Annotated in this window: 46 protein-coding genes and 1 tRNA gene (1 of these 47 running past the window's edge); 20 read left to right on the top strand and 27 right to left on the bottom strand. The window is 59.8% G+C overall.

All coding sequences use genetic code 11. From position 1 onward, the window contains the following. The 3 genes from ACR0BA_RS16245 to ACR0BA_RS16235 all read left to right on the top strand — a co-directional run. Positions 1-691, top strand: partial view of a phenylacetate--CoA ligase family protein gene (locus ACR0BA_RS16245; protein WP_480728976.1) — the 3' portion only. Its footprint begins 527 nt before the window's first position; 691 of the gene's 1,218 nt are visible here — the last part of the coding sequence; its start codon lies beyond the left edge, outside the window; the stop codon is at positions 689-691. Positions 692-805: 114 nt separating this feature from the next. Next, on the top strand, positions 806-2,473 hold the full coding sequence (locus ACR0BA_RS16240; RefSeq protein WP_093963949.1) for an ABC transporter permease: 1,668 nt from the start codon (positions 806-808) through the stop codon (positions 2,471-2,473). A 73-nt stretch (positions 2,474-2,546) separates the two neighbouring features. After that, positions 2,547-2,897 (top strand): DUF2794 domain-containing protein, encoded by a 351-nt coding sequence (locus tag ACR0BA_RS16235; RefSeq protein ID WP_093963950.1) that lies wholly within the window; start codon positions 2,547-2,549, stop codon positions 2,895-2,897. On the opposite strand, the gene ACR0BA_RS16230 is transcribed toward ACR0BA_RS16235, so the two are convergent. The 3 genes from ACR0BA_RS16230 to ACR0BA_RS16220 form a co-directional block, all read right to left on the bottom strand. Next, positions 2,894-3,631: a C40 family peptidase gene (locus tag ACR0BA_RS16230; protein ID WP_480728974.1), complete on the bottom strand. Its 738-nt coding sequence runs from the start codon at positions 3,629-3,631 to the stop codon at positions 2,894-2,896. The genes ACR0BA_RS16235 and ACR0BA_RS16230 overlap by 4 nt on opposite strands. Next, positions 3,628-5,010, bottom strand: coding sequence for a leucyl aminopeptidase family protein (locus ACR0BA_RS16225; RefSeq protein WP_480728972.1), 1,383 nt, complete (start codon positions 5,008-5,010; stop codon positions 3,628-3,630). The genes ACR0BA_RS16230 and ACR0BA_RS16225 overlap by 4 nt, the downstream gene beginning before the upstream one ends. A 61-nt stretch (positions 5,011-5,071) precedes the next feature. Continuing rightward, the gene (locus tag ACR0BA_RS16220; protein WP_480728970.1) at positions 5,072-5,461 is read right to left on the bottom strand and encodes a hypothetical protein; all 390 of its coding nucleotides are present in this window, start codon (positions 5,459-5,461) and stop codon (positions 5,072-5,074) included. Between the two features lie 142 nt (positions 5,462-5,603). Here ACR0BA_RS16220 and ACR0BA_RS16215 point away from each other — a divergent pair, with 142 nt between their 5' ends. The 5 genes from ACR0BA_RS16215 (at position 5,604) to ACR0BA_RS16195 (ending at position 11,937) form a co-directional block, all read left to right on the top strand. Further along, positions 5,604-6,254: a carbonic anhydrase gene (locus ACR0BA_RS16215; RefSeq protein ID WP_170364007.1), complete on the top strand. Its 651-nt coding sequence runs from the start codon at positions 5,604-5,606 to the stop codon at positions 6,252-6,254. A gap of 61 nt (positions 6,255-6,315) precedes the next feature. Continuing rightward, positions 6,316-7,293, top strand: a complete 978-nt coding sequence (locus ACR0BA_RS16210) for a sodium-dependent bicarbonate transport family permease (protein ID WP_170361196.1) — start codon at positions 6,316-6,318, stop codon at positions 7,291-7,293. Between the two features lie 4 nt (positions 7,294-7,297). Further along, complete coding sequence (locus tag ACR0BA_RS16205; RefSeq protein WP_093963956.1) at positions 7,298-7,609, top strand: P-II family nitrogen regulator; 312 nt, start codon at positions 7,298-7,300, stop codon at positions 7,607-7,609. A gap of 143 nt (positions 7,610-7,752) precedes the next feature. After that, entirely contained in the window at positions 7,753-9,855 is a 2,103-nt protein-coding gene (locus ACR0BA_RS16200; RefSeq protein WP_480728967.1) for an acyltransferase family protein, read from the top strand. 162 nt (positions 9,856-10,017) lie between these two features. Further along, the gene (locus ACR0BA_RS16195) at positions 10,018-11,937 is read left to right on the top strand and encodes a DUF3604 domain-containing protein (RefSeq protein ID WP_480728965.1); all 1,920 of its coding nucleotides are present in this window, start codon (positions 10,018-10,020) and stop codon (positions 11,935-11,937) included. A gap of 52 nt (positions 11,938-11,989) precedes the next feature. Here the strand turns inward: ACR0BA_RS16195 and ACR0BA_RS16190 are convergent, their stop codons facing one another. The 4 genes from ACR0BA_RS16190 to ACR0BA_RS16175 form a co-directional block, all read right to left on the bottom strand. Beyond that, entirely contained in the window at positions 11,990-12,412 is a 423-nt protein-coding gene (locus ACR0BA_RS16190) for a hypothetical protein (protein WP_480728963.1), read from the bottom strand. 485 nt (positions 12,413-12,897) lie between these two features. Further along, the gene (locus ACR0BA_RS16185; protein ID WP_170340798.1) at positions 12,898-13,920 is read right to left on the bottom strand and encodes an aspartate-semialdehyde dehydrogenase; all 1,023 of its coding nucleotides are present in this window, start codon (positions 13,918-13,920) and stop codon (positions 12,898-12,900) included. 103 nt (positions 13,921-14,023) lie between these two features. After that, positions 14,024-15,055 carry a glycosyltransferase family 4 protein gene (locus tag ACR0BA_RS16180; protein WP_480728961.1) on the bottom strand — a complete coding sequence of 344 codons (1,032 nt, stop codon included), beginning with the start codon at positions 15,053-15,055 and terminating at the stop codon, positions 14,024-14,026. A 21-nt stretch (positions 15,056-15,076) separates the two neighbouring features. After that, positions 15,077-16,249 (bottom strand): MFS transporter, encoded by a 1,173-nt coding sequence (locus tag ACR0BA_RS16175; RefSeq protein ID WP_480719994.1) that lies wholly within the window; start codon positions 16,247-16,249, stop codon positions 15,077-15,079. Positions 16,250-16,385: 136 nt separating this feature from the next. Here ACR0BA_RS16175 and ACR0BA_RS16170 point away from each other — a divergent pair, with 136 nt between their 5' ends. Further along, the gene (locus tag ACR0BA_RS16170; RefSeq protein ID WP_480728959.1) at positions 16,386-17,528 is read left to right on the top strand and encodes a DUF3095 domain-containing protein; all 1,143 of its coding nucleotides are present in this window, start codon (positions 16,386-16,388) and stop codon (positions 17,526-17,528) included. Between the two features lie 7 nt (positions 17,529-17,535). Here the strand turns inward: ACR0BA_RS16170 and ACR0BA_RS16165 are convergent, their stop codons facing one another. Together ACR0BA_RS16165 and ACR0BA_RS16160 are read right to left on the bottom strand one after the other, a co-directional pair. Further along, positions 17,536-18,303 (bottom strand): HpcH/HpaI aldolase family protein, encoded by a 768-nt coding sequence (locus ACR0BA_RS16165; RefSeq protein ID WP_480728958.1) that lies wholly within the window; start codon positions 18,301-18,303, stop codon positions 17,536-17,538. After that, positions 18,303-19,736: a pyridoxal phosphate-dependent decarboxylase family protein gene (locus ACR0BA_RS16160; protein WP_480728956.1), complete on the bottom strand. Its 1,434-nt coding sequence runs from the start codon at positions 19,734-19,736 to the stop codon at positions 18,303-18,305. Before ACR0BA_RS16160 ends, ACR0BA_RS16165 begins: the two co-directional genes overlap by 1 nt. A 776-nt stretch (positions 19,737-20,512) precedes the next feature. Between ACR0BA_RS16160 and ACR0BA_RS16155 the strand changes: the two genes are divergently transcribed. After that, positions 20,513-21,211 carry a fumarylacetoacetate hydrolase family protein gene (locus ACR0BA_RS16155; protein ID WP_170600855.1) on the top strand — a complete coding sequence of 233 codons (699 nt, stop codon included), beginning with the start codon at positions 20,513-20,515 and terminating at the stop codon, positions 21,209-21,211. A gap of 25 nt (positions 21,212-21,236) precedes the next feature. Here ACR0BA_RS16155 and ACR0BA_RS16150 read toward each other — a convergent pair whose 3' ends face one another. Next, the gene (locus tag ACR0BA_RS16150) at positions 21,237-22,481 is read right to left on the bottom strand and encodes a winged helix-turn-helix domain-containing protein (protein WP_170600857.1); all 1,245 of its coding nucleotides are present in this window, start codon (positions 22,479-22,481) and stop codon (positions 21,237-21,239) included. Next, entirely contained in the window at positions 22,456-23,481 is a 1,026-nt protein-coding gene (locus ACR0BA_RS16145; protein WP_170340809.1) for a LacI family DNA-binding transcriptional regulator, read from the bottom strand. The genes ACR0BA_RS16150 and ACR0BA_RS16145 overlap by 26 nt, the downstream gene beginning before the upstream one ends. Before the next feature lie 114 nt (positions 23,482-23,595). Between ACR0BA_RS16145 and ACR0BA_RS16140 the strand changes: the two genes are divergently transcribed. Beyond that, positions 23,596-23,672: transfer RNA gene (locus ACR0BA_RS16140), tRNA-Arg, on the top strand. Between the two features lie 586 nt (positions 23,673-24,258). On the opposite strand, the gene ACR0BA_RS16135 is transcribed toward ACR0BA_RS16140, so the two are convergent. Further along, the gene (locus ACR0BA_RS16135) at positions 24,259-25,644 is read right to left on the bottom strand and encodes a peptidase M16 family protein (RefSeq protein ID WP_480728954.1); all 1,386 of its coding nucleotides are present in this window, start codon (positions 25,642-25,644) and stop codon (positions 24,259-24,261) included. Position 25,645: 1 nt separating this feature from the next. Then, positions 25,646-26,935 (bottom strand): M16 family metallopeptidase, encoded by a 1,290-nt coding sequence (locus ACR0BA_RS16130; RefSeq protein ID WP_480728952.1) that lies wholly within the window; start codon positions 26,933-26,935, stop codon positions 25,646-25,648. A 317-nt stretch (positions 26,936-27,252) separates the two neighbouring features. Between ACR0BA_RS16130 and ACR0BA_RS16125 the strand changes: the two genes are divergently transcribed. Together ACR0BA_RS16125 and ACR0BA_RS16120 are read left to right on the top strand one after the other, a co-directional pair. Further along, positions 27,253-28,578, top strand: a complete 1,326-nt coding sequence (locus tag ACR0BA_RS16125) for a sensor histidine kinase (protein ID WP_170340815.1) — start codon at positions 27,253-27,255, stop codon at positions 28,576-28,578. Next, on the top strand, positions 28,575-29,237 hold the full coding sequence (locus tag ACR0BA_RS16120) for a response regulator (RefSeq protein WP_480728950.1): 663 nt from the start codon (positions 28,575-28,577) through the stop codon (positions 29,235-29,237). The genes ACR0BA_RS16125 and ACR0BA_RS16120 overlap by 4 nt, the downstream gene beginning before the upstream one ends. Before the next feature lie 54 nt (positions 29,238-29,291). On the opposite strand, the gene ACR0BA_RS16115 is transcribed toward ACR0BA_RS16120, so the two are convergent. From ACR0BA_RS16115 to ACR0BA_RS16105, 3 genes are all read right to left on the bottom strand, one after another. After that, positions 29,292-30,020: a hypothetical protein gene (locus ACR0BA_RS16115; protein ID WP_217355668.1), complete on the bottom strand. Its 729-nt coding sequence runs from the start codon at positions 30,018-30,020 to the stop codon at positions 29,292-29,294. 201 nt (positions 30,021-30,221) lie between these two features. After that, complete coding sequence (locus ACR0BA_RS16110; protein WP_480728948.1) at positions 30,222-31,130, bottom strand: c-type cytochrome; 909 nt, start codon at positions 31,128-31,130, stop codon at positions 30,222-30,224. Positions 31,131-31,143: 13 nt separating this feature from the next. Continuing rightward, positions 31,144-31,611 (bottom strand): c-type cytochrome, encoded by a 468-nt coding sequence (locus ACR0BA_RS16105; RefSeq protein WP_170370342.1) that lies wholly within the window; start codon positions 31,609-31,611, stop codon positions 31,144-31,146. Between the two features lie 86 nt (positions 31,612-31,697). On the opposite strand from ACR0BA_RS16105, the gene ACR0BA_RS16100 reads away from it, so the two are divergent. Then, the gene (locus tag ACR0BA_RS16100; RefSeq protein WP_480728946.1) at positions 31,698-32,543 is read left to right on the top strand and encodes a LysR family transcriptional regulator; all 846 of its coding nucleotides are present in this window, start codon (positions 31,698-31,700) and stop codon (positions 32,541-32,543) included. A 2-nt stretch (positions 32,544-32,545) separates the two neighbouring features. On the opposite strand, the gene urtE is transcribed toward ACR0BA_RS16100, so the two are convergent. The 6 genes from urtE to ACR0BA_RS16070 form a co-directional block, all read right to left on the bottom strand. Next, positions 32,546-33,253 carry an urea ABC transporter ATP-binding subunit UrtE gene (urtE, locus tag ACR0BA_RS16095; RefSeq protein WP_480728944.1) on the bottom strand — a complete coding sequence of 236 codons (708 nt, stop codon included), beginning with the start codon at positions 33,251-33,253 and terminating at the stop codon, positions 32,546-32,548. Further along, positions 33,243-33,983 (bottom strand): urea ABC transporter ATP-binding protein UrtD, encoded by a 741-nt coding sequence (urtD, locus tag ACR0BA_RS16090; protein ID WP_170342806.1) that lies wholly within the window; start codon positions 33,981-33,983, stop codon positions 33,243-33,245. The genes urtE and urtD overlap by 11 nt, the downstream gene beginning before the upstream one ends. After that, the gene (urtC, locus tag ACR0BA_RS16085; protein WP_480729084.1) at positions 33,980-35,233 is read right to left on the bottom strand and encodes an urea ABC transporter permease subunit UrtC; all 1,254 of its coding nucleotides are present in this window, start codon (positions 35,231-35,233) and stop codon (positions 33,980-33,982) included. The genes urtD and urtC overlap by 4 nt, the downstream gene beginning before the upstream one ends. Positions 35,234-35,243: 10 nt before the next feature. Beyond that, positions 35,244-37,199 (bottom strand): urea ABC transporter permease subunit UrtB, encoded by a 1,956-nt coding sequence (urtB, locus tag ACR0BA_RS16080; RefSeq protein WP_480728942.1) that lies wholly within the window; start codon positions 37,197-37,199, stop codon positions 35,244-35,246. A 67-nt stretch (positions 37,200-37,266) separates the two neighbouring features. Further along, on the bottom strand, positions 37,267-38,541 hold the full coding sequence (urtA, locus tag ACR0BA_RS16075; protein WP_170340831.1) for an urea ABC transporter substrate-binding protein: 1,275 nt from the start codon (positions 38,539-38,541) through the stop codon (positions 37,267-37,269). Positions 38,542-38,828: 287 nt separating this feature from the next. Then, entirely contained in the window at positions 38,829-39,137 is a 309-nt protein-coding gene (locus ACR0BA_RS16070; protein WP_170340832.1) for a hypothetical protein, read from the bottom strand. A gap of 271 nt (positions 39,138-39,408) precedes the next feature. Here ACR0BA_RS16070 and ACR0BA_RS16065 point away from each other — a divergent pair, with 271 nt between their 5' ends. Together ACR0BA_RS16065 and ACR0BA_RS16060 are read left to right on the top strand one after the other, a co-directional pair. Further along, positions 39,409-40,938, top strand: coding sequence for an FAD-binding domain-containing protein (locus ACR0BA_RS16065; protein ID WP_480728940.1), 1,530 nt, complete (start codon positions 39,409-39,411; stop codon positions 40,936-40,938). Continuing rightward, positions 40,939-41,097, top strand: coding sequence for a DUF2256 domain-containing protein (locus ACR0BA_RS16060; RefSeq protein WP_480728939.1), 159 nt, complete (start codon positions 40,939-40,941; stop codon positions 41,095-41,097). Here the strand turns inward: ACR0BA_RS16060 and ACR0BA_RS16055 are convergent. The 3 genes from ACR0BA_RS16055 to ACR0BA_RS16045 form a co-directional block, all read right to left on the bottom strand. Further along, the gene (locus tag ACR0BA_RS16055) at positions 41,094-42,638 is read right to left on the bottom strand and encodes a cryptochrome/photolyase family protein (protein ID WP_480728937.1); all 1,545 of its coding nucleotides are present in this window, start codon (positions 42,636-42,638) and stop codon (positions 41,094-41,096) included. The two genes, ACR0BA_RS16060 and ACR0BA_RS16055, sit on opposite strands and share 4 nt — an antisense overlap. 401 nt (positions 42,639-43,039) lie before the next feature. Next, positions 43,040-46,120, bottom strand: coding sequence for an AAA family ATPase (locus ACR0BA_RS16050; protein WP_480728935.1), 3,081 nt, complete (start codon positions 46,118-46,120; stop codon positions 43,040-43,042). After that, a complete protein-coding gene (locus ACR0BA_RS16045) occupies positions 46,117-47,253 on the bottom strand; it encodes an exonuclease SbcCD subunit D (protein WP_480728933.1) in 1,137 nt (378 codons plus the stop codon). The genes ACR0BA_RS16050 and ACR0BA_RS16045 overlap by 4 nt, the downstream gene beginning before the upstream one ends. Positions 47,254-47,325: 72 nt before the next feature. On the opposite strand from ACR0BA_RS16045, the gene ACR0BA_RS16040 reads away from it, so the two are divergent. From ACR0BA_RS16040 to ACR0BA_RS16025, 4 genes are all read left to right on the top strand, one after another. Further along, a complete protein-coding gene (locus ACR0BA_RS16040) occupies positions 47,326-48,117 on the top strand; it encodes a BrxR family transcriptional regulator (protein ID WP_480728931.1) in 792 nt (263 codons plus the stop codon). 389 nt (positions 48,118-48,506) lie between these two features. Further along, positions 48,507-51,809 carry a DEAD/DEAH box helicase family protein gene (locus ACR0BA_RS16035; RefSeq protein WP_480728929.1) on the top strand — a complete coding sequence of 1,101 codons (3,303 nt, stop codon included), beginning with the start codon at positions 48,507-48,509 and terminating at the stop codon, positions 51,807-51,809. A gap of 91 nt (positions 51,810-51,900) precedes the next feature. After that, positions 51,901-52,710: a hypothetical protein gene (locus ACR0BA_RS16030; protein ID WP_480728927.1), complete on the top strand. Its 810-nt coding sequence runs from the start codon at positions 51,901-51,903 to the stop codon at positions 52,708-52,710. Positions 52,711-53,002: 292 nt separating this feature from the next. Then, complete coding sequence (locus tag ACR0BA_RS16025) at positions 53,003-54,337, top strand: HNH endonuclease (protein WP_480728925.1); 1,335 nt, start codon at positions 53,003-53,005, stop codon at positions 54,335-54,337. A gap of 126 nt (positions 54,338-54,463) precedes the next feature. Here ACR0BA_RS16025 and ACR0BA_RS16020 read toward each other — a convergent pair whose 3' ends face one another. Both ACR0BA_RS16020 and ACR0BA_RS16015 read right to left on the bottom strand, forming a co-directional pair. Then, positions 54,464-56,683, bottom strand: coding sequence for a UvrD-helicase domain-containing protein (locus ACR0BA_RS16020; protein ID WP_480728923.1), 2,220 nt, complete (start codon positions 56,681-56,683; stop codon positions 54,464-54,466). Continuing rightward, a complete protein-coding gene (locus ACR0BA_RS16015; RefSeq protein WP_480728921.1) occupies positions 56,673-57,521 on the bottom strand; it encodes a hypothetical protein in 849 nt (282 codons plus the stop codon). The genes ACR0BA_RS16020 and ACR0BA_RS16015 overlap by 11 nt, the downstream gene beginning before the upstream one ends. Between the last annotated feature and the right edge of the window lie 150 nt (positions 57,522-57,671).

The following is a 57,671-nucleotide window of genomic DNA, read 5'->3' as shown; positions in this document are numbered from 1 at the left end:
GCCCGATTACCTGAAGGTGATCCTGGACAAGGCCGACGAGATGGGCGTCGCTCTGAACTTCTCGAAGGCGGTCGTGGGCGGCGGGGCATTGTTCCCCAGCTTGCGCCAGGCCTATGCCGATCGGGGCATTTCCTGCCTGCAATGCTATGCCACGGCCGATCTGGGCAACATCGCCTATGAAAGCGCCGCGATGGAGGGCATGATCATCGACGAGCATGTCATCGTGGAAATCGTGACCCCGGGCACCGGAACACCGGTGGCGGAAGGCGAGGTCGGCGAGGTCGTGGTGACCTCCCTCAACCCCGACTATCCGCTGATCCGCTTTGCCACCGGTGATCTGTCGGCGGTGCTGCCGGGGCAGTCGCCCTGTGGCCGCACCAACCTGCGCATCAAGGGCTGGATGGGGCGTGCCGACCAGACCACCAAGATCAAGGGCATGTTCGTGCGCCCCGAACAGGTGGCCGCGCTGGTCGCCAAGCATGACGAGATCGTCAAGGCCCGCGTCATCGCTGCCCGGCAGGGCGAGATGGACACGATGACCGTGCAGATCGAAAGCCCCGGCGGCGATGATGGCGCCTATGCCAAGTCTGTGGTCGAGGTGCTCAAGCTGAAGGGCACGGTTCAGGTGGTGCCGCCCGGTTCGCTGCCCAAGGACGGGCTGGTGATCGAGGATCAGCGCGTCTACGACTGATCCGGCCCGGGGTTCTGCGGCCAAATGCGCCGCAGAAACCTGTGCCTGCCCACTGGCGTTTCCGAGTTTTTTGGTCGATTAAAGGGGAACCGCAACCTTTGCCGACCCGAGGCCATGGCCCAGATCGAATTCTCAGAACATGGATCGCGCAACCGCGGGGCTTTGGGTACCCGGTTCGTCGGGGCCTTGGCCTATCTGGTGGCGGCGGCCTGCCTGTTACCGATGGTCGCCGTGGTGCTGGCGGCCGTCACCGGCGGCACTGACACGATCCGGCATCTGCTGGACACGGTCCTGCCCGGCTATGCGGCCACCACGCTGATCCTGGTCTCATTGGTTTCGGTGGGAACATTCGCCATCGGGGTCGGAGCCGCGTGGCTGGTCACCATGACCCGTTTTCCCGGCGTACGCCTGTTCGAGGTGGCATTGGTGCTGCCGCTGGCCTTTCCAGCCTATGTGCTGGCCTATGCCTATACCTTCATCCTCGATCATCCCGGCATCGTTCAGACCACGTTGCGCCAGGTGACCGGCTGGGGTCCGCGCGACTATTGGTTCCCCGAGATCCGCTCGACCGAGGGCGCGGCGGTGATGCTGATCCTGGTGTTGTACCCCTATGTCTATCTGTTGGCGCGCGCCGCCTTTCTGCAGCAAAGTGCCACCGCTTTTCTGGCGGCGCGGGCGCTGGGCAGCAGCCCGTGGTCGGCCTTTTGGCGGGTATCGCTGCCGATGGCGCGGCCCGCGATTGCCGGCGGTGTTCTACTGGCGGTGATGGAGACCATCGCTGATTTCGGTACGGTCGCCTATTTCGGGGTTCAGACCTTTGCCACCGGCATCTACACCAGCTGGTTTTCGATGGCCGACCGCGCGGCGGCGGCGCAGCTGGCGCTGTGCCTTCTGGCCTTTGCGCTGGTGATGGCCGTGACCGAGCGCACCCAGCGCGGCAAGGCCAAATACTACCAACCCGGCAAACGCCACGCGGCATTGCCCGCTGCACAGCTGAGCGGCTGGCAGGCTGTGGCGGCATGGGTTTTATGCGCCATTCCGGTTTTGTTCGGCTTTCTGCTTCCGGTGATCGTGCTGACTCAGATGGGATTGGAGTCCGAGCAGAACCTGCTTTCGGCCCGCTATCTCGGGTTCATTCGGAACTCTCTGACTCTGGCAGGAACGGCGGCGGTGATCACCGTCTGCGCGGCGGTCTGCGTCGGTTTCTTCCAACGGCTGAGACCCGGGCGCGGTTCGGCCATGGCGGCTTATGCGGCGCGGTTGGGCTATGCCGTGCCAGGCGGCGTGATCGCGGTGGGGCTGATCGTGCCTTTTGCCGGGTTCGACAATGCGCTGGACGCCTGGATGCGGCAGACCTTCGGCGTGTCGACCGGGTTGCTGGTCACCGGCTCGATCTGGTTGTTGGTGGCGGCCTACATGGTGCGCTTCCTCGCGGCCGCGCTCAGCGCTTATGAAAGCGGTCAGAGCACCGTTCATGCAAATATGGATGCCGCTGCCCGCTCGCTGGGGCAGACGCCATTGGGCACGTTGCGTCGGGTGCATCTGCCGATCCTCACGCCCTCGCTGCTGACGGCGCTGCTGATCGTATTCGTGGACGTTATGAAGGAACTGCCGGCCACGCTGATCATGCGGCCCTTCAACTTTGACACGCTGGCGGTGCAGGCCTACCGGCTGGCCTCGGACGAACGGTTGGAGGGCGCTGCCGTTCCGTCGCTGGTGATCTTGGCCGTGGGCCTGCTGCCGGTGATCCTGATCTGCCGCCAGGTCGGGCGCCGGCACTGACGGGCGGTTCAAAAATACCACACCATGTCGTGACAGGCTTGATCTGATCGCATTTTCCGGCAAGGCTGAAGTCATGAACATGCAGCCTCCCAGCCGGAACCCTGCAAGCCCGGTCCAGATGCCGGTGGCCTTCAACCGGCAAGAGATGTCACAGATTCTTTCCGTCTATGGACGGATGGTCGCCGCCGGAGAATGGCGTGACTACGGAATATCAAATCTGCGCGACGTTGCCATATTCTCGATCTTCCGACGTACGGCCGAGCACCCGATCTATCGTGTTGAAAAACACCCCCGGCTGCGTTCAAAGCAGGGGATGTATTCGGTGGTGGGCATGGACGGGCGCATCCTGAAACGCGGGCACGACCTGCGCGCCGTCCTGCGGGTACTGGAACGCAAGCTGATCCGCTCGGTCGACCCGGATTAGAGCCGCTTGTGCGCCGTGACCGGCCCGTCGCCCTGGGCTTCGATCCGGGCAATGGCCTGATCCATCGGTTCAAATACCACGGCCATGTGATGGGCATTGGCATGCAGCAGCATGTTGTCGCCGGACACCCAGGCCACATGGCCTTTCCAGAACAACAGATCGCCGCGCTGCGCCGGGGTGCCTTCGGGTAATGCGGTGCCCAGGTCCCGCTCTTGGTCGCCGCTGTCGCCGGGGCAGGCCGCGCCACAGGCCAGCAGCCCCGCCTGAATCAGGCCTGAACAATCCAGCCCCCACCGGCTGTTGCCGCCCCAAAGATAGGGGGTGCCCAGAAACAGTTCGGCCACGGCCACCGGGTCGTTCAGTAGGGTTCCGACCGGTTTGACATGCACTGCGGGGATGAACCCAAGCTCGGTCTCGACAAAGCGGTCCTGCTGCGACAGCACCACGACCCGGCTGCCAAAGCTCAGGCTGACCCGGTCGGGGCTTTTGATGTCGGGTTGCGCATAGGCATGGGTCGCCGGGGCCCAGATCCAATGCGTGGCCGGGGCGTCAGGGCCCAGCTGGTCCGCGCGCAGCCAGCCTTGATACCCATCCTTGTCGGAAACCACCCGGCACCAGCCGCCGGACTGTTCGGTGATGTCAAGGCCGTCGCCATACAGCAGCTGCCGGTCGCGCGGGCCTTTGGGGCTGCGCAGCAGGTCCACGACGGGGCGGATGACGCGCGCGCGGTTCACAGGCCCAGCATCCCGGGCAGGGCGGTCAGCAGGGCGCGCGGCCCTTGCCCCAACCCGCCTTTGCTGCGGCCGGGCTCTTTGGCCTTTTGCCAGGAGTAGATGTCGAAATGCAAGTACCGGCTATTTTCCACGAACCGCCGCAGGAACAACGCCGCGGTGATCGACCCCGCGAACCCGCCCGCCGGCGCGTTGTCGAGATCGGCGATGCCCGGCTCGATCAACGTCTCATAGGGCGTGTGGAACGGCATCCGCCAGACCGGGTCAGCCGCCTGAACAGCGGCCTGCGCCAAGGCCTGCGCGGCGGCATCGTCATCGGTGTAGAACGGGGCCAGATCCGCCCCCACCGCCACCCGCGCCGCGCCGGTCAGCGTCGCCATCGAGATCACCAGATCCGGCGCGCCCTCATCCGCCAGCGCCAGCGCGTCGGCCAGAACCAGCCGCCCCTCGGCATCGGTGTTGTTGATCTCGACCGTCAGGCCCTTGCGTGAGGTCAGGATGTCGCCCGGCCGGAACGCGTTGCCCGCCACCGCGTTTTCCACCGCCGGGATCAGCACGCGCAACTGCAGCGGCAGGTCCAGCGCCATGATCATGCGGGCCAGCCCCAGAACGTTCGCCGCGCCGCCCATGTCCTTTTTCATCAACCCCATCGAGGCACCCGGCTTCAGGTTCAGCCCGCCGGTGTCAAAGCAGACGCCCTTGCCGACCAACGTCAGCTTTGGTCCGCTTGTGCCCCAGGTCATCTCAATCAGGCGCGGAGCCTGTTCCGCGGCCCGACCCACCGCGTGGATCATGGGAAAGTTCTGTTCCAACAAGGTGTCGCCAATGGTGACGGCACAACGAGCCCCGTACTCCTGCGCCAGCGTTTCAACGGCGTCTTGCAGGGCCTGAGGTCCCATGTCGGCCGTCGGAGTGTTGACCAGGTCACGGGTGAGAGCTTCGGCATTGGCCATGATCTCAACCCGCGGAGCATTCACACCGTCAGGCGCGACCAATCGGGCCTTTGCGCCGGACTGTTCGGCATATCGGTCGAAACTGTACCCGGTCAGCAACCAGCCCAAGGCTTCGATTTCGGCTCTGTCTGCCGACAAACCGGACGCAATCCGGTAAGTGCCTTCGGGCAGAACCTCGGCGGCGGCGGCAAGCGGAAAGCGTACCCGAGCGCGCCGGGTGTCTGTTCCATAGCCTGCCAGCGCGAATTGCGGCGCACCCGTCGGTCCGGGAACCAGCAGAACCTGCCCGATTGCGCCGGTGAACCCGTTCGCGACCACCCAGGCCTGTGTCTCATCGGGCTGAGACTTCAGCCAGGGCTCGAGCCCGTCCTGCGCAAGAACATGCAGATCAATGGCAGGAGCATCGGAAGGTGCAAAAGACAGGGACATGGGCGCCTCGGACTGTTCTGGTGCCGCCTACACTAGCCGCCTGTTGTTCGCCCGCAACCCGTCATATCGAAAGATCCTGTTGATCCCATACCGCGGTCAGCGATCGTTCGCCCACCCGGATCAGTCGGCTGAGCGTGGCTCCGGTCGCCACTGCATCGCCGGCATCTACCGTCCGGGCCACGTCGTCGGCGACCCGGGCCAGCGCCGTCATACCGACCTGTTCGGATATCGCGACCAGAGACTTGGCGCATTTGCGCAGCCCCGCCCAGTCACGTTGACGCCAGAGCCGTTCACAATTCGACAGGCGTACTGCCAGCTCCTCGACCGTTCGGCACAGAACGTCGACCGCGTTCGTGTCACCCAATTGCCGATACAGCCCGTTCAGCCGGTCTGGATCCAGGCGCACGGACTCCTTCTGTTCAAGCGTGACGATCTTGTCCACCACATTCACCCCAATCTTTCTGCCCCCACGGCATCTGCGAACCTGTCACAAAAGACCTTTGCAATTCCTTTCGGCCAATCGGGATAATGTCTCGAATTTTGTTCGAACTTGCGTTAGATCGGCGGTCGAACCGCAAATTTGGGAAAACGCGATGCACCACGCCAAACCTCTGCCGAGCTATCTGGTCAAACGGTACCACGGTTGGAAAGCCACGTCCTATTCCGAGAACCAGGCCTGGTACCGCCGGCTGGCGACCGAGGGTCAGCGTCCGCGGGCGATGGTGATTTCCTGCTGTGACAGCCGGGTCCATGTCACCTCGATTTTCGGGGCCGACCAGGGCGAGTTTTTTATCCACCGCAATATTGCCAACCTGGTGCCGCCCTACGAACCGGATGGCGAGCGCCACGGTACCAGCGCAACCATCGAATATGCGGTGACGGCATTGAAAGTGGCGCATCTGATCGTGCTGGGACATTCGCAATGCGGCGGGGTGCAGGGCTGTATCGACATGTGCAAGGGCGATGCGCCGCAACTGGAAGCCAAAGAGAGTTTTGTCGGACGCTGGATGGACATCCTCAAACCGAAATTCGATCTGGTCTCCGATGTCGAGGACCCCGCGGAACAGGCGCGCCAGTTCGAGCGTCAGGCGGTTGTCGCGTCGCTCGAAAACCTGATGACCTTCCCGTTCGTGGCCGAGGCCGTACAGAACGGCTCGATATCGCTGCACGGCTTGTGGACCGATATCGGCGAAGGTGGTCTGGAGTATTATGACCCGTCAGGAAAAAAATTCCTGCCGGTTTAGTCTTTAAATCGGAGAAACGCACCCTAATTGAACGATAGTTCAATTAGGGTGCGGTGACTGTATGGAAAACCTGTTGTCTTTGGCGGCCGACAATCTGGTCTCGCCGATCATTCTCAGTTTTGTGCTTGGTCTGTCAGCCGCATTGGCCCGATCTGACCTGACCATTCCCGAGGCCATCGCCAAGGCGATGTCGATCTATCTGCTGTTTGCGATCGGCTTCAAGGGTGGTGTCAGTGTTGCCGCACACGGGATCGACGCCACGCTTGGCTTGTCCCTCATTGCAGGTGTCATTCTGTCCGCATTGCTGCCCCTGGTGGCGTTCGGCCTGTTGCGCGTGCTGACCAACCTTGACCATGTCAACGCAGGCGCGGTTGCAGCGCATTACGGCTCAATCTCGATCGTCACATTCGTGGCCGGTACGTCGGTTCTGGAAAGTCAGGGCCTGGTGTACGAGGGCTACATGGTGGCTGTTGCGGCGGCGATGGAAGCGCCGGCGATCCTGTCCGCTCTGTGGCTGATCTCCCGCGGCGGCGGAGCCCGCCGGATGGACTCGGATCTCTGGCGCGAGATTGCCCTCAATGGTTCGATCGTTCTGCTGGTCGGGTCGTTTGCAATCGGCTGGATCACGGGCGAGGACGGTCTGGCCGAGATCAGCAGCTTCGTGGTCGCACCGTTCAAGGGGGTTCTGTGCCTGTTCCTGCTGGACATGGGTATCGTCGCCGGGCGCGGATTGCGTGCCGGGCGCGGGCTGATCACGATGGGTCTGCTTGGCTTCGGCGTGCTGATGCCCCTGATCGGGGCCGGTGCCGGGTTGGTGGCCGCGCTCCTGTTGGGTCTGTCCACCGGCGGAGCGGTGTTGCTGATGGTGTTGGGCGCCTCCGCCTCGTACATCGCGGTTCCGGCGGCGATGCGCGTGGCCGTGCCCGAGGCGAACCCGTCCATCTATCTGACCCTGTCTTTGGGCGTCACGTTCCCATTCAACCTGGCGCTGGGCCTGCCGATCTACGTCTCGGTCGCCCGGGCCGTTACCGGAGGATAAGACGATGCAGACACATGATGCCAAACGGGTCGAGATCACCATCGAAGCCATCGTGAAATCCCGTCTGACGGATGCTCTGGTCGATCAAGGTGTGACCGGGTTCACGATCCTGCCGGTGCTCGGCGGATCGGGACGATCGGGTGAATGGAGCCGATCGGGCCAGGTCAGCCGCGCCAGCGGGATGGTTCAGGTCATCTGCATCATTCGCCCCGATCGCTTGGACGGGCTGCTGAGCGCGATCCTTCCCGTGCTTGATCGCCATATCGGGGTTGTAAGCGTCACCGACTGCCAGGTTCTGCGGGCCGAGCGTTTCTGACCCGGCGCGCTTGGGATCCGATGTGCGCCTAACCTCGGGATTCATGGCGTGACCCATGCACGATGTGCGGAGCGAACAGGCAAATCCCTGTTCGCAAAACCACACATTTTCATTCAGAGCGGGCTGACTGACAAACATCGTTGATGGCAACCGGGACGGGCGCTAGCATTTCAGCCAGCATCTTGAGGTTGGCCGTTTTGAGCATCGCCTACAGAAGGGAAATTGACGGCCTTCGGGCAATAGCTGTGTTGCCAGTGGTCTTCTACCACGCCGGATTGTCATGGCTGTCCGGCGGGTTTCTGGGTGTTGATGTCTTTTTCGTCATCAGCGGCTACTTGATCACCTCGCTTCTGATCGGGGATATTCAACGCGGACGGTTGTCCATCGTCGATTTCTACGAAAGGCGAGCCAGGCGGATTCTTCCGGCCCTTTTCGTGGTTCTGGCCGTGACAACCTGCCTGGCGTGGATCTGGATGCTGCCGGCCGATCTCAGGGTCTATTCGCGAAGCCTGTCATCCGTCGCGGTATTCCTGTCGAACGTCTTCTTCTTCCGGAACAAGGACTATTTCGCGGATGAATTCGACATGCATCCGCTGCTCCACACCTGGAGCCTTGCGGTGGAAGAACAGTTCTACCTGCTGTTTCCGCTGCTGCTGCTGTTTCTGTTTCGAAGAGGGACCCGGACCTGCATCATTGGCCTGTCGGTGATGCTTTTGGCCAGTCTGTTGCTGGCGCAGTGGACATCGGAAAACGAACCCAGGGCAGGGTTCTACCTGATCTATACCCGCGCGTGGGAGCTTTTGGCCGGCGCGATATGCGCCTTCGTTCCGCGGCAGGACAAGGGGCGGTTCTCGACGGTGCTGCCAATGCTGGGCATGGTCGGGCTGCTGGTGTCTTACGTGATGTTCGACCGGTACACGCCGCACCCGTCATTCCTGACGGTCGTACCCGTTTTGGGAACCGTTCTGGTCATTCTTTTCGCCAGCCAACGAGACCCGATAGGGGCGCTGTTGTCGTCGCGGATCATGGTCTGGATCGGCCTGATCAGCTACAGCCTTTACTTGTGGCACTACCCGTTGTTGGTCTTTGCCAAGATCCGGAGTGTTCCGGCGCCAACACCGCTGACCATCGCCAGCCTTGTCGTGCTGGCCTTTGTGCTGTCAGCCTTGACATGGCGCTTCGTCGAGCAACCCTTTCGCCGTCATAGGGAAGGTCTATTCAGCCGCCGGGGGATCTTCATCGGAAGCGCCGCGATATCGGCTTTGGTGTTCTCGGTCGGGGTGGCGATCTTCGCAACCGATGGCGCGCCCGATCGTAAGGCGCTGCGCAATATCGATCTGCCGAGACTGACCGAAAGCCTGGCTCCGAACCGGGGTTTGAGCAATGCGTGCAACGGTCGAATGCCGGTGCCTGACAGCTGCGCGACTTCCGAGTCTCCCAAGGTTGCGGTTTGGGGGGACAGTTTCGCCATGCATCTGGTGGTCGGCCTGACCGCGGCCTATCCCGAGCTTGGGGTCGTCCAGCTGACCAAGTCGCTCTGCGCGCCGATCGCCGGTATCGCCTTTGCCGATCGCGGCCGGACCGGAGAATCCCCGCAAGCCTGTCTGGATTTCAGCGACCAGGTGCTGGATTATGTCACTTCGACCGACAGCATTGACTATGTCATCGTCTCATCGCCGTTCTACTACCTGTTCGAGCCCGGCGGACTCGCCGCCGTTGACGGTGCAATGGACCCCGAAGGCCCGCAGAGCACGGTTCTGCGGAACCTGGAAAAGACGCTCGAACGGCTTGTGTCTGCCGGTAAAACCCCGATCGTTGTGTCTCCGCCCCCCTCGAATGGCCAAAACCTGGGCTATTGCGCGGTGAATGCAGAACTCCGAGGCGCTGACCCGGATCTGTGCGACTATCCGTTCGCCGACATACAGCCGGAACTTCTTGAGGTGGGTGAGATGCTGCACCAACTCGAGGGCCGCCACAAAGTCGTCTGGCTGGATCGGATACTCTGCGATGCCGACGGCATTTGCCGCGCCAGCGACGGCTCGACGGCATACTATCGCGACGGTCGCCATCTCTCGAAAGAAGGTTCGCGCGAACTTGGGTGCCGCACCGGTGGATGGTTCTTGTTCGGGGACGAACCTAAAGGGCCAGCCGGCTCTGGCGCAGCGGCGGTCCCTGCGAATGACCGTCCCTGCAGCCAACTTCAACAGAACGCCGACCTGGCCCAGAGAGACTCGAACGGAGAGTGATTCCTCAGCCCTGCATTGGTATGCCGCCTGCGCGCTGAACCACTGCAGCGCGAGGTCCGGGTTGTGTCGATAGTAAGTTTTATTCGAATATCCAAATCCGTGATAAGCTGCCGTCATTTCCGGAACCAACCGAATGGAAATGACACACCTGGGAGGGATTTCATGACCAAGTCTTTCGCAATCGTTTCACAACGTCCTTTGTGGACGTTGGCCTGTCTGGCCGCGCTGACCGCCACATCCGTGTCTGCGCAGGAGTTCCAGACCGAGCAGGAAAGCACGGACGTCGTATTGGCGCCTGATGATTTCTCACCCTATGCGGGGCGGAACTTTCCCCAACGGCCGCTGTGGGGAGACTCGCATCTGCATACTTCGGTTTCGGTTGACGCCGGCACGATGACCCGGCTGACCCAGGAACAGGCGTTTCGCTTTGCCCGCGGCGAAGAGGTCACGACAACCCACGGCCTTCGGGCCAAGCTGTCCCGTCCGCTCGATTGGCTGGTCGTCTCGGACCATGCGGAGATGTACGGGCTGATGCCGCAACTGCTGGCCGGAGACGCCGAGGTTCTGGCGACACCCCAGGGCAAGGCCTGGTACGAGGCGCTGACGGCGGGTGACAGCCAGCTTGCGTTTGACACGGCAATGGAGATCGTCGCCTCGTTGTCGGATGACGTCCCGCCCATCGACAACCCCAAGGCCATCAAGCATGCGTGGGAGGCGTACACGGCCCTTGCCGACAGCTACAACGAGCCGGGAGTCTTTTCAGCCATCATCGGCTATGAATACACCACCGAGGGCGCCAACAACCTGCACCGGAACGTGCTGTTCCGCGATGGGCGCGACCGGGCCAACCAGACCCGCCCGTTCTCGCAATATGACAGCAAGAACCCCGAGGACTTGTGGGCCTTTCTGGCCGAATACGAGGAACGGACAGGCGGCGAGGTCCTGGCCATCGCGCATAACGGCAACCTGTCGAACGGGCGGATGTTCTCTCTGAACGCCTATGATGGATCCGCACTGACCCAAGAGATCGCAAGTCTGCGCGCCCGGTTCGAGCCGCTGTACGAACCGACGCAGATCAAGGGCGACGGTGAGGCGCATCCGTTCCTCAGCCCCGATGATGAGTTCGCAGATTTCGACACATGGGACGCGGCCAATCTGAACGGAACCGAGTTGAAGCAACCAGAGATGCTGGCCGGTGAGTATGCACGCGAGGCGTTGAAGCGCGGGCTCAAGATCGAACAGGAGCTGGGTGTGAACCCGTTCAAGTTCGGGATGGTCGGCGCGACGGATTCGCATACCGGTATGGCAACGGCCCAGGAAGACAACTTTTTCGGCAAACATTCCGGGGTCGAGCCCGGCCCGAACCGTTGGGAACACCTGGTAATCGAAGCACCCGATCCAGAGCTGTCGATCTATGGCTGGAAACAGGCCGCTGGTGGACTGGGTGCGGTCTGGGCGACGGAAAATACCCGCGAGGCGATCTTTGACGCGATGCAGCGCAGGGAGACCTATGCGACCACGGGGTCGCGTATGGGGGTTCGGTTTTTTGGCGGCTATGACTTCACCGATGAGGATGCCGCAAGCCGTGTTCCTGCGGATGCCGGCTACAAAAAAGGCGTACCGATGGGGGGCAACCTGCAGGCGTCTCCCGATGGGCGGGCTCCGAACTTCCTTGTTTTTGCATTGAAGGACCCGATTTCCGGCAACCTGGACCGCATTCAGATCGTCAAAGGCTGGGTCGATGCTGACGGGGCCTTGCAGGAGAAAGTCTACAACGTCGTCTGGGCCGGCGATCGCCAGATGGACGAGAACGGCAAACTGCCCGAAGTCGGCAATACCGTCGACGTCGAAAACGCCACGTGGACCAACACTATCGGAGCAAGTGAGTTGATCACCACGTGGCAGGATCCGGATTTCGACCCCAACCTGTCTGCGTTCTACTATGCCCGTGTGATCGAGATCCCGACCCCCCGCTGGACCGCCTACGAGGCCAAACGGTTCGGGATCGAGATGCCGGACTATGTTCCGATGATCACGACCGAACGGGCCTATACGTCGCCGATCTGGTATACCCCGGGATAAACGGTCGTTCCGTGAAGCGAAGCCCCGCCTCGCGCAGGCGGGACGGTCTTGTTCATTCGGCTGGGTTGGGGTTGCCGGCCACCGGCCTGCGGTTGTCCGCGTCTGTCGCTCCGAAACCGTGACGCAGCAGGATGAACACGAACAGGACCATGGTCAGAACTGCCAGAGGCGATCCGATCTGGGCAAGGGTTTCGCCCCTTTCGGTGATTGCCAGCACGATTCCGGGAACAAGCACCAGCACCGTTGCCACGGACAGCCCATAGTGGAGTTTCGCCAGACCGCTGCGCGCCGCCTCGGGGGTCAGAGCGTAGTAGAATCCGAACACTGCCAGCGCAACGAACCCGATCAGGTTCAGGTGGCCATGTGCCGGGGACAGCGTGTGATCATGGCTGGCGGACATCTGGATACCCCACAACATGCCCAAAACGGCAAATATGGCTGCGGTGGTCAGAAAAAAGATGGGCAATCTGGTCATAACGGTCTCCTTTGAATATTCGATGAGCCGCACGGGGCGTTGAAAACTGGGTTTGCCGGAAAAGGTGTGTTCTGACGCGGGCATCCGAACCACGCTGCCCAACCCGGCCCGATCCGTCTGGCAGTGCGGCGTCGAGCACCGAAGGCCAGAAAAACATCGGCCTAGTCAGCGGTTCCAGAGCACGTGGGATCGCGCGGTGTCGAACCCCGGTTCCTGCGACAGGTCAGGCTCTGTTTGGTCAATCATGGCTCGTTTCCCCTCGGCTGAGATTGAAACGAAGGCGCCTTCAATGGGCGGAAAAATACCAGCAGCTGTGAAATATGAAAAATTGATTATGTGAATAATAGCTATTCACCTGGCGAATTTACTTTTGCTTGGGCAGAACCTGCGGTGATGCCTGGCGCGTCTTCCTTCTCGCATTGCCAAAAAATGAAAACCCCGCAGCCCATGCCGCGGGGTTTTAAGATTTCAGTCTGGTCCGGCTATCAGCCCTTCTTCAGGACCTCGCGGCCCAGCAGCTCGGCGATCTGAACCGCGTTCAGAGCCGCGCCTTTGCGCAGGTTGTCCGAGACGCACCACAGGTTCAGGCCGTTTTCCACGGTTGAGTCCTGACGGATCCGGCTGATGAAGGTGGCGAAATCGCCTACGCATTCAACCGGCGTGACATAGCCACCGGCCTCGCGCTTGTCGATCACCATCACGCCCGGAGCTTCGCGCAGGATGTCACGGGCCTCGTCCTCGTCCAGGAATTCCTCGAACTCGATGTTCACCGATTCCGAATGTCCGACAAAAACCGGCACCCGCACACAGGTCGCGGTGACCTTGATCGACGGGTCGACGATCTTCTTGGTCTCGACGACCATCTTCCACTCTTCCTTGGTCGAGCCGTCTTCCATGAAGACGTCGATATGCGGAATGACGTTGAAGGCGATCTGCTTCTGGAATTTCTTCGGGGCGACCTCGTTGATCGGGTTGTAGACGGCCTTGGTCTGATCCCAGAGCTCATCCATACCCTCTTTGCCTGCGCCCGAGACCGACTGATAGGTCGAGACCACGACGCGCTTGATCTTGGCGCGGTCATGCAGCGGCTTCAGCGCCACCACCATCTGCGCAGTCGAGCAGTTGGGGTTGGCGATGATGTTTTTGTTCTTGTAGTCGTGGATCGCCTGCGGGTTGCACTCGGGCACGATCAGCGGGATCTCGGGGTCGTAGCGATAGAGCGACGAGTTGTCGATCACCACGCAGCCAGCCGCGGCCGCTTTGGGGGCGTAATCCTTGGTCGCGGCGGACCCCACGGCGAACAGCGCCATGTCCCAGCCGGTGAAATCGAAAGTGTCCAGATCCTGGGTCTTGAGTGTCTTGTCGCCAAAGCTGACTTCGGTGCCCAGCGAACGACGGCTTGCCAGAACGGCAATTTCGTCCACGGGGAACTGGCGTTCAGCCAGGATGTTCAGCATTTCGCGGCCCACGTTACCCGTGGCGCCGACGACAACGACGCGATAGCCCATGTCTAGTCTCCTGAATTAAGGACGCGCGTTCATAGCCGCGTTGCAGAAAATAAAAAAGGGCCTTCGCGGCGGAATTGACCGAATGACGCAGTTTTGCGGCGACTCAGGCCTTCAGCAGCTGCTGATAGAGCGCAACAAGGGCCTGCGCCTCGCCGTTGATGTCGAAATTCCGTTCCACATGGGCGCGGGCGGCCCGGCCTGCGCGGGCCAGGGAATCACGGTCCGCCAGCATCTCGGCAGCGGCCGCGGCCAGCGCCGGAATGTCGCCCGGAGGCACCACCCGACCCAGCGTCGGGTCGGTCACGATCTCGGAGAATGCGCCCACATCGGTGGCCACCACCGGCACACCGCAGGCCATCGCTTCGAGGGGGGTCAGTCCGAACCCCTCCCAGCGTTGGGGGGCGATGAACAGATCCAGCACCTGGTACCATTGGGCAATCTTGTCCACGGTGACCTCGGGCTTGAACAGGATGCGGTCGGACACGCCGGCTTGGGCCACCTTGTCCTTCAGTTCGGTCAGGAAAGCGCTGTGTTTCTCGGTCGCGCGACCCATGACGATGCCATGTACGTCGGGGACCTGCCCGCACAGGTCGATCATCGCATCGACGAAGGCGTCGGTGCCTTTCTGGTGGCGGATGCGGCCATAGCAGCCCAGCAGCAGCCCGTCGGGCAGGCCCATTTGCGTCCGCAGCCCCGCCTTGTCGGCGGGTGGCGTGAAATCCTGCAGGTTGATGCCGTGCATGATCACCTGCGCGTCGCGCTCGAGGTATCCGGCCGTCTTGCGCGAGGTCGCCACCACCGCGTCCATCTTGCCGATCAGCCACTTGGTATAGCCCGTATGCGCCCGCTGCGAGGCGCTGGTGAACAGCAGTTTCAGCCGCAGCCGCAGCAGGTCGCGCAGGATCAGGCCCAGCAGCATCTCGGTGTTGCGGCGGGCGTGCCAGACCCGCAGCGTCTTGCGCGGCAGAAAGGGCAGGCGGCCCAGCGGGATGTGCGGGATGTCCTCAGGCAGGCCCGGGCCGGTGGCGGCGATGTCGATCCACTGCGCCTGCAACGGCACCAGCCGCGCGATCGTCGCGGTGACGCCGGACAGGCGGCGTTTCAGGTTGGGGGCGATTACAACGGGGTCGTTCACGGCGCGCGCTCCTGCGGGGTCTCACTCCATGCTGTCACGGCTGAACAGGTAGATCACACAGCCGATCGTCAGCGTGACGGCAAAGAAGGCGAATATCGCTGTGTAGGGTGCGGTTGGCCCCATGTCCACCGTCGCCGCATGGATGCGGCCGGTGGCGAATTGCGCCAGCCCCACGCCGCCGATCCCGAACAGGTTCAGCAGGGTCACGCCGCGCCCCACCAGATGCGCCGGGATGAAGGCGCGCCCATGCGCCATGATCACCGGGAAGGATGCCCCCAGAAATCCGATCAGCGCCATCAGCAGAACCGACAGCCAGACGGCATCGGCGACCCACAGCCCCAGCAGCCCCAGCGCCAGCACCGCCAGCGCGTTGCCACCGAAGATCACCCATTTGCGGGTGTTCAGCAGCCGGTCCAGCGGCCCATAGGCAAAGGTGCCCGCGATCATCGCGGCGCCCATGACCAGCGTAGCCTGCCCGATCTGGGTGGCGCTCAGCCCGAACACGTCCAGCAGATAGGGACCGGCCCACAGCCCCCGCAGCGCGGCAGAGGGCGCATAGGCCACCAGCATCAGCGGCAAAATCGCCCACAGCGCAGGCTCGCGCAGCAGGTCCAGAACCGACCCTTTCTGCTCGGACACCACCCGCGCGGGGTCTTTGACCGTCACCCAGATGCCCACGGCCACCGCCCCCGAGATCGCGGCCAGCCCCGCCAGCGTCGCGCGCCAGCCCATCAGCTCGACCGCCAGCGCCGTGGGGTACGAGGCCACGAGGTTGCCAACCGACCCCACACCCAGCATCACCGCCGCCAGGGTCGCGAATTTCGCGGGCGGATATTCGCGGGCAAAGATGAAATACGAGGCCATCAGAACCGGCGAACACCCGACCCCGATCAACGCCATCGCCACCGCTACATGCAGGGGCGTCGTGGCCATCGCGAACACCGCAGCCCCACCCGCGCCGCCGATCAGCAGCAGAACCGCCGCCGTCTGCCGCGGGCCAACCCGGTCCAGCGCCCATCCCACCGGGATCTGCATTGCCGCAAAGACCAGAAACCACAAGCCTGAAGCCCAGGCCAGATCCTCGGGCGTGGCACCGATGTCGCGGGCCAGATCGGCGGTCAGAACCGCAAGGAACGCGCGGAAGAACTGGCTGAGGACATAGGCCAGACACAAGATCACCAAACCTGCCTGCATGTCAGTCTCCCTGCCGTCCGCCTCACCGGGATGCTTGGCACGTCCCGATGCCATGCACAAGCGCGTGTGATATGTTGCAGTATCGGGAAATGCCCCTGCACTACGCTATCATTGCGGCAAGCTAACGGGAGGGACAATGAAGACCGCCGATATCGGATTCTATGGCCGCGTACCCATTACGCGCGATTTTCTTGCCCTGTCAGATCCAGAACAATTCACCCCGGTCCCGGATGACTGGATCGTGGGCGTCGCCGATATCGTGGACTCGACCGGCGAAATCGCGCGCGGCCGCTACAAGACGGTGAACATGGTGGGCGCGGCGGTGATCTCAGGCATGATCAACGCGCTGGGCGGGCGGGTTTTTCCCTATGTTTTTGGTGGCGACGGTGCCGGATTTGCCATCCCGAAGGACGATGCCGACATGGCGCGCGACACCTTGGCCGCGCTGCGCAGTTGGGCGGAAACCGAGTTCGGCATCGCGCTACGTGCGGCTTTGGTTCCTGTGTCCGACGTGCGTTCGAAGGGGCACGACTTGCGGGTAGCGCGCTATGCGCCGTCCTCGGGGGTGGATTATGCCATGTTCACCGGTGGCGGACTTGCCTGGGCCGAGGCGCAGATGAAGGCTGGCCGGTACGAGGTTCCGCCCGCCGGGTTCGACGCGCAGCCCGACCTGACGGGACTGTCCTGCCGCTGGTCCAACAGCCCTGCGCGGCATGGGCAGATCGTGTCACTTGTCATCCAGCCCACTGCGCAGGCGACAGAACGCGATTTTGCTGATCTGGCGCAATCAGTTCTGTCCGCCTCCGAGGCTCTGGAGCGCGCGGGCCATCCCGTGCCGGCCGGCGGCCCTCCGATCAAGTGGCCACCTCCGGGGCTTGCACTGGATGCCCATGTCTCGCGCGCTGGGCGCAATCTGGCCGTGCGCAAGGCCGCGCTGCTTGTGCAGAACCTGCTGATCTGGCTGCTGTTCAAATCGGGCAAGCGACTGGGCGACTTCGAGCCGGGCCACTACAAGAACATGGTCAGCCGAAATGCGGATTTCCGCAAATTTGATGACGGGTTGAAGATGACGCTGGATTGCGACGACGAGACCCTGTCGCGCATCGCCCGGACCCTTGAGGATGCGCGCGGACGCGGCAAAATCAGATATGGCATCCATTCCCAGCAAGAGGCGATGATGACCTGCTTCGTGCCCGCCGCCACGCGCGACGATCACGTACATTTCGTCGATGGTGCATCGGGCGGCTATGCGCAGGCCGCCGCCGCAATGCAGGGGTGAGCCGCCCTCAGGAACGCCATTTCGCGGCCAGCCCGCGGGCAGCCTGAGCCAGCAGCATGACGTCGATACCGACCGCCAGGAACTGCGCGCCCATGTCCCGATACGCTTGAACCGCTTCATCATTGGTGCCCAGAATACCCGGCGCCTTGCCTGCCGCCCGGATCCGCTTCAAAGCATCGGCGATGGCGGTGCGCACCTCCGGCACCGTGCTGTCGCCTTTGTAACCCATGTCGGTGGACAGATCGGCCGGGCCGATGAAAACGCCATCCACGCCCTCGACCTGAAGGATGTCGTCCAGCGTGGCCATGCCCGCAAGGTTTTCCACCTGAACCAGCAAACAGATTTCGGGGTCGGCCGTGGCCACGTAATCGGGGATGGTGCCGTACATTGTCGCCCGTGTTGCGGCGGCCCCGACACCCCGCACACCTTTGGGCGGGTACTGGCAGGCCCGAACCAGCTCGCGCGCCTGATCCGCGCTTTCGACCATCGGTACCAGAATGGTCTGGGCGCCGGCGTCCAGCACGGTCTTGATCATCCAGGTCTCGCCGATGGGCAGCCGCACCACCGGGTGCGAGGGGCTGTTGGCCAGCGCAATCAGCTGATCGCGGATCGAACGGATGTCATTCGGCGCATGTTCGCCATCGATCACCAGCCAGTCGAAACCGGCGGTTCCCATGATTTCAGCGGTGATGGCTTCGGCAAAGCTCATCCAGCAGCCGATCTGCATTTCGCCCTGTGTCAGAGCCTGTTTGAACGGGTTTTTGGGGGCGGGCATCAGCGGTCCTCCTGCGGGGGTGTGGGCAAGGTGCGGGCGATTTCGGTGATCACGTCAAAGGCCATCCGGACGTCCTCCTCGGTGGTTTCGAACTGGCCAGCCTGAAAGCGGATGACGATGTCGCCATCGACTCGGGTCTGGGTCAGATAGATGCGCCCGTCATCGTTGATGGCGTTCACCAGCCGCAGATTCAGGTGGTCCAGATCCGCGGCTCCGGGTGGCTCATATCGGAAGGTCCACAGGGACCACATGGGCGGGGTGGCGATCCGGAAATCCGGCTCGGCCGCCAGCCGATCATGCAGGTCGCGCGACCAGTTGACGTGGTTGCGCAGCCGCGCGCGCAAGCCTTCCAGCCCGTAGGCGCGGATCACGAACCACAGTTTCAGCGCCCGGAACCGACGGCCTAGCGGCACCGACCATTCCGAGTAGTTGACGATCCCGTCCTTGCCGTGGGTTTTGAGGAATTCGGGGCTGATCGCCAGCGTCTGTACCAGATCGTCGGGGTCTTTCAGGAAATGCGCGCAGCAGTCGAACTGAACCCCCAGCCATTTGTGCGGGTTGAAAACGATGCTGTCGGCCTGGTCGATCCCCGGCCAATAGAGGCGGTATTCGGGGCAGATCATCGCCGACCCGGCCCAGGCCGCATCCACATGCGTGTACAGCCCGTATTTCTGCGCGATTTTCAGGCACTCATCCACCGGATCGGTCGCGCCGGTCCCGGTACCGCCGACGCACATGATCACCCCTGCGGGGTGAAGTCCGGCGTCCAGATCGGCCCGGATCGCGGCCTCGAGCGCGGCGGGGTCCATCCCGCGCCAATCACCCTTGATCGGGACGCGCACCAGGTTGTCCTGCCCGATCCCGGCCACCCAGATGGCGCGGTCGATTGATGTGTGCACCTCGGACGAGCAATAGACGCGCAAGGGTGTCTGCCCAAACAGGCCCTGACGGTTGCCCTGCCAGTTCAGCGCCTTTTCCCGCATGGTCAGAACGGCGGCCAGCGTGGCCGACGAGGCTGAATCCTGGATCACCCCTGCAAAGCCTTCGGGCAGGTCCAGCGCCTGCCGCAGCCAGTCCATCATCCGGGTTTCCATCTCGGTCGCCGCGGGCGAGGTCTGCCACAGCATGCATTGCGGCGCGATCGCGCTGGCCAAAAACTCGGCCAGCACCGACGGCGCCGAGGCGTTCGAGTTGAAATAGGCGAAGAAGCGCGGGTGCTGCCAATGGGTGATGCCGGGCATCACGATCCGCTCGAAGTCTTGAAAAATCCCTTCTATCGGTTCGCCATGCTCCGGCGCCTTCGCGGGAAGCGCGTTCAGCACCTCGCCGGGCTCGGTCCGGGCGCGCACCGGGTGCTGGCCGACGGTTTGGTGATAATGCTGCGTCCACTCGGAAATGCGTTTGCCCCATTCCGAGAATTCATCCCATCTCATCTGCCTTGCCTTCCGCCTTCGCATCTTTCGCGGGCAAGTGATGGCGATGCAGGCGGGCAGGTCAATCAAATTCCGGACGACGATGGCGCTGTGAGGTGGGACCGTGGCGGCCGTTCGATCCAAACTCAGGCTCTAATAAAGAGAATCGCACCGGCTGTGCGGATCGGAGAACCCCGCCGGAGAAACTAGGGGTCGACTCCGGCGGGGTGGCCAGACGGTGTCTGAAGTTATTTGCCTGGCCCGGGGCCGAAGAATCCCTGTGTTGTAGGGCTCCGGCCCTGAATCGGAGAATGTGAGGTGCCCAAATTGCACCCCGACAGCGCAGCCCAAGCACCCAGGGGGATGAGGCCAGAGCGGCGGTTCTCCGAAACCGTAATTTTTCCTTGGTATTCGTGACGGTGGCACGCTGATGAACAAAGCTTGATTGGCTGGGCGCGCCGACCGCCTGAAAGAAAATCTAGCGCACCTGACCGCGAAACCAAGTCGCAATAAGGTGACGCGGCCAGTGGGCCTGTTGCGCTGCCTTCGAATATCTGCCCGATATTTCCGTTCATGATGCGCGGCCTGTGCGGTTTATTAAACAGGGCGGTCCCAAGTTTCCCTAGAATAAAGACGGATAGTCTGCGCGGATGAAACTGGTTTGCGCCCAGGTCCGCGGCCTTGGCAACTTCGCGCCGAAACGTACAGGCGGGCCGGCAATAATCGGCGTGTTTGCCGGGTTGAACAGCGGAGTGTCTCCTTTAGTCTGCGCGGCAATATGAAGGAAAGGATGCAATATGGCCAAATCTCTGTTTTCCCTGCCGGATGTGGTGCAGATACCAGTAGTTGGAGAGGCCAACACCTATCCGGTGGGGCGCATCTTCTGCGTGGGACGGAACTATGCCGCCCATGCGGCCGAGATGGGAAACGAGGTTGACCGCGAGGCGCCGTTCTATTTCACCAAGTCCCCGCAGAATGCCATTCTGACCGGGCAAACCGTGCCTTACCCGCCGGGCACCGAGAATTATCACCACGAAATGGAACTGGCTCTGGCCATCGGCCGCCCGGTGTTTCAGGCGAAGTCGCAGCAGGCTTGGGATGCCGTGTTCGGATATTGCTGCGCGCTGGACATGACCCGGCGCGATTTGCAGATCCGCGAGCGCAACAAGCAGCGCCCCTGGGATCTGGGCAAGGATGTGGAAAATGGCGCGGTGTTCGCGCCGCTGACCCGCGCCGCCGATTGGGCGCCGACCGATGACATCCGCATCCATCTGAGCGTGAACGGTGAGGTCCGGCAGGACGCCACCCTGTCCGAACTGATCTGGAAGATCGACGAGATCGTCATGCACCTGTCCCGGTTCTATCACCTGCGGCCCGGCGACCTGATCCTGACCGGAACGCCCGCCGGCGTCGGCCCGGTCGAGGCCGGAGACGTGCTGACCGGCGGCATCGACGGGTTGGAGCCCATCCGCCTGACCCTCGGGCCGGCGGAATAGACCCTAAGAAGGGGTTTTCAGCCGCTCAAACAGGCGCGCGCAGCCAGTCTGCGTTAAAGGTAACCCGATCCAGCCCGGCAAAACGGCGCACCCGGTCCAACTCGGCCACGAGCCGCCGGGTACGGGCGTCCGACCATCTGACCCCACGCTCGGGCCACAGGGCGCGGACCCGCAAGATACCTTCGTCGCGATGGGCCTTCATGTCGATCCGTCCAATCAGACGGTCTTTTTCGAGCAGCGGAAAGACGTAGTAACCATAGGTGCGCTTGGCCTCGGGCACGAAGACCTCGATCCGATAGTGGAAGCCGAACAGGCGCTGGGCGCGGTTGCGGTCGCGCAGCATAGGGTCGAACGGGCTGAGCACACGGATCCGCCCCGGGGCGGGGGCAGGGTCGGCAGCCTGGTCCGCCAAGCCGGGCCACGCAAACACGCGGCGCATTCGACCATCAGCGCATTCCACTTCGATTTCCTGCAAATCCCCCCGTGTCAGAGCCTGTTTGCTCCACTCTTTCGCCTCGGCAGCGGTGACCGTGTCCCAAAACGCGGCCAGTTCGCCCGAGGTGGCAAAGCCCAGCCGGTCGAGCGCCGCGTGGCACAGCCAGTCCACCGTCGCCTGGTGGTCGCACTCCATCACGCCGGGGCACAGATGGGTATCGATCACACGCTCGGTCAGGTCGTATTGCTTTTGAAACCCTCGGCGCCCCACCACCGTCAGCGCCCCCGAGCGCCAAAGGTATTCCAACGCCGTTTTCGAGGGGTGCCAATCCCACCAGCCGCCCGAGCCCTTTTTCTCATCCCGCCCCAGATCGGCCGAGCATACCGGGCCATGGTCGCGGATGTGTCGCAGCACGGTTTCGAACTGCTGCTCGAACCCGTCGCGTCGCCAGTTGCGCCAGCGGGCCCGCAGCATCTCGGCGTCGCGCTGGAAGCGCAGGTGCCAATGCGGGTAGAACCCCATCGGGATCACGGCGGCGTCGTGGGTCCAGTGTTCGAACAGGCTGCGGTCGCGCTCGTACAGGCGCTTGAGGTCGTTCGGCCGATAGGATGGGCGGCGCGAGAACAGGATCATGTCATGGGCGCGCGCCACGGTGTTGATGCTGTCGAGCTGCACGAAACCCAGCCGGTGGATCAGATGCAGCAGATCGGGCCCTTTGGCCGGACCTGCGGGCTGTTCCGCCAGCGCATGACGATCCATGAACAACGCACGGGCGGTTCGGTTGTCGAGTTGTTGCAGCTTGCCCCGTTCAGCGCCGCTTGAGCGTGTCGCCATAGCTGATCTTGGGGGTCAAGGTTATGCGTGTTTCGATCTCGGTATTCGGGTCGGCCAGTTGGGCGGCGATGATTTCCGCCGCCTTGCGACCGATTTCAAGCCGGCAGGCGTCCATGGTGGCCAGCTTGCGCGGCAGACCCTGCAGCAGTTCGACGTTGTTGAATCCCGCAAGGCCGATCTGTCCGGGCACGTCGATACCCTGCTCAAGCAGGTACAGCAGCCCGCCCGCGCCGATCATGTCGTTGGAATAATACAGGAAATCCAACTCCGGAGAGCGGTCGAGCATGGCCTTTGTCATCTCGCGCCCCTTGGCCAGGGCCGAGCCGCCGGAATAAAACTCTCGGTCCTCGATCTCGATCCCGTGCTTGCCCAGAACTTCGGTGAAGCCCTCGAACCGTTTACGCGCGCGGTGGTCTAGCGGCATCTTGGTCCCCATGAAGCCGATATGCTGGTACCCGGCCTTAAGGATCGCCTGCGCCATCTCGCGCCCCGCGCGACGATGCGAAATTCCCACCATCGCGTCCACAGGCTTGCCGTCCGTATCCATGATCTCGACCACCGGAATGCCCGCCGAATCCAGCATGGCCCGCGCGGCCTCGGTGTGTTCCAGCCCGGCGATGATCACGCCCGACGGACGCCACGACAGCATCTCGTACAGGACCTTTTCCTCTTTTTCCGGCAGATAATCGGTGACGCCGACCACGGGCTGCAGCTCGGTATCCTCAAGCACCTGGTTGATGCCGGTCAGCACCTCGGGGAAGACCATGTTCGACAGCGACGGGATGATCACCGCCACCAGGTTCACCCGGCTCGAGGCCAGTGCGCCGGCGATCTTGTTGGGCACATATCCCAGCTCTTTCGCGGCGGCCAGAACCCGGGTGCGGGTCGCGTCCGACACATCGCCCCGATTGCGCAGGACCCGGCTGACCGTCATTTCCGACACACCGGACGCTTCTGAGACATCACGGAGGGTAAGCGGGCGTTTCGTTTCTGTTGTCACCGGGGATACCTGCATTGTTGTTTCCCCGATGCTAGCGCGAACAGGGCAATCTGTTCAACTGTTGTGCAAAGGTCATGACAAGCCGAAAAAACCCGGCTACAGAAGGCGCCGCGCGGCCCCGTGGCTCAACTGGATAGAGCAGCCCCCTCCTAAGGGGCAGGTTGCAGGTTCGAATCCTGCCGGGGTCGCCAGCAACTCAGCGCGAGTCGGATTTCGGGTTCGGTTTCACCGCTCAACCGCGATGGCGCGCTTACTTCGTACATGCAGTCCTGGCGATCCTGTTTGCCGTGCATACACTTCTTTTGGTGCAGTCGCCCTGAGAGTTTCTGCCTCTCTCAAATCTGCATTCTGGTGCGGTTTTGGACCAGCCTCGGCTCGTCGTGCATTTGGTATTCCCAGTGCATTGCGCTCCACCGCAGGTTTTCGGCTGCCATTTTCGGTAGGAATCGTATGAGCGCCACCCCTCTGGGCATGCTCCGCCCGCGAACGCACAGGCGGTCTTTCCCTTGATCGTGACTGTTTTTCCTCCCGCGCTATTGCACTCTGCTGCCGTTGGGGCCGCACTTCCGGGAAATGGCGATACCAACACCAAACACAGGCCAACCAAAGATAGTATCTCAAGAACACGCATTGCGTTCTCCTTGCTGCGCGACGGGCAAGTCCAAGCTTACGTGACCGGCAGACAATCCCAAAGGGTCAATCCCGCGGTACCTTCAAGACGATGTATCGCGGGGATCATCTGTTCTTGGAAGCGTCGCAGCAATGGCCCGCGGACTGTCAGTATTCCGCGTTTGACAGCTTGCTAAGGCAATGGCTGATCGGTGCGCCTTTGGGCAGGGCACAATACCCGTCCGACCGCATGTCGGCCGACGGGGAAACACCTCCTCCGATCAAGATCACCAGGAACTCCTCAATCGGGGGCAACAGCGTGTCGGCGTTCTCAATCGTCTCTTCGGTCGAGACTGTCCGGAATGCCTCAAACAGTGGAAGGGTGATTTCGCCTTCTACGCCGTCGGGATGTTCGTCCAGAAACTGGCGCGCGCCCCAGTCGGGGTCTGTGAAGAATCTGTGATAGTAGGTGCGGTCCAACCGATCTTTCTGGATTTCCAGACTTTCCGGGACAACGCCCCCGTCGCGGACGCCCTGATAGATTTCCATGATCTTGCCGTGGACCTCGGGCCATGCGCTGGCTTCGACGGTCGCGCTCAAAGCGACTACGGCCTTGTTTTTGCCCACGACCACAAAGTCCGAACGTGGATCGTAGGATGCACGCATGGACTGGCGGATGACCCGAAACATCTCCGAGCCTTGATTGGCGCCGATGTAGTCAACAAGAAGGTTCGAGCCAAGCTGGTCCTGTGCGTTCGAAAACGCCTTTGCATTGGCAAGCAGGATCAACATTTCGGATGCGTCGGGATCGGCGAGATGCACGATACCTTTGGGCAGGGCAAAGGGCGCCCCGTTCGCGCCGGTCCACCCTTCGGCCCATTTGCTCAGGGCGCGCCCCAGCCGGAACCGCGCGCCCGGCAGCGAATTGATCAATCGGACGGTGCGGCGCGTTACCTCTTCGTCCTCTGATCTGAGGATGACCTGAGCTGGTCGCCCGAACTGAAAGTCGGTTTCAAGGGTTTCTTCGCCCGTAGCGGCAGGGTCGAATTCCAGATAATTGGTAATCTCGTTCAACACATCCGACGGCTGTCTGGTTCTGGTCGAGATGATTGGGCGAAACGCCTCAAGCTCTCGTGCGTACCAGTCTGGTGTGTATCGGGGTTCGAGCAATACGTTCTCGAGGTGCACCAGGACTTCCGGGAAGACGTCGCTTGGCGCCGAGACGGTGAGCGTCAGGTTCTTGCCGCTTCTGCCGATTTTCTGTTCGACACCTTTCAGCTTCAGGAACGAACTGACTTCGTAGGATGAGCGGGTCGAGGTCCCGCCTGTCACCACGCTCACAATGGCGGCGGACATGGCGGCAGTGCGGTCCAGCGTCGGGTGGTCAATCGTCCACACCAGGGTCAGTGCGGACGTGCCGTTCTCGAGCGGGGAGAGCTCGACCAGTTTCGTTTCGCCTGCAGTCGCAATCAGTTCTGCCTGTGCCCGCTCACCCGGCAGCAAGGTAAGCGCCACAAAGAGAACTGTGAGAAGCCCGCCCTTGAAAACGCTCATGTCAGTCAGCTTTCACTGCAAGAACAAAAGACGTCGCCGAGGGCTGCAAGACTTTTTCCGCAAAATCGATAACTTCCTGATCTGTGGTGTTGCTCAGTGTTTCGGCAAAGACCGACGGGCTGATGGGTGGGAATCCATCGGCGGCGACGTTCTGTAGAAACCACAGAAAGGCCGAAGGACGGCGGGCCATGTTCTGAGACCAGACCACCTCCTTTTGACGGAGCTCATGAATTTCGTATTTGCTGATCGGCTCGTCCAGCAAGCCAGCCAAGGTTTCGGTCAGCAGATCATTGGCTTCATCCACGCTGAAGCCAGGCATGAGCTGCAGGTCGATCACCAGTTCAACATCGGCATTCTTCGCAAAATACCAGTTGACGCCATGGTTGAGTATCCGCGTGTCCTCGTGCCGCAGGACCTTGGCGATCCGTTCGTTCAGAATCCCGCTTGCGATGAAGAACGCGCCTTGCATGTCGATGCTCGTGGAGCGGTCTTCGAATTCCACGAATTTTGCAAACAGCACGGTGTCGCGTTGCAGACGATCCGACTGCAGACGCACTACGGACTGTTTCCCCGGATCCGGCTTGTGATCCAACCACGGTTTATTCGGAGCGTCAGACGGTTCGGTGTCGCCAAACACCCGCGCTACCAGTTCTTCGGCCCTGGCTGGATCAATGTTGCCGGAGACGATCAACGTCACGTTGGACGGCACATAGTGTTCTTTGTGAAACTGATAGGCCTTTTCGAGGCTCAGCTTGGGCAGATCCTCGACGGTGTTGTCTGCCCGGCCGCGCAAAGTGCCGTAGAGGTTTTGAAGTGCCATTCGGCTGAGCCAGCGAAACGGATATTGCCGTTCACGCAGCAAGGTTTCCCGCTGGACGATAGCGACTTCGCTCTCTGCAAATTGCCTGGATACGGATGGCGTGTCCAGAACGGCCCGAGAAAGCCGCAACAGCATCTCCGCCTCGGATGGCAGCCCGGAATTCGTGTACACGGTCGCGACATTGTGCGTGGTGGCGTAGATGTCGCGCTCGCGCGGTTTTCTGAGAATGGTGGCGTCGGCCGAGAACGCGGCGAGATGCTCGGTCAGATGGGCTGTGCCGGACGGGTCCGGGTCGTCATACGACCCCGAAAGAACAATCAACTGAACATCCACGCGGTCGAAGTCATTCACGGGAACCACATATGCCGCGTGCAGCCCGCCTTTTTGGGCAAGCGGAATGACGCTCTGTGCCTGGGCGGATCCCGAAAAAACTAAAAAGACGATCGACAAGAAAAATACGGCGGCGCGCATCAAAAACCTTTGAACTATTTGATTTTCGCTGAAACGCCGGTCGGCCGACGCTCAACCATAGGGGTAACGGTTGTGTCAATGCTTGCGGGGCGCGGGGTGTTTTTCAAGCCAAAAAAGGCATTGCAAATCGGGATGTGTTTCTGAGGCTGCGGGCGGGGCTTGCCGGGGCAAACACCTGGATCATGTCAGACCAAGGTCTGTGGTGCGGTTTTCGATTGTGGGTCATAGTCAGGGCCACGATGAGGACGAAAGTTGCTGAGCTGACGATTGGGAATTGGTCGTTGTCGCGAGTTTTTCTTGCGGCAAGCATCCTTGTGATGGGATCTGCAACCGCGATCGTCGGTGTATGGGTTTCAAATCGAATCCAGAACGCGGTTGTGCAGAACTCGGCCAATTCGGCGGCGCTGTATATGGAAAGCATCGTCTCACCTCTCAGCCAGGAACTGGCTTTGGGTGACCGCCTGTCCGAACAGGCGAGGCGGGCGCTGGACGAGATATTCATGACCCAGCCGATGCGTGATCGTATCGTATCATACAAGTTCTGGAAGCAGGGCGGTGTGGTCGTACACGCCTCGGACACAAGCATCATCGGTAACCGTTTCGAGCCGACGGGCGACCTTCAGCGCGCCTGGATCGGCGAAATCTCGGGCTCGTTCGAGGAACTGGATCATGATGAAAGCGCTGCCGAAGCGGCGTTGGGGATACCGCTGCTCGAGGTCTACAGCCCCATTCGTGAGCTGTGGTCCGGTGAAATCATTGCCGTGGCCGAGTTCTATGAAAGAGCCGATCAATTGGAGATGGATCTGGCAAAAGCCAGGCGCACAAGCTGGTTGGTGGTCGGTTCCGCCTTTCTGGCAAGCACGGTTGTCCTGTTTTGCATCGTTGCGATCGGGGACAACACCATCCGGCGGCAGGCGCGGCTATTGAAGAAACGGCTGGCGGAAAGCGAAAGGATGGCGGCGCAGAATGCGATGCTGCGGTCGCGGGTGGTCGAGGCCTCGGGGCGGTATGCCGCGCAGACGGACCGTTTTCTGAAGAAACTCGGCGCCGAACTTCATGACGGCCCGGCGCAGTACCTTTCACTTGCCGCCCTTCGGTTGGAGGCCGCGTTTTCGGACAAATCCCCAAAACCGAAGGAGGCCGAGGAAATCCAGCAGTCGCTGCAGAAGTCCTTGACCGAAATCCGCGCGCTGTCCCGGGGGCTGTCCGCACCCGATATCGACAACCTGACCTTGATTGATGTCGTGAAAAGAGCGGTCGAGGACCACGCGGAGCACAGCCCGTTGCGGCCTGAAATCTCGTTTCATGGCAGTGACATGCCGAATTTGTCGGTGTCTGACAAACTGTGCGTTTTCCGCTTTCTTCAGGAAACACTCTCGAATACCGCGCGATATGCCCCGCAGTCCCGCTGCAGCGTCACCTGCCATGTACGCGACGATTGCATTGTCATTCAGGTCAAGGACGATGGACCCGGCTTTGATCCTTTGGACGGTACTGTTCTGCGCGATGATGGCGGCCAGGGGCTGCTGGGGCTGCGCGATCGGGTCGAAAGCATCGGCGGCAGGTTTCAGGTCTCGTCCAGTCCCGGCCAGGGCACCACCGTCGAAATGACCCTGTTTCCCAACAAAACGAGCTCACCATGACCAAGACACTTGTCATAGCAGATGATCATCCGATTTTCCGGGATGGGCTGCGGCGGACCTTGGATGAAGCAGAAGGGTTCGAAGTTCTCGCGGCCGGATCCAGCGCCGACGAGGCTGTTGCGCTTGTCGCTCAGCACCAGCCCGACGTCGCAATTCTCGATCTCTCGATGCCCGGAGGTGGGATCAACGCGACACGCCGGATCGCCGCAATGAAAAAACCGCCCTGCATCGCGATTCTGACGGTTTCGGAGAACAGCAGCGATGTTGCCGATGCACTCGAGGCCGGAGCGATTGGATACATTGTCAAAGGCGTAACCGCGAGTGAACTGACCGCCTCCCTGCGCAGCATCGCCGCGGGGGAAGGGTTCGTTTCGCCGGGGCTGGCTTCGCGGGTACTGCTTCAGATCAACAACGACGCAAGCCCTGCGAACAGCAGCGATGTCCTGGATGATCTCACGCATCGCGAAGAGGAGATACTCAGGCGCGTGGCCAAGGGTTTGAGCAATCGCGAGATCGCCGTGGAACTGGATCTTCAGGAAAAGACGGTGAAACACTATATGACGGCGATCCTGTCCAAGCTGCACGCGCGGAACCGGGTCGAGGCCGCACTTATCGCGCACGACGCGTGGGGCAAGAAACACAAGCCGCATAGCCTGTAATCGCCGAAACGGCCTCTCTGACCGAGAGACCGTCCGGTAAATTGGCGCTGTTCGTCAGTTCGCGACCGATTGCAGCCTTCGAATATCGGCGGCCGTGGCTGTTCTTTCCACAACAGTTCGATTGAAGGGATCTTTCAGCTCGTAGCGCCCGAACTCGATCTCTTCTTTCCAGCCGTTGGCGTAGTTGACTTCGATGTTGTTGCCCTGGCGTTCGATCTTTGTGGGGCGGCTTCCGGCCGTACCACCTTGACCGGATGCGCTTACATTCTTGATCGAAATGCCGTTCGCCAGAGAACGAAGCCTTGAGATGTCGGCACCTGTGGCTGGCCGCTCCTCAACGGTCCGGTTCTGAGCATTCTTTCTCTCATACCGGCCGTTTTCGATTTCTTCCTTTGTTCCGTCCGCATAGCGAACTTCGATTCCGTTTGCAGTTGTCTCGACCTTGGTTATGCCGGCCGACCCGGTCGGGGCGCTTCCGGATTGCGACGATCCCTTTTTGCTGCCGCTGCGACTTGATCGATCGTCGTCATCGTCGTCGTCATCATCCCGATCATCATCGTCGTCGTCATCCCGATCGTCGTCATCATCGTCCCGATCGTCGTCGTCATCATCGTCGTCCCGACCGCTGCCACCCTTGCCCTTGCCGCTTTTGGCAAACGCGTAAGCGGGCTCAAGCTGCAAGCCGCCCTCGGTGCTGAACTTGGGAGTGTATGGCGCCGCCGAAATCAACGTCGCCAGTGCCACAGTGCTGAGAAGTTGTCCCAGTTTCCGGTTTGCTATCATTTCAGCCTCCTTTGCTGTTCGACAAATGTCTGGTTGTCGTAGGGAGGCTAAGCCGGGTTGGATCAGTCCACATCGGGCTTAGGTCCGACGAATTTCCAACCAAACGTCCGAAAGGGGAAGCGAAAAGGCCCAAGGTGCCAAGATCCCGCCGCCCGGCGAACCGCCATGGCTCATCGGTAGCCGGGAAATGCAGGCGTCGGCTCAGTCTGTTGTGGCGTCGTTGGCCGGTACCGGAACAACCTTGAGATATGCGGCAATCGCCAACCGGTCCTCATCGGACAGACGGGAAGTGTTCTCGATGACCTCGGCCATCTCTCCGCCGGCGCTGTCATAGTCCGGAGTGAAACCGGACTTCAGGTATTCGGCGATGTCGGCTTCGGACCAATCCAGGTGGTTGGTGGTCAGGCCGGGAATGCGCCCTTTTCCGCTGGGATTTGGCGCACCCGCCAGCCATTGATCCCGGCTCAAGCCGCCAAGGCCATCTCTGGGCGTGTGGCACTCGGCGCAATGGCCCAAGGCTTCGACCAGGTAGCGCCCGCGCTGCTGCTGCGCATCGAGATCACCGTCCACCACCCAACCGGGTTCAAGGTAGAGAAGCTTCCAGCCGGCCAAACTTCGCCGGATGTTGAAGGGAAAACCGACCTCATGCGCGATGCTTTCCTGCGAGGCGGCCGGCAGGGTGCCGAGGAATGCGTGCAGCGACACGACATCCTCCGGCGTCATGTTCGTATAGGTCGTGTAAGGGAAGGCCGGGTAATAGTGCTGCCCGGCCGGCCCGGTTCCGTAGATCAGGGCATCCGCCAGTTCCAGCGCCGACCATGTCCCAATCCCGGCTTCTGGGTCGCTGGATATGTTCGGAGCTATGAAGGTACCGAAATCCGTCTCGAACCGGCGTCCGCCCGCCAGCACCAGCTTTTCCTCACCCTCGGAGTTCGGCGCTGAATGGCAGGAGGCGCATCCGGCCGCAAAGAACACGGTCTCGCCCCTGACAAGATCAGGGGCAATACCGTCCAACGCGGCCGGATCGACGTGTTGCGGTCGGGTCAGAACTAGACCGGTCAGCCCGGCCACGAACGCGACGCCCGCGGCAATCGACAGAAGCCGCCGCACCGTCAGGGCCTTGTCAGTTCTTTGGGGCTCTGTATGCCTTGTGACATGCCGAACAGGCTCCACCCAATGGTCCCATCGCTGCTTTCAGCGCTTCGACATCTTGCCCGGCGGCGGCCTGCATCGCAACCGCGGCTTCAGCCATTGCCTGACCCTTGGCGCTGACATCCGGGAAGTTCTCCCAGATCGCCGGAAGCGCCCGAGAAGATGGGTCGGAGACATTGTCGGACCCGGCTGGCCACATGGCCGACTGATCGATCTGCGTCACGGCAACCAGGTTGTTGGCCGCGCGCGTTGCGGCCTCGGCGTTGTATTCCACCTCGCCTTTGGCCATGCCGCCAAGCGTGCCCAGATTGAACGCATACAGCTGCATCACGGCCTTCCGCGCCTTGACGGCCGGGTTTTCGCTTTCCTGGGCTACGGCTGTGCCAATTACGGCCACAGAAATCAAACTCGCCGCAAGGATTGAGAATTTCTTGATCATGGTATCTCTCCCACATGAATGTGCCGAATGGTAGCTTGATCGAAATTTCTTGTAATTGTTTATTTCTCTGCGTTTCTTGTTAACTTATGAACAATCAAAACTGGGATGACATCCGATACGCCCTCGCCGTCAGCCGGCACGGCTCGTTGAACGCAGCGGCCACAGCGCTGGGCGTGACCCATGCAACGGTGCTGCGCAGGGTGGCCGCGTTTGAACGACGCAATGGGTGCGTGATCTTTCAAAAGAACCCGACGGGCTACAGCACGCTGCCCGAGGCCCGGGCCATTCTTTCTGCCATGGAAAATGTCGAGGATGCGGTGCTTTCGGTTGAACGGGCAATCGTGGGCGCGGACCGTTCGCCGACCGGGCGGGTGCGGATTGCCTCGACCGACAGCCTTTGCCAGCTTGTTTTGCCCGGGATACTGAACCGCATTTCTGCGCTTTATCCGGGTTTGGAACTGAGTCTGCTGAGCGGGAACAATCACCATGACCTGTCGCGGCTGACCGCTGACATTGCCGTGCGTCCATCAATCCGCCTGGGCGAAGACTTGGTGGGCGAGCGGGCTGGCGCGTTGGCCTTCGGGGTCTACGACGATGGGTCCGCCAACCGAAAATGGATGCGTTTGGACGGGGCGCTGAGCGGTTCGGTCCCGGCCAGATGGATGGCCGAACATGTGCGGGATGAAGACACGACCATCGGCGCGGACAGTTTCCTTGTGCTCCAGCAGATGGCTGCGACAGGTGTCGGCAAGGCATTTTTGCCGACGTTCATCGGTGATGCGGACCCGCGGTTGCGGCGGGCGCCGGACATCGATCCGGAGATCGAGGTTCCTCTGTGGGTGGCCACGCTTGAAGAGATTGCGCGCACGCCGCGGTTTGCCGTCGTGCAGCGGGCCTTGGTGGAACACCTGCCCGAAGCACTGGGCCGGTAAGGTCAAACCGAAACGGCCGCCCTGAGCTGCTGCTGACCAAGTTCGGATTTTGATCCTTTCAGGAATGGCGACCCGCGTTCCAGCACCAGAAAACTGTCGCCCAGGGAATACGCGAAATCAAAATACTGCTCGACTAGGACGATCGCCATCTCACCTTGATCGCGCAACAGGCGGATGACTTCGCCGATCTGCTTGATGATGTTGGGCTGGATGCCCTCCGTTGGTTCATCCAGCAAAAGCAGCCTGGGTTTCGTGATCAAGGCCCGCGCAATTGCGAGCTGCTGCTGCTGACCGCCTGACAGATCACCACCGCGCCGCGACAGGAACTCTTTGAGAATCGGGAACAGTTCGAAGATGTACCTAGGTATCCTGTGTTCGCTGCGGGGCAGGCAGGCAAAACCGGTTTCCAGGTTCTCGCGGACCGTCAGAAACGGAAAGATTTCTCGTCCTTGCGGAACATAGGCCACACCTTTTCGAGCCAGCTCATAGGATGTGGCCTTGCCGATCTCCTCGCCGCCAAGCCGGTATTCACCGCCGCTGCGGGGGTGCGTTCCGGAGATGGCTTTCAACAGGCTGGTCTTGCCGACGCCGTTGGTGCCCATCACGCAGGTGACCTGGCCCTGACGCGCGGTGATGTCGATCCCGCTCAGGATCTGGCTGCCGCCGTAGTGCAGGGACAGGTCCGAGATTTCCAGAAGCTCAGCGGCCAAGATACACCTCAATCACTTTGTCATTATTGGTGACGTGGTCCAGCGACCCTTCGGCCAGAACTGACCCTTCGTGCAGCACCGTGACCTTACAGTTCAGGCGGCGGACGAACTCCATGTCATGTTCAACCACCACCACGGCGCGGGTTTTGGCGGCCGCGACAAGAATGTCGGTCGTGTGTTCGCGCTCGGCGGGGGTCATTCCGGCGGCCGGCTCATCGACCAGCAGCAACTGCGGATCCTGCGCCAGCAGCATGCCGATCTCAAGCCACTGCTTCTGCCCGTGGCTCAACTCACCCGCCTTGCGGTTCAAGGCATTCTGCAGTCCGATTTCCTCGGCCAGGTCAGCGACCTTCTGATGATCGGCCTGTCCGGCCCGAAACCGCAGGACCGCCAGCGGGCCGCGTTTGTTCCTGAGGGCCAGCATCAGGTTCTCGCGAACGCTCTGGTCCTCGAAGACGGTGGGGCGCTGGAACTTTCGGCCGATGCCGGCCTGGGCAATCTGGCTTTCGCTCATCGACAGGAGCGACACGGATTTGTCACCCCACAGGACATGGCCGTCATCCGGTTTGGTCTTGCCGGTAATGATGTCCATGAACGTCGTCTTGCCCGCCCCGTTCGGGCCGATGACCGCGCGCATTTCGGCTGGGCCAATCTGAAATGTCAGGTTGTTGATGGCTTTGAATCCGTCGAAGGTTACGGACACGCCGGAGACTTCAAGCAACGTGCTCATTCGTCGGCCTCCTTTTCGCGCAGCGACCCAAGGTCCGGCCCCAGATCGGCGCCGTGGCGATCCGGGGTGCGCCGCTCGGCAAATCTGTCGATCAGACCGCCGATGCCCCGAGGCGCAAACAGCGTGACCGCGACAAATGACAACCCAAGCAGTATGGTCCACCAGTCGACCCATTGGATCGTGTAGAATCCCAGCGAGATGTCGGGGGCCTGACCACCCGTGAACCAGGTGGACAGCAGAGAAACGAATGCCGCGCCGATCACCGCTCCGTACAGACGCCCCCGTCCTCCGATCGCCACCCAGACGGCCAGGTAGATTGATGCAATGGGCGCGATCTCGGCTGGATTGATGATGCCGGCTTGAGGGTAGTACAGGGCGCCCGCGATGCCGCAGATCACGGCGGTGAAGGTGAAGATGAACAGCTTGTAGGCTTCGACCGAATATCCAAGGAACCGAACCCGGCTTTCGTCGTCCCGGATGGCGCGAATGACCGATCCGAACTTGCCGGACACCATCCAGACGCAGACCAGATAGCCCAGCCCCAGCGCCAGGGCCGACGCCCAGAAGAACAGGATCGAAACCGTCGATTGCGGCACCGAATCCAGACCCGGCAAATTCTGCAGACCCGACAGTCCGTTGTTCCCGCGCAGCCCGCTGTCGTTCTGAAACAGGTACAGGGACAGCGCCAGCGTCATCGCCTGCGTCAGGATCGACAGGTAGACCCCGGTCACGCGGCTGCGGAAGGCGAGCCACCCGAACACAAGGGCCAGCAAGCCGGGCACCAGTACGACCGCGGCCAGTTGCAAGGGCAGCGAATGCGCAACGGCCCAGATCGGTGGGAACTCGGATGCGCCGACGACGCCGAAGATCTGGGTGGCGATTCCGTCAGAAATTTCCTGGGCCGTTGGCGGCAGGGCCGAGGACGCGAGGCTTTCGATCACGATGATCTCGGTCCGCGCATACATCAGCCACATGCCGATGGCGTATCCGCCGATACCGAAGAAGGCCATATGCCCCAAAGACAGGATGCCCGTGTAGCCCCATACCAGGTCCATCGCCAGGGCCGCAAGGCACAGGCAGAGGGTCTTGCCCAATGTCTTGACGAAGCTGGTGGATATCAGGCCGATCCCGAACCCTTCGCCCAGCACTGTTATGGTCGCCGTGAACAGCGCCAGGACGATCAGAAAGATCGCGACCGAGGGATAGCGCAGCACAAATGGCTTTCGCATCGGGCCGGCTGTGGATGTCATGTCAACCATATCACGCTTCCGCCGCCCGACCCTTGAGCGCGATGATGCCGCGCGGCCGGAATTGAATGAACAGGATGATGAACAAGATCATGTAGGTCTGCGCCGCCAGGGTATTGGACGGGTTGAACCATTCGATCCCCTTCTGCAGCGTGCCGACCATCGTGGCCCCCAGCAGCGTCCCCCAGATGTTGCCCACACCGCCCACGACAACTGTCATGAAGCTTTGCACGATATAGTCGGAACCCATCTCGGACGTGACCTTTGCGTAAAGCCCGATTGCCACGCCGGCAATGCCCGCGATGCCCGAGCCAAAGCCGAAGGTCAGCATGTTGATCCGGTCGGGATTGATACCCATCGAGGACGCCATGCGCGGGTTCTGCGTCACGGCGCGCACCTCAAGCCCCAGCCGGGTCCGGTTCATGACAATGAGGAAAAGCGCGAGGAACAGCAGCGCCAGAACAAAGATCGCGATGCGGATGTAACTGATGGAGACGATATCGTTCAGCACCATCGAACCGTCCAGCCATGCCGGAGCGGTCAGGGGACGGGCCTGGGTTCCAAAGATATTCTTGGCCAGTTGCTGCAGCGCGATGGAAACCCCGAAGGTCGCAAGCAGCGTCTCCAGCGGACGGTGATACAGCCAGCGAATGACCAGACGTTCCAGCAGAACACCGGCGCCGAAGGTCACCAGGAATGCGCAGGGAATGGCGACAATGATCGACAGGGTCAGGTCCGGAATGAACAGTTGAACCACATATCCGGTATAGGCGCCCATCATGATGAACTCACCATGCGCCATGTTGATGACGCCCATGACGCCGAAAGTGATGGCAAGGCCGATGGCGGCAAGGAAATAGATCGAGGCGAGCGACAGCGCATCCAGAACCAGATCCGCCGTCTGGTTGAGAGCGACTTGCGTCTCGATATTGTCCAGCACGGCCTGCGCCGCCAGCGCCACCGGCAACGGCGCCGAGGTGTAGACTCGGTAGAACTTGTACTGTTGCACGGCCTCTGCGATGTCGTCCTGCGTCACCAGCGGAGCGGCGAGCCCCTGATCGGCCAGCAGCTGGTATGCTGCTTGTCGCGCCGCATCTTCGTCCAGACTTGCCACCTGTACGCCCGCGACCCTGTCACCGTCGATATTCGAAATCAGGGTCTCTTTGATGGTGCCGTCGTCTACCAGGGCCGGTGCCAACCCGTTTTCGACCAACAGGTCATAGGCCTGTTTCTGTGTCAGTTCGTCGGACCCGGCCTCGATGGTCACAGCGCCATCCGGAACCGTGTCGGACACCTTGATTTCAGATGCAACAAGGGGATTGAGCGTTGCGCGCACGTCAACGCCCAGATCGCCGGCGAAGCTGTCGATTGCAGCCAGCCTTGCGGCCGCGTCATCATCAAACCGGATCGTCAACAGACGCTCGAGCCGGTCCTTGCGGGCCCGCAGATCCGCGTTCTGCTCTCCGGCAATGGCGCCGCGCAGGGCGGATAGGTGCGAGGGTTCCGCGTCCCGCTCGATCGCCGTCAGCGCTGCGCTTCGGTTCAGCGGGTCGGGGTCGTTCAATTGAAACTGCACCAGCGCCGAAGCGATCAACCCGCGAATGCCCGAGTTCGGCTTGAGTTGTTTGTAGTCCTTTTTGTCGACGACACCGATCTCGGCCCCGTCCGAGATATCGAAAACCCGCAAACCGCCATCGGCCTTGGACGCAAAAACGAAAAGGCCCGTATCCCGGTTGTACCACATGTCCTTGGCCTGCCACCGCTCCAGGACGGTTTGTGCCTCGGGCAATCCGCTCTGCGCCAGGGCGTCAATTGCCGGGCCGATCGTCTTGCGAGAGGATTTTTGAATGACCTCCGCATGGACCTGCAAAAGCTTCTGGACCGGCGCGTCGGAGGATTGGGCTTGCAAAAGACCAGGGGCCACGAACAGCAGCAGGGCAAGCAAAGCCCGGCAAATCGAAAGCGTCATTTGGGGAGACCTCGGCATTGGGCCCCGGGGCACATGTGATGCGCCCCGAGGTATTCCGGTTCAGATCTTAGTAGTTCGATTTGATCTGTACGCAGCTTTTCGTTTCGGTGTTGTACATACCGCAACCCAGCTCTTTCCAATCCGAGATCAGAACCGCGGATTCGGGCAGGTAGTCCGTCCAGGCATCGCCCGGAACCTCTTCGGTCTGGCTGATGATGTCGAACTGACCGTCTTCCTGGATTTCGCCGATCAGAACCGGCTTGGCGAGGTGGTGGTTCGGCAGCATGACGGCCGTGCCGCCCGTCAGGTTCGGGAATTCCTGGCCGTACATGGCTGCGCGCACGGCATCGACATCCGTCGAGCCCGCCTCGGTCGCGGCGTTAACCCACATGTTGAAGCCGATGTAATGCGCTTCCATCGGATCGTTGGTCACCCGATCTTCGCCCATGCGGGCTTTCCAGGCGGCAACCCAGGCCTCGTTCGCTTCGCTCTCTGCCGACTGGAAGTAGTTCCACGCCGCCAGATGCCCGACAAGGTTGGTTGTGTCCAGACCGGCCAATTCTTCCTCGCCGACCGAGAAGGCAACTACTGGGATGTCATCCGCCGAGATACCTGCGGCGGCCAGTTCCTTGTAGAAGCCCACATTCGCGTCGCCGTTGATGGTCGAGATGACGCCGACTTTCTTGCCGTCCGCGCCCAGCGCAACGACATCCGCCACGATCTTGGACCAGTCGGAATGGCCAAAGGGGGTGTAGTTCACGAAGATGTCCTCTTCGGCGATGCCTTTCTGCTTCAGATAGCTTTCGAGGATGTTGTTCGTCGTGCGCGGATACACGTAGTCGGTGCCCAAAAGGGCGAATTTCTCGACCCCCAGTTCCTCAAGGAAGTAGTCCGTTGCGGGGATCGCCTGCTGGTTCGGTGCGGCACCGGTGTAGAAGACGTTCTTCGAGCTTTCTTCGCCTTCGTACTGAACCGGATAGAACAGCAAACCGTTGAGCTCTTCGATGACCGGCAACACGGATTTGCGGGAGACCGATGTCCAGTTGCCAAAGATCACGTCAACTTCGTGGACGGTCAGCAGTTCGCGCGCTTTCTCGGCAAACAGTGGCCAGTCCGAGGCGGGGTCGACAACTACGGCTTCCAACTCGCAGCCCAGCAGGCCACCAGCTTCGTTCTGCTGTTCGACCAGCATCTCCATCGTGTCTTTCAGCGTGGTCTCGGAGATGGCCATCGTACCGGACAATGAGTGCAGAACGCCCACTTTGATCGGGCAATCGGCCAGTGCGGGCAGGGCGGTTGCGAACAATACAGCAGCAGTAGTGTTGAGTAGTTTGGAGTGCATCAGCGTTTCCTTTTGTGCGATGCGCAGCAGGCTTGTCCGGAACGCCGAAACATCCGATATACCCCCCACGCTTAATTGCGGTGTGCGAGGGCGTCATCAGGTTCCTAGGCCGGGCACCTTCGCACATTTTCCAAGCCGTCTTTCGGCGCACCACATTGCTAGGTCAGCTTTTGCCGAGGCTCAGAGTCCGGTGGTGCGAGTTTTTGGATTGATTCAGCGTGTTGCCCAAATTTGCGGCGGTGCCGCATGGTTCGCCCAAAAATGCGGCACTGCAGCGAAGGGTGGTCTCAGACGCCGCCCAGTATCAGCAGGCTGCACTGATCCAGAAGGTCGCTGGCCGTTTGCCGCGCGGCGCTGGCCGCCGTGATGTCCGAGCCAAAGGTCGCCGTATGGAGCAATCGCGCATGAGCGTGTTTTGAGTTCACCCGGTGGCTCAGGACCAGTTCGGCCTCCTCTGCCGTCACGGTCGCCTCAAGCAAGGACACGAAACCGCCGCGAAGCAACTCATAGTCCTGCGCCTTGGGGTCGTTCAGAAGCCAGGCATGCTCCATCTCGGCCGAAAAACGCCCGGCGCAGCCGGCAAACGATTTGACCATGTCGGTTTCAGCATGAAGCAATCCGATGGATGAGAAAGTGCATAGTGCTGAAACGAAAATAGTTTTCAAAGCGCCCATGTATTGATCATTGCAACCGAAAAAGCGCCCGTCAAGGCAGCGCTTTGTGAACTGGCCTGCCCATTTCCCGACAGGCTTCGGTCGCAACGGGTCATGACGGAACCGGTTCCGCGCGCTATTTGCGTCCTGGTCCTACCGGGGCGTATTGAACCCGGTTGAGGGCTGGCCGGACCAGACTAGCTATTGCCCAGATTTGGTTCGGAGAACGGTTTTGCAGATCGTTTGGTTCAAGCGGGATCTCAGGGTGCAGGACAATCGTGCCCTGGCTCAGGCGGCACAGCGGGGGGCGCTGGTGCCGCTTTACGTGGTTGAACCCGATCTTTGGCGTCAACCCGACATGTCGGCTCGACAATGGGCGTTCATCCACGAAACCCTGGTCGAGCTGCGCGGTCAGCTTGCGGAATTGGGCCAGCCCCTGATCGTACGGACGGGCGAGATGCTGTCGGTCCTGGACGATCTTGCACAAAGTTTCGACCTCACGGCCCTGTGGTCGCATGAAGAAACGGGAAACGACTGGACCTTTCAACGGGACAGGCGCGTGGCGTCCTGGTGCCGAACCCGGGGCATTCCCTGGCACCAGCCGCGCAATCACGGGGTTCGCCGCCGTCTGGCGTCGCGCGATGGCTGGGCCAAAGATTGGGATCGCTTCATGAGCGAACCGATCACGCCCGCACCCATATTGCGGCCCATCCCGATGGACCCGGGTGGGATCCCGTCCAACAGGGAACTGGGGTTGCGCCCGGACCCATGTCCACGGCGCCAGTCGGGCGGCCACACGGCGGCGTCGGACCGGTTGACCACATTCCTGAGCACGCGCGGCCGGACCTATCGCAGCGCGATGTCCTCACCTCAGCTGGGGGAACACGCGTGTTCGCGCCTGTCCCCGCATCTGGCATGGGGAACGCTGTCGATGCGCGAGGTGATGCAGGCCACATGGGCGCGGCAGAAAGCGTTGAGCCACACCTCCGACAAACAGTGGCGGGGGGCGATGTCCTCGTTCGAAGGTCGGCTGCATTGGCACTGTCATTTTATCCAGAAACTGGAGGATGACCCCCGGATCGAGTTCCAGAACGTGCATCGCGCCTATGACGGGATCCGCCCCTCGGCCCCGGATTCGCATCGGCTGGAGGCCTGGGCCAACGGTGAGACCGGCCTGCCATTTGTTGACGCGTGCATGCGGTACTTGCGGGCAACGGGGTGGCTCAACTTTCGAATGCGCGCGATGGTGATGGCGACGGCCAGCTATCACCTGTGGCTTGACTGGCGCGCGCCCGGTGAGGTTCTCGCCCGCCTGTTCACCGATTACGAACCGGGCATCCACTGGAGCCAGGTGCAGATGCAGGCCGGCACCACGGGTATCAACGCGCTGCGGATCTACAACCCGGTGAAGCAGGGCCATGATCAGGACCCGACCGGGACTTTTACCCGCCGTTGGTTGCCGGAATTGGCGGATATCCCGGATCGCCATCTGCAAGAGCCGTGGAAGGCCGAGAACGCAGGTGTCGTGCTGGGCAAACGCTACCCGATGCCCATCGTCGATCACGTCGCGGCGGCCCGGTTCGCCCGGGATCGGATCTGGGCGGTGCGGCGCGGGGAAGGATTCCGGGACGAGGCTGCGAAGGTCTTGGCCCGGCATGGCAGCCGCAAGGGGCGTTTGCGGAAAGGAAACAGCCGTGCGGTCACCCGCAACCCGGCGCAATTGTCATTGGATCTGGGGGACTAGATGCGGATGCGGAAAAAGTCGGATCTTCCGACGAAAACCTGCGCCACATGCGGGCGCCCTTTCACCTGGCGGCGAAAATGGGCCAAGGTCTGGGACGAGGTCCTCCACTGCTCGCAGCGTTGCCGCCGAGCCCGATCGTCTTCGACCGGCCAACGCTAGAGGCTGTCGAGTATCTCGCGCGCGCTGTCGCGGTATTGGGCCTGTTTTTCGGGGTCCATCCGGTCCCAGGTTCGGTAGGCATGGCCCAACCTGGGATTGCCACGCAGCTTGTCGGCGTTGCGTGCTAGGAAATCCCAGTACAGTGGATTGAAAGGGCAGGCATTCGCACCGAACTTGCGTTTCACGTCATAGCGGCAATGCGAACAGTGATCCGACATCTTGTTGATGTAGTTTCCGCTTGCTGCGTAGGGTTTTGACCCAAGCAATCCGCCATCGGCGAATTGGCTCATTCCGATCACGTTGGGGGCCTCGACCCATTCATACGCATCGGCGTAAACCGCCAGGTACCACTCGTGGACTTCGTGCGGATCGACCCCGGCCAGCATCGCGAAGTTGCCAGTCACCATCAGACGCTGGATATGGTGGGCATAGGCCTGGTCGCGCGTCTGCCCGATTGCGGCCGCCATGCAGGCCATTTCCGTTTTGGCCGTCCAGTAGAAGTCCGGCAGCGGGCGGGTTGCCCCGAAGTGGTTGCGCTCCGTGTACCCGGGCATTTTCAGCCAATAGAGGCCCCGAACATATTCTCGCCAGCCGATGATCTGACGGATAAAGCCCTCGACCGCATTCAAAGGCGCGCGGCCTTCATAATAGGCACGCTCGACCTGCCGGCAGATCTCCATCGGCCCCAGCAGACCCGCGTTCAGGTAATGCGACAGGACCGAGTGATAGAGGAATGGTTCTGCCTGTAGCATTGCGTCCTGATGGTCCCCGAACAGAGGCAGAGCGTGTTCCACGAAACGGTCCAGCGCCTCGAGCGCGCCGGCGCGGGTCACCGCAAACCAGAACGGGCGCAGTTGTCCGAAATTGCCGCCAAACCGGGTTTCGACAAGGCTCAGAACCTCGGTGGTGATGTCATCCGGGTCGGATCGGGGCGGTTGGGGCATGAACAGATCGGCAGTGGCAGGCTTGCGGTTTTCGGCATCAAAGTTCCAGCGCCCGCCTTCGGGTTGGTCGCCGTTCATCAACAGCCCCGTTTTTCGCCGCATCTCGCGATAGAAATATTCCATCCGCAACTGCTTGCGTCTCTCCGCCCAATTGCGGAACTCCTGGTGCGTGGCGACAAACCGGTCATCTTCCAGCATATGTAGATCGGTTTGGCTTTGGTCCGCCCACTCAAGCAAGGCGGCTTTCAGCCGGTACTCGCCGGGCTCGGTCACCTGAACGTTCGCAATAGACAGATCCCCGATGGCCCGCGCGATCTCGCCTGTGATGGAGCCGGTATTGTCAGGGTCATTCAGCCTGACATAACGAACCTGCCACCCCGCCGCACCGAGCTCATCTGCGAAATGGCGCATCGCCGAAAAGACAAACGCGATCTTCTTTTTGTGATGCGGAACATATTCCGCCTCGTCCGCGACTTCGGCCATCAACACCGTGTCGCGCGCCTTCTCCGCCTGGCTCAAGGCGCTTAAGCTTTGGCTCAGTTGGTCGCCCAGCACCAGGATGAGCCGGCTGGGGGAGCGTTCGTTTGTCTGCGTCATTTCCGTTGAGTTAGGGCCGCCTCTCGGATGAGCAACCTAAACCTCTGGAAAGGTTGCACGGCAGATAAATTGAGGAACTGAAGCGGCAGCGGGAAAACTGGCGGCAAACCACCGAAGTCTGTTCCGAGAAGCTATGGTGCCGCTGAAGGGACTCGAACCCCCGACCCCATCATTACGAATTTTGCCGTCCATGTGTTGGATGTGACCGGATCAAGCCCTCTAAAACCGCATAACTCATTACGATTAAATCACTATTTTGATTGGCGCTCTTGGACAGCATCGGACCTAGCCCGAGAACGTTTGACCTACATTCCCTACTAATCCCCTACTAATCGGGCGCACCCCGCCGCGGACAGAGGCCGTACGGCCCGAATTTGTCTTGCGGTAATGCCGCCCCTCCGTCATCCCAACCCCCTTCTTTCCTCGACCCGGCTACCGCTCGGCGTAGAACGCACGTAGAAACCTTGCGGAATGGCCTCCTGCACCAGCCCGACATGGGAGATCAGACCCACCGCCCGGCTGCCTTCTGTCAGCGCCGCAAGAACCTGAATCACCTGGTCCAACGTGCCCGCCCCGTTCTCGGTATCGAGGCTGCCGAAGCCCTCATCGATAAAGATCGTGTCCATCCGGATCTTACCCGACAGGCTTTCGACCACGTCCGCCAGCCCAAGCGCCAGAGCCAATGCCGCGATAAAGGTCTCGCCCCCGGAAAGGGTCGCCGTCGGGCGCGCCTTGCCGGTGTTGATGTCGAAGACCTCGATTTCGAGCCCACGCTTGCCGCGCCCGCCAGATGCCTCGAGCCCGCGCGTCAGCCGGTATCGACCACGTGTCATAGGGTCGAGCCGCATATTCGCCGCCTCGAGAACCCGGTCGAACATTGCACCAATCGCGAAAGTCTCGAGTGTCATCTTGAAGTCGTTCTTGCCGTTGGCCAGCTCGGCTAGTCCCCGGAGCGGCCCAGTTTCGGACTCAAGCTGCTCGGTTTTGGCCAAGGCCAAAGCCAGCGATTCCTTGAACTTGATAAGGGACGATGCATCCGTTCTTGCCGCGGAAAGCGCATCGTTAGCGGTGTTCAATTCCTGGGTAGCGTTTTCGAGTGCCAGCAGAATCGGGGCGAGGTCCGGGCGCTCGCGATCCGCACAGGCAGCCCTGGCGTTCTGCCAAGTCGTGCGCGCCGCGATCAGGCCCTCACGATGATCGGAAACCGTCTTCCGGTCGGCGTCGAGGGACGAGAAATGGGCTTTGCAGGCCTCATATCCTGCTTTGTCTAATCCGACCTCGGCGAGCCGAGCGCCAAAATCAGTTTGCGCCTTTTCCACGCGCTGCGCCTGCGCATCACGTGCCCGCTTAGCGGCTTCGAGCTGCTCTTGCGCACGGGTTAGCGCTTCGCTCGCCTGTCTATCACCCTGCGTTGCCAGTTCCAGTGCCTCGGAGAGTTGACTCTGCTCGCGTTGCAAAGCCTCCCGCCGTGCAACAACCGCCTCGGGTGTACGCAGCCCTTCAGGCAAGGCCTCAACCACTGTATCCCGCTTGGCGCGAGCCTCAGCTAGTGTCGTCTCAGCCTTTCCTGCGGCTGTGCGCGCCTTAGCCTCGGCAGTCTCAGCCTCGGTCACTTTCCGTTTCAAATCCGCAAGCCGCCCCGCCATTGCCTCAACATCAATGGCCTCTCCAAGCGCAGCGATGGTGTCTTCCAGCCTAGCGATTTCAGCTTCGAGTTCCGCCAACTTCCGCTCAGGACGTTCCTGTTCGTCCAGCGCCCGTTTCTTTTCGTCGAGCCGCGTTTGGCAATTGCCGAGTTCGCTTTCCGCCCGAACCCTCGCTTCGGCTGCGGTTCTTGCCCGAGCCTGTGCGGTACGAAACGCTTCGGTCAAACCAGATTGCTCGGGCGTGCCATGGGCCGGGGTAGGATGTTCGTGGGAACCACACACGGGGCAGGGAGCCCCTTCGGTCAACTTTTCGGCTAGAATGATCGCCTGCGTGCGCGAAAGCCGTGCCTCGGCCTCAGTCAGGGCCACCTCTGCAGCTTGTGCCGCTTCAGTTTCTGTCGCCAGAGCACTCGATGCCTCTTCGACCTTTCGTTCGGCATCGGCGACGGCTCTCTGCGCCTTTGCATGCGCCACCGCCTTGACCCGTTCCCGGTTTGTCTCGGCTAGTTCACCGGTCAGTTTGCCGCGCGCCGCCTCGGTTTTTCGTGCCTGTTCCAGTGCCAGATCGGTCGCATCGCGCCGAGACTGGAGGCGTTCACGGGCCTCTACAGCCTCGGTCAGCGCCTTCTTAGCTGCAGCTTCTTCCATCGCTGCCTCATCAAACGCTGTCTGTAGCTTCGCTGCCTGCCCGACCTGGTTCTCGATCGCCTCTAACCTTGTGAGGTTGGCCTGAACCTGCTGCCGTCGCTCTTCGCCCGACTGCGCATCGATTAGTTTTTGCGCCGCTTGCTTCTTCACTCCATTGGCGGAGTTAAGCTCTGCTTCAGCGTTGGTAACGGCATCCACCGCAAGTTGATGGTCGTGCTCCGCATTGTGCCAAGCCGTCTCAAGATCACGGGCCTGCAAGGCATTGCTGACTGCCTCAACCCGCTTGGCCAGGGCTTCGACCTCACCCGTCTTCGCTTCAAGATCGTCAAGCGCCTGCCGCGCCGTATCGACGGCAGCAAAAGCCTTCTCGATCTGCTCGCCTTCGGTCAGAGATTTGCGCGCGGCTTCGTTCGCCGCCTCTGCGATCTGCTGAATTCCCTGCTTCTCCGCGACTTTGGCTTCCGCCGCAGAAATTCCGAGTTCCAGTGCCTCGGTGCTCTCGAAGCCGCGTTCCTCAAGCCGGGCAACATAGAGCGCACGCTGGTCGCGCAACGCCCGTTCTGCCTCCGAGGCTTCGTCCTTCAGCCGTGCTGCAAGATCGCGATAGATCTTCACGTCAAAGAGATCCCGTAAAATCTCGACCCGCGCATCGGTCTTTGCGGCTAGGAACGTCTCGAACTTGCCTTGCGGCAAGAGCACGATCTGTCGAAACTGATCTGCACCATAACCCAACAGCGCCTCGATATGTTGCCCGACTAGTGAGACCTTCTTTTCAGCAATGACACGGCCAGACTGGCTCTGACCAAGTGTGTCCACCGGAATCCCGGTGACGTCGAATAGTGAGGCTTCCGCCGCGTCCTCGGTCGTCCCTTCACCGCGTGCCTTCGGACGTTCCTGCGCCGGACGACGACGGATCAAGTAGGTCTTGGCACCCAGCTCAAAGACAAATTCGACTTCGGTGGGCAGATCGGGCGCTGCGTGGTCCGAACGGAGGGAACGTGGTTCCTGATCGGTTCTGGTTGGTGCCCCGAAGAGCGCGAAAGACATCGCCGAAAACAACGTCGACTTCCCAGCCCCTGTCTGGCCGTAGATCCCGAACAGCCCCGTTTCCAGCGCAGAGCGGAAATCCACTATTTCAGTGGTCGCGAACGGCCCGAAGGCTTGAAGCGATAGGCGAATGGGTCTCATGTCTGCTCCTCCCCGGAGGCTGCCGCGTGGAGCTTGTCCGCTACGATCGCAACTTCCTCGGCATTGGGCTCCCGGCCACGCACAACCTTTATGAAGTCGTGGACCATCTCGATCGGCGTGGTCGCGGCCCGCCCTGCGTCAAACGAATTAATCTCTGGCGTGCGCGCCTGCCGGGCGTAGGCCAGATGGCAGGCATTGGGGTAGATCGCACGCAACCGCTTCATCGGATCGATCAGAGGGATCTCATCCGTCAGGATGGCCTGGATGAAGTCTTCAGACGGCGTTCCTGCTAAAAGATCCGAGAATGCCCCCGTGAGGGAGCGCACTTGGCGGTTAGGACGGAACGGTACTGTGCGAATCTCGGCCCCCCCAGCTTTCAGATCGACAACAGTCATGGATTTTTCGCTTCCCGCCTCGTCGAAACCAAACGCGAGAGGTGCTCCGGAGTATCGAATATGACGCGCGCCCACGTCCTGCGGCTTATGCAAATGCCCAAGTGCAACGTAATCCGCCCCGTCGAAGACATCAGACGGAACAGTTTCGATGCCACCGACTCGCGTTAGGGCGCGCTCTGTCTCGCCGACCGCGCCGCCCGCGACGAAGGCATGGGCCACAACCACCCAACGCGCTCCTTCGGGCACCTGACCCCTCGCTGCGGCCATCTGGGCCGCGATGACATCTGCTGGCGCGCTGATACCCTCATCTCCGAACACCTCGCGCGCGGCGTACTCATAGGAAAAGGGCAGTGCAGAAAACGCGATCTCGCCATGTTCGTCACGCAGCACAAGCGGAGCTTCTACCGCGTCGGCGATCCCACGCACCAACACTCGCGATTCGGTGGAAAAGACAGACATTGCCTCGATCCGATCGCCAGAATCGTGGTTACCCGAGATCATTACTACGGCGGCCTCGCTCTCCTCCGCTACGCGCTTGAGGAAGCGGTTGAACTGCCGGATTGACGAATTGGGCGGAGAGGCACGGTCAAAAACGTCTCCTGCGATCACAAGAACATCGGCCCGTTCGACCAACAGCGTTTCAAGAATCTGACCGAGGACGGCCTCGTGATCCTCCTCGAGGCTCAACCCCATAAATTGCCGCCCCAGGTGCAGGTCCGCCGTATGAAGTATGCGCATTTGATCAATCCACTTTCTATACGTATAGTAAATGTATGGACTTCCAGCAGGGAGTCAAGTATTGCTTGGCACATGACTCTGGAAGCCCTCAAACACGCGCAACGTGAGCGAATTTTGTTCCTCGACCAATGCCTGACCTGGAGAGGTCAGGCGAACCGTCGTGACTTGATGGAACGGTTCGATATCTCGATGGCACAGGCTGCGGTAGACTTTCGAACCTATCTGTCGCTGACAGATACGCCGCCAGTCTATGATGCCGCTGAGAAGGCCTATTTTTCGAGCGGCGACCATAACCCGTTGACGGATGCTGGCCCGGAGCAAGTTTTCGAATTGCTCGATCAAGAGACGACATCGCTGGGCGCGAGCATCCCTCTTCCTAATCGCGTGATGGAACCCACCGTCGTCGCGCAACTCTACCGAGCCATGAAGGGCGAACGAGACATCCAGATTACCTACACCTCGATGACGAGCGGTCTCTCCGGACCGCAGTGGATCAGTCCGGTGCGTTTCCATTTCGACGGAGAGGCAATTTATCTCCGCGCATGGAGCTATAAGCACGAGACCTACCGCGATTATCTCCCGATACGAATAACTAAGCAAACTGAGGCGGCAACGCGGTACAGGGCGTCTCCGCTACCGGTTGACATGGACTGGAACAAATTTGTGCGCATGTGGATACGTCCGCGTTCAAGTCTATCCGATGCACAGGCGCGGGCTGTCCGGCTGGAGTACGGCTTTGAAGACCGAACGCACATAATAATCGAAACTCGGAAGGCGCTTGCATTCTATGTCATCAGACGGTGGCGGCTGAATCAGGAAAAGGCCCGGCTTGAGTTGGAAACGATTGAAGACGTGGACGTGTGATGGCTTGTACGGTCCATATTAGTCGTCCGCTTGGCCTCAGAGGCTGCGATGTGCGTAGGTTCCATTTTGATAACCGCCGGCCGCACAACTTCCTGACTGCGCCAGGCTCTGCAAACCGTGTAATCCTTGGCCACCCCACCCCAAGCACGGGCCATTCGCACGTGCAGTGGTCAGCCGCTCCCAGGTCACCCTCTCTCACGGGCCATTTTGCGGCCAGGTGCGACCAACTCAGAGGCCTGACAAATGGCCGAAAAATGATTCATTGCTCCAGGCTGGAAGTACCCTTCATACTCCGAAGACCTCGCCATAGTTGGTATTAGCTATTGTTTTCGCTTCCGAATTGGCTCCGCTCGAAGCCACAGACCATTGAAGAGCCCAAGGCCACTGGGTTGACCGAGACGGTTCTTTCGGGTGCGCCGAAGGTCGGGACCAATATCGACCGCCCTGTCATCGACCTCTATCGACCGCACATCACGTCTGACGACTGTCTCATAGTGACCGGCTATCAGGACTTCCTATCGTCGCTCGCCGTCTTGATGAGAGAGGTCAAGGAGCTCAAAGACCCTGACGCAGAAGCTGACATCCGCATTCGGATATCGTTCGGTGTCGATACGGCGAACGCTCGACGGTTGGCAAAGCCGAGGCCAGTGACCGAAGAGATGAAGCTCTATTGGCTGGAGAAGTCCGGCCTGCAGGTCGAGGATGACGACGATCTGCTGGCGGTGCTGGCGAAGCGAGCGATCCAAACACGCAAGATTGAGCTTCGTGTCTTTGACCCTGTGCTGGCCCAGGCGCGCCTTGGGATCAGCGGCGATCGTCGGATGCACTCCAAGATCGTGAGTTCGCGGGTGGGCGCGGTGGCAGGCTCGGCGAACTTTTCGCGCTCTGGCCTCTACAGCAACATTGAGTACGCGGATGGGCTCGATACTGGTTCTCACGAGCTGCAGCTTGAGCGCGCCCGAGCGGCTGAACAGATTTGGGAGGTTTCGGCCGACTGGACCGAAGAAGCACTCGAGATCCTCGATAGGCTGATAAAGCCTGCAACGGCAGAAGACGCCATGGCGCGGATGATCTCGGAGCAAAAGGGCTTCGAGCCCTGGCTGACTGGAAGCCGCCAGGAGATCACCGGCCACACGCTCTACGAATATCAGCAGGAGCTGACCTACGAGGCCTGCTCGATCACATACGATCACGGCATCGCCTTCGTGGAGGCGCCTACAGGCTCGGGGAAAACCGAGATCGGATGCCATCTCGCCGAGGCTCTATCGGAGACATTTTCACGGGTCATTCCTCGCTCCCCCGTACATGGCGTCGCCGGGAAGAACGCGGCGGTGATAGCGCCACCCAAGGTCATCCCGAGCTGGGTGAAGCACTCGACCAACTCCCTAGAGGCCATAGCCAACACAAGTCTGTCAAAGAAGCGCCAGCGAGGGGCCGGCGACGATAGGAAATCGGGTCTGAGACTCGATCAATTTGGCGTGCTCATCATCGACGAAAGCCATACGGTGACGCCTGGCTTCGAACAGGCATCCCAGATGGCCGCGGCGGTCGAGCTCGCGCCACCCAGCTGGAACGTCTGCTTGTCCGCAACCCTTCTGGGCAATCGCGACGTCGATTGGCTAGCACATATGCAGGAGAAGCGCGCGTCCATCTTCATGACGCCGGACTACATCCAGGCCATGGGCGAGTTGTTTGAACGTGAGATGCAAAGCTCACCCGATATCTTCGACCAGAAGGCACCCCTTGCTGTTCTATCGGAGCCAGAGACCGCTCTTTCGAGGCAGGCACGCACAGAACTGTCCGAGCTCATTTCGCCTTTCTTGGCACGCCGTCAGCGTCGATGCATTGGCGAAGACGAGGATCGCTCCAAACACAGCTACCCGAAGCTGGCCAATCACGGACGGCCCAATAAGCTGAAGCTCACGAAGCCTCAGAAGGCGCGTTTCGACGAAATCGTTGCGCTCTGCAATGAACTCGCGCCCGGCGGTAGGGTTACGGCTGTCGAGAAGAGCCGCTTTGGACACGTTGAGGCGCAGCAGAGTACCCAGGATCAGCTCCATATCCGCAACCTGCTGAACATCCTCCGAGTGAGCGCAGCGCAGGCAGCCTGGGAAATGTCCCATGGAGTCATCGGAAAGTGGCTGCGGGAATTTGAACAAGGGTCCAAGAGCAAGCGGAGGGCGCCACACCCTGGTCAAGTCGACATGTTCGCGCTGCTTGGCATCGATGCGTTAGCCGCCCCCGAAAAGTGCGATGCCCTAGCCAAAAAGCTCGCTTCACAGCCGCTGCAAGAATTGGATGCGAAGCGATATGAAGCTTGCCTGCGCATCCAGAAGCAGAAGGATCGGGTTGTCTTTCTTGCAGAGCGCACGGACACGCTCGAAATCTTCGCTGAGGCGCTTTCCCGCCGCGGTCACCACACGAACTTCGTTGTTGGCAGTCAGACCAAGGGCGATGAAAGGGCCGTGAAGGCCATCTTTGGCAGCGGACCGGATGGCTTCAAGCGGATCACGCATGGCAAGTCGGTAGAGTCCTACTTCCGCCCTGGTGGGAAGAATGCGCCGGAGGGGCCTGCCTCGGTCTTCCTCACCTACAAGATGGCTGAAGGAATTAACCTTCAGTCCGCTGACACGCTTGTTCTCCTCGGGGTCACGTCGTACCTGAAAGAACTAATCCAGGGATTGGGGCGTATCGACCGGATCGATAGTCAGTTCGGAATTGTGAACTACCACCTCGTCGATGTTCCCGTTGGTCAGTTTGCATCAGACGAGAAAGTCACCAACCGCATCGAGAACTATCGGACACTCGCAGGGGAAGAGCTGATTGACGCCGTGCAAGAGGTTGGCTCCGAGGACACCGAGGTGATCCTGGAGAGCGTCACGCGCTATCTCGGATCAACCAGGCGGATGCGAGACAACAATTTCCACGACGTTCTCGCTCGGACCAAAGAGAAGATTTCTTCAGGGCGCTATGGCCTCATCAGCAAGGCCAGGATCGAAGGGACTTGGGGCGCGGAATTGGCGCTTCTGTCTGCCAGAGAGAGTTTCACCGCCCTGCACCTGAAGGGCGTCGACAAACCGACCATCTTCTTCCCTCCGCGTTTGCTGCTGCTGCGGCCCTCTCAGACCGGCCTGCTGTTGGCGCGGAGTCAGTTGGCCTGTGCCAAGACCCTTGAGTCGGCATACGAGAGGACCAAGAGCCTCGGCTTGGAGCAGACGAGAACGACCGAGGAAGATCTGGCTAACGCGCTTGAAACCGTATCTGCCCAGCTTGGACGGCTCACAGAATGGGACCTGCGTCCGGCACGCGTCGAAAGCCTGATGAAGGCATGCGCTGAGTTCATGAGCCGACGTGGGGACGTGGAAACCGATGATCGAGGGATGTTCGGGCACCTATCCTTGCCTGCAATCGAAATGATCTGCGAGTCTTGGAGCAGGTTGCTCGACCCTTACTGGGAGCGAGCCAAGCAAGAGGTGCGGGACAGCTTCGCCTATGAGGACCTGCCGAACGGGTACATCGCGATCCAGGCAATCCTGGAGAAGCTCGAAAGCGATCTTCCGGGCGCTGACGAAGTCCACGAAAAGATGTCCAAGGTGATCGAGGACGCAGAGCTCGTGTCCAGGGGTCACGAGCCAGAGATTGGGCGCCGGGTTTCAGTTGTGTTCTTTTCAGGCGGAACAGGCGAACACTGACCCTACAAAAACTCAAAAAGTTCAAAAGTATTGCATAGCAGTCTGTTGGACATCAAATCGAAGCTGTGAAACTGGATATTTGGATTTCAATATGACGACAATTCCTTGCCACGGCCGAATATCCTGCCGACTCTGCTGGCCTGAAACCGACAAGGTGATCCGGACCTTCGAAGATAAAAGCAGCACAGGCCTGAAACTCAAATTTCACTTTGAAAATAACCCTGGAGCATGGGGTTCAAGCAACCCTCTCATTATGGTCCTGGGTCAAACAAAAGGCTTCACGCAAAGTGACGATATGGCCAGGGCAACGACTGCGCAGGGATACGAGGCAGTAGCATTTTCAGATTGCCGTATAGAACTTCACGCAATCCTACGATCAGTAGGCCTAGCTGATAACTTAAAGAACATTGATCCATTATTTCGAGCAGATGAGCCAGATTGGCACTGGGGCTCACTGATCCGCTGCACACTGGCGGCTTGGGACAAGTCGATCGATAAAAAGACAGAAAAACCAAAAGGCTGGTCTAGTTCTTCGAGCTTGGTTGGCCGTTCTTACAGCGCAAAGGAAGCAAGTGCCATCCCGAACAACTGCGTGAAACGGTTTCTATCAGATCTGCCTGACCGCCTCCGCCTTGTGATTTTGTTGGGGAACTCAGCGGACCACATTGAGCGTGTCCGAACAGTGATTGGTGATCTCTACCAAGACCTTAGGATTCATTCCCAAGCGCCAGAAGTAGCCTACTTGGCTGGGGGAGTGGCTTGGGTTCACGTCGTTCATCCCTCTGGTGCGGCTCGTGGCTATCATCGCCAGTTCATTGACGCTGAACCCGGTACAGCACAGGGCCGGAAGGCACTTGAAGCGCGCCGGGCCATAGCCATTGCTCTTGGAGATTCGTTGTGATTCTGGAGAATTTTTTCTTAAAAATCAGAGGTTACTTTGTGAGTGCTGACCTGCTCGATTTTTCCAACCGTCGCACGGAGTGGCTGCTTAGACAGTTCAAATAGATGCGACAGATAGGAGACACCCCGCTCCATCCACGGCTTTTTGCAGCTGTGGGCCGGTCGCGCTTACCCGGTTCACTCTCTCTGGCAACCCTTTCGGAAAGTTGGGATCTACTGTCTGTCACCCGCTTTGCAGAACGCTATGATCACCGCTATCCTTCTTCCCAAAAGCGCTCAAGTAGGCAGGCGTCATGGACGATTTTCAGTTTGCAATAGCTCGCTTCCTAGCTTCCAAAGCAAAGCAAGGGCTGCGAACCACCTATCAAGAGTTGGCCGATGCAGTCGGATGGTCGCATCCAACAGGACGCGGACTCGGCAAGAACCTATATGCGGTTCTTCACTACATGCACGACATGAAGCTGCCGCCTCTAACGACGATCCTTGTTCGAAAGGGCCAGCGCTACCCCGATTACGATGCGCTGGGGTACATTCGCGAGGCCATTGGGGACGTGGACATTGATGATGCCCAGGCCGAAGTGTTCGCCTATGATTGGAGCAAGGTTCCAGAACTACGTTCGGTCTCAGATGGGCTTCCCGGAGGACAAAAAATCTGGAAAGCATCGCTCAAGGGGCGCGCAGTTCCCGACAACGATAGTGGGCGCAACGCATTTCTACTGAAGTTCAACGGAAAGCTTCACGGTCCTGGAGGCGTCTCGCGACCGCAAAGACTAGCAGACTGGGATGACAAGGTCCTGAGAATGCCTTGGGAGAGCTCAAGAGCAAGCTCGCGGAGTGACAAATCGCCCGGCCCCAAAGTCGGTATCGGTGACCTGCTTTATCTTTGGGCTCACGAAGATGAGGCTTTCGGATCCGGATTAGGTCTGACAGGCATCGCAAAGGCAAAGCGTGTCAGCGAAGGAGACGGTACTCTACATATTCAACTTGGCGATCTTGCACTACTTAAGCATCCGTTTGGCTTCAGGCTCATTGCCAAGGAAGGTTGGCAGTCAACAATTCTTGACCGTATACATGAAGATCGCAGCCCTCGGTCTTGGGTCATGACCTCCGATGAGCAGGCAGAGATTGACAAGGTTATTTTGACCTACGGTTCAAGAAAGACTGAAGCATTTTCGCGAGTTGAGCATGATCATTTGTCACCTTTGGATCGTGCCCTTTCCGAAGATCGTGACGCCGTTTTGGCAGCCGAACAAGAGCGAAAGACCACGACTGCCAAGGCTAGACCTGAACAGCAGAAATTCCGGGAGGAAGCAATGAAGCGTCACGCAGGCCGTTGCGTGGTTACCAGCTTCAAGGTCTCTGCCGTTCTAGAGGCTGCCCATGTCATACCCCACACCGGAAACCCGGCATTCGAAGTTCCGGAGAATAGCCTGATCCTCAGGCGAGATATCCACGCGTTGTTTGACGCAGGCATGATAGCAATAAATCCAAAATCGGGGATGCTAATGGTTTCATCCGACCTAAAGTCTTCCGCCTACAGGGAGCTTGCAGGCAAAACCGTTGATCACAAACTTGCTTCGGCTTCTTTATTGTACCAGTACGCTCGTTTCAAGAAATCCACATTCTGAATAGCAGCCGTATTTGCCGATGGCGTAACAGCCTTATCGTGCGTGATCTGGCTTCGCGGCCTGGGCCGCAAAGTTCTGGAATTGTTTCGTCAAAGAGGACTAGAGTCCTGCGGCCAAAAAACGTAATCAGCCCTCCACAAGTGAACCGTTCCGCAACGGTTGAAGAATTGCCGGACTCGGGCCGCCACGCTCCTTTGAGCAGGCAACAAATAATTTACTTTTTGCCCGTGTGGCACCAAGATACGCTCGAGAAAGATGCTGTCTCCATTGATATAGGTCACGATTATCTTCAAGTAGGTCAGCCTTGTCTGAATGAATAAGAAAGACAATTTCAAACTGAAGCCCCGCGACATACTCTGGCATACTAAAAACGCACCTAGATTTGGAATATCGAAGTTCCTTAAGATCCTCCCGCGAGTCTACTGTTATTATTCTATCTCGGATCCGACCAGCCTTTCGGTATGTATCAAAAAGCTCGTCATTGCAGCAAAGGATGGCCACTTCGCGACCCTTTCCTTCGACTTCCTTAGCAGCTTTCTGGGCCAAGCTAGTGATCGTATCGATGAGATCGATGTTCGTCTCATACTTCAGCAACCTGGGAGTATCACCTGAGGCCTTCTGAGATTCCCCTCTATAGGTTTCATACTCACCCTCCAAGTCCAAAGTCGGGAATGACGCATCCAAATCGGCCAGAAACGCTCCAATTTCCGGTGTCGACCGATATACCTTGTTAAGGTCGACCGTTTCTGATTCACCGACACCGGGGTTTCTAAAACGCTGAATACCTCCACCAAGGCTGCCATCTGTCGTACTCTGCTTTAGATCGTATGCCATGAAAACTGGCCAGCGACCCTTATGGCACGCTCTTGGCTTGAAAAGGTTCTGAAATGTCATTGTCTCAAGGCGATTAAAGTAATGATACTCATCTACGAATATTACGTCAAATCCCCGTTCTTCCTTCAGCTGCTCCCATTCGTGAGTGCCTAGATATCTAGCGTAGTCGGCAATCAGCTGGTCCATGCTCAAAACACTATTGTCGCGGAGCTTTGCTCTATAGGATTCGTAGATTAAAAGCATTAGTTCACGATCAGTCTTACTCGGCAGAATCATCTGCCAAGACTGTCGGGCACTGCTCAGATACTTATCGCCCGCTGGGTTACCAAGGCGCACGTTCTCCGCGTCAAGAACGCAAGCGAATTCATTCTGGATTGCTTTGATCGTTGCATCAGGGAGCTCATCGATGTCGATGATTGGGCCAAAGGTCGAACTAGCCGGAATAACTCTCAACCTGGCCTCTGGGTCATGCCGTACTTCTTGTACTGCTTCATTAATGAGAACTTCCTGGAAGAACCGCCCCTCTCGACCATCTAACGAGAGAGGCTCTAAACCCTTACTCGAGAAGCCCAGGCTCTTTTCTGCCATTTCATAGAGAGTTCCGATCCACAATTTGGGGTACCCAGTGGAAGTTGTTAGTTTATTCCACCGCTCGTTGGGATCCATGGCATGTAGCATCGCTCTGAGCACGTCGTGGGCTAGCGCCGCGCTATGTGTGAGAAATGCGAAGGACTTATCACCACCTTTGTCTGCATCTTCAAAAAGGTCGCGAAGGCACTTTACCGCCATAGCTTGCGTCTTTCCGGTGCCAGCTGCGCCCCTAAGGCGAACCGGCTCCAGGTGTGACTTCTCAACAAACAGCATTTGCTCAGAATTAAGTTTTGTCTCTAACCACTCATCAAGCTTTCCCGGTGAAAAAAACACGTTTTCTAAGGGTTCGCTCAAAAGAATTCCAAAGTTACCAACAGCCTCCCCCGGTGCAGCCGAACGATCCGTCAAGACTGCGTCAACCAAATGCTCTAAAACACCATTCATCGCGGCACTGCACATATCAAGTGAATCGAAACTCACAGTGTTTTCTGTCATGTTGAACGCGTAAAGGTGTCCGTTGCCATTCGCATTTTGATTGAAATGAAGTCTTGCTCCGCCTGGATTCGCGGTAGCATACGCATAGATCGAAAGTATGGAGCCGTCATGGAATGGCTGCCAGCTTTTGGGCAGCGATATGCTGCGATCGTTTGCTCTGGAAGAAACACGCAGGATTCTAGTGAATATCTCCGGGGCAAAAATCCGATTCTCCCCCTCGAAGATTTTCAAGTTTATAGTTGTGAAATTATCTTCTATATCAGCATCGTCTGTTAAAATATAGAGATGCCTCCCACACTCAATTCTTCGCAAGTCTTTTGAATCTGCCGTTCCGTAGTAATCAAACCATGCGTCTTCGATAAATGCGGCGCTGAGAAGATTTACAGCTTGAGCGTTCAGTGTAAGTGTTTCAAATTTATCCGACATTTGTGTTTTCCCGCTCCTCGATCGTCCACTCGATTACCTGCTTGCAATCATTTTCGAACTCTTTCGGTGAGCCAATTCTTGAAAATAGGAATGCCATTTTTTGAACTATCTGGAACTTCACTGCATCGGAGAAACGTCCAATCCGGTGCAGGGCGCCAGGTTCGTCATTTATTCGAGCTTCCATTGCAGACCTGTAAACTGAAGCTTCATTTGATCCGTGCACCCTCCTGAGGAGCACAATGTAGCCCTTAGAGTCGCCCTCCGGCAGGTTTGGGACCAGAAAGAAGTCAGGGAAGCCTTCTTGCTTCACAATGAATTTCTGAAACTCGGTCAGATTCTTTGTTGGGTCCTGTTCTATTAGTTTTTGGCATTTCTCAAGGATATCAAGCGCATTCTTCCCTGAAATTTGCTGTATTGATAACCTAAATGCTTCAATGCTATCTTCTAACTTCTTGTTCTTCACTCCAAGCGAGCTCAATATTTCCTTTGATTCTTGGCGACCCGCCCAAGATTTTAATTTTCGGAAGTCTAGAGATCCAACTGGAATCTCCTGCTTTCTGATTATTGCGTTGACCTGTTCACAAATTTGCTTTGCTTGCTTTTCCGCTAATTTTTCCAATTGTTGTGGCGCCCAAAAGTTTTCCCAGTATTTTTGTGCAGGGATGATTTCCAGCCATGACAAATGGCCTTGATTCTTCTTGTTTGCTAAATCGCAATCGGCATTAACCACCATACCCCAGGCTGCGTCTTTTCTGGTTATCGGTTCACGGAACCTCCTAATGATGTCGCCTTGTCGAAATTCAATGTTGTCAGCAACTGTGCTGAAGTACTCCGGCATGTTCTTGATCTCTCAGTTCCACTTGTGTCCGTCGTCAGAGATTTTGGGCCAGTTGGCAGCCTGAGCTAAGAGAGGGTCTGGCTCATCTGGTTAGTTTGATTATGCGGCGGATTTGCGGTGAAGCAAGCGCCGGGTTTCGATGGTCTTCTG

The sequence above is a fragment of the Ruegeria sp. CI5 genome (genome assembly GCF_056536885.1).
This window is presented reverse-complemented; position numbering and strand designations above follow the sequence as displayed.

Bases quoted from the DNA above. Each gene is read 5' to 3' on its own strand.
- ACR0BA_RS16045 (WP_480728933.1), bottom strand. From the start codon at position 47,253: ATGCGCATACTTCATACGGCGGACCTGCACCTGGGGCGGCAATTTATG.
- ACR0BA_RS16030 (WP_480728927.1), top strand. From the start codon at position 51,901: ATGACGACAATTCCTTGCCACGGCCGAATATCCTGCCGACTCTGCTGG.
- ACR0BA_RS16105 (WP_170370342.1), bottom strand. From the start codon at position 31,611: ATGATCAAGAAATTCTCAATCCTTGCGGCGAGTTTGATTTCTGTGGCC.
- ACR0BA_RS16020 (WP_480728923.1), bottom strand. From the start codon at position 56,683: ATGTCGGATAAATTTGAAACACTTACACTGAACGCTCAAGCTGTAAAT.
- ACR0BA_RS16165 (WP_480728958.1), bottom strand. From the start codon at position 18,303: ATGCCCGCCCCCAAAAACCCGTTCAAACAGGCTCTGACACAGGGCGAA.
- ACR0BA_RS16185 (WP_170340798.1), bottom strand. From the start codon at position 13,920: ATGGGCTATCGCGTCGTTGTCGTCGGCGCCACGGGTAACGTGGGCCGC.
- ACR0BA_RS16040 (WP_480728931.1), top strand. From the start codon at position 47,326: ATGACTCTGGAAGCCCTCAAACACGCGCAACGTGAGCGAATTTTGTTC.
- ACR0BA_RS16205 (WP_093963956.1), top strand. From the start codon at position 7,298: ATGCAGACACATGATGCCAAACGGGTCGAGATCACCATCGAAGCCATC.
- ACR0BA_RS16235 (WP_093963950.1), top strand. From the start codon at position 2,547: ATGAACATGCAGCCTCCCAGCCGGAACCCTGCAAGCCCGGTCCAGATG.
- ACR0BA_RS16160 (WP_480728956.1), bottom strand. From the start codon at position 19,736: ATGAGATGGGATGAATTCTCGGAATGGGGCAAACGCATTTCCGAGTGG.
- ACR0BA_RS16155 (WP_170600855.1), top strand. From the start codon at position 20,513: ATGGCCAAATCTCTGTTTTCCCTGCCGGATGTGGTGCAGATACCAGTA.
- ACR0BA_RS16175 (WP_480719994.1), bottom strand. From the start codon at position 16,249: ATGCAGGCAGGTTTGGTGATCTTGTGTCTGGCCTATGTCCTCAGCCAG.
- ACR0BA_RS16150 (WP_170600857.1), bottom strand. From the start codon at position 22,481: ATGGCGACACGCTCAAGCGGCGCTGAACGGGGCAAGCTGCAACAACTC.
- ACR0BA_RS16070 (WP_170340832.1), bottom strand. From the start codon at position 39,137: ATGGTCAAATCGTTTGCCGGCTGCGCCGGGCGTTTTTCGGCCGAGATG.
- ACR0BA_RS16225 (WP_480728972.1), bottom strand. From the start codon at position 5,010: ATGTCCCTGTCTTTTGCACCTTCCGATGCTCCTGCCATTGATCTGCAT.
- urtC (WP_480729084.1), bottom strand. From the start codon at position 35,233: ATGACATCCACAGCCGGCCCGATGCGAAAGCCATTTGTGCTGCGCTAT.
- ACR0BA_RS16130 (WP_480728952.1), bottom strand. From the start codon at position 26,935: ATGCGCGCCGCCGTATTTTTCTTGTCGATCGTCTTTTTAGTTTTTTCG.
- ACR0BA_RS16135 (WP_480728954.1), bottom strand. From the start codon at position 25,644: ATGAGCGTTTTCAAGGGCGGGCTTCTCACAGTTCTCTTTGTGGCGCTT.
- ACR0BA_RS16215 (WP_170364007.1), top strand. From the start codon at position 5,604: ATGCACCACGCCAAACCTCTGCCGAGCTATCTGGTCAAACGGTACCAC.
- ACR0BA_RS16115 (WP_217355668.1), bottom strand. From the start codon at position 30,020: ATGATAGCAAACCGGAAACTGGGACAACTTCTCAGCACTGTGGCACTG.
- ACR0BA_RS16055 (WP_480728937.1), bottom strand. From the start codon at position 42,638: ATGACGCAGACAAACGAACGCTCCCCCAGCCGGCTCATCCTGGTGCTG.
- ACR0BA_RS16060 (WP_480728939.1), top strand. From the start codon at position 40,939: ATGCGGATGCGGAAAAAGTCGGATCTTCCGACGAAAACCTGCGCCACA.
- urtB (WP_480728942.1), bottom strand. From the start codon at position 37,199: ATGACGCTTTCGATTTGCCGGGCTTTGCTTGCCCTGCTGCTGTTCGTG.
- ACR0BA_RS16210 (WP_170361196.1), top strand. From the start codon at position 6,316: ATGGAAAACCTGTTGTCTTTGGCGGCCGACAATCTGGTCTCGCCGATC.
- ACR0BA_RS16050 (WP_480728935.1), bottom strand. From the start codon at position 46,120: ATGAGACCCATTCGCCTATCGCTTCAAGCCTTCGGGCCGTTCGCGACC.
- urtD (WP_170342806.1), bottom strand. From the start codon at position 33,983: ATGAGCACGTTGCTTGAAGTCTCCGGCGTGTCCGTAACCTTCGACGGA.
- ACR0BA_RS16120 (WP_480728950.1), top strand. From the start codon at position 28,575: ATGACCAAGACACTTGTCATAGCAGATGATCATCCGATTTTCCGGGAT.
- urtA (WP_170340831.1), bottom strand. From the start codon at position 38,541: ATGCACTCCAAACTACTCAACACTACTGCTGCTGTATTGTTCGCAACC.
- ACR0BA_RS16170 (WP_480728959.1), top strand. From the start codon at position 16,386: ATGAAGACCGCCGATATCGGATTCTATGGCCGCGTACCCATTACGCGC.
- ACR0BA_RS16100 (WP_480728946.1), top strand. From the start codon at position 31,698: ATGAACAATCAAAACTGGGATGACATCCGATACGCCCTCGCCGTCAGC.
- ACR0BA_RS16240 (WP_093963949.1), top strand. From the start codon at position 806: ATGGCCCAGATCGAATTCTCAGAACATGGATCGCGCAACCGCGGGGCT.
- ACR0BA_RS16125 (WP_170340815.1), top strand. From the start codon at position 27,253: ATGGGATCTGCAACCGCGATCGTCGGTGTATGGGTTTCAAATCGAATC.
- ACR0BA_RS16190 (WP_480728963.1), bottom strand. From the start codon at position 12,412: ATGACCAGATTGCCCATCTTTTTTCTGACCACCGCAGCCATATTTGCC.
- ACR0BA_RS16015 (WP_480728921.1), bottom strand. From the start codon at position 57,521: ATGCCGGAGTACTTCAGCACAGTTGCTGACAACATTGAATTTCGACAA.
- ACR0BA_RS16200 (WP_480728967.1), top strand. From the start codon at position 7,753: ATGGCAACCGGGACGGGCGCTAGCATTTCAGCCAGCATCTTGAGGTTG.
- ACR0BA_RS16195 (WP_480728965.1), top strand. From the start codon at position 10,018: ATGACCAAGTCTTTCGCAATCGTTTCACAACGTCCTTTGTGGACGTTG.
- ACR0BA_RS16025 (WP_480728925.1), top strand. From the start codon at position 53,003: ATGGACGATTTTCAGTTTGCAATAGCTCGCTTCCTAGCTTCCAAAGCA.